The 56,213-nt window shown below is 67.6% G+C and carries 50 protein-coding genes, 1 tRNA gene and 1 riboswitch (1 of these 52 cut by a window edge); of the genes, 37 read left to right on the forward strand and 14 right to left on the reverse strand.

Annotated elements, in window-relative coordinates; translation table 11 throughout:
• Positions 1-1,525 precede the first annotated feature (1,525 nt).
• Both LCM32_RS08480 and LCM32_RS08485 read left to right on the forward strand, forming a co-directional pair.
• Positions 1,526-2,167 carry a flagellar hook-length control protein FliK gene (locus LCM32_RS08480; RefSeq protein ID WP_224820621.1) on the forward strand — a complete coding sequence of 214 codons (642 nt, stop codon included), beginning with the start codon at positions 1,526-1,528 and terminating at the stop codon, positions 2,165-2,167.
• An 8-nt stretch (positions 2,168-2,175) separates the two neighbouring features.
• Positions 2,176-2,865: a flagellar hook capping FlgD N-terminal domain-containing protein gene (locus LCM32_RS08485; RefSeq protein ID WP_224820622.1), complete on the forward strand. Its 690-nt coding sequence runs from the start codon at positions 2,176-2,178 to the stop codon at positions 2,863-2,865.
• A 258-nt stretch (positions 2,866-3,123) separates the two neighbouring features.
• Here the strand turns inward: LCM32_RS08485 and LCM32_RS08490 are convergent, their stop codons facing one another.
• From LCM32_RS08490 to ubiE, 4 genes are all read right to left on the reverse strand, one after another.
• Positions 3,124-3,795: a YjbF family lipoprotein gene (locus LCM32_RS08490; protein ID WP_224820623.1), complete on the reverse strand. Its 672-nt coding sequence runs from the start codon at positions 3,793-3,795 to the stop codon at positions 3,124-3,126.
• Positions 3,792-5,801, reverse strand: a complete 2,010-nt coding sequence (locus LCM32_RS08495) for a YjbH domain-containing protein (protein ID WP_224820624.1) — start codon at positions 5,799-5,801, stop codon at positions 3,792-3,794. Before LCM32_RS08495 ends, LCM32_RS08490 begins: the two co-directional genes overlap by 4 nt.
• Before the next feature lie 222 nt (positions 5,802-6,023).
• Positions 6,024-7,556: a 2-polyprenylphenol 6-hydroxylase gene (ubiB, locus tag LCM32_RS08500; protein ID WP_224820625.1), complete on the reverse strand. Its 1,533-nt coding sequence runs from the start codon at positions 7,554-7,556 to the stop codon at positions 6,024-6,026.
• 4 nt (positions 7,557-7,560) lie between these two features.
• Complete coding sequence (gene ubiE, locus LCM32_RS08505) at positions 7,561-8,304, reverse strand: bifunctional demethylmenaquinone methyltransferase/2-methoxy-6-polyprenyl-1,4-benzoquinol methylase UbiE (protein ID WP_224820626.1); 744 nt, start codon at positions 8,302-8,304, stop codon at positions 7,561-7,563.
• Positions 8,305-8,388: 84 nt separating this feature from the next.
• On the opposite strand from ubiE, the gene mutM reads away from it, so the two are divergent.
• The 20 genes from mutM (at position 8,389) to LCM32_RS08605 (ending at position 30,339) form a co-directional block, all read left to right on the forward strand.
• The gene (mutM, locus tag LCM32_RS08510; protein ID WP_224820627.1) at positions 8,389-9,240 is read left to right on the forward strand and encodes a bifunctional DNA-formamidopyrimidine glycosylase/DNA-(apurinic or apyrimidinic site) lyase; all 852 of its coding nucleotides are present in this window, start codon (positions 8,389-8,391) and stop codon (positions 9,238-9,240) included.
• A gap of 64 nt (positions 9,241-9,304) precedes the next feature.
• Positions 9,305-10,081 carry an enoyl-CoA hydratase gene (locus LCM32_RS08515; RefSeq protein ID WP_224820927.1) on the forward strand — a complete coding sequence of 259 codons (777 nt, stop codon included), beginning with the start codon at positions 9,305-9,307 and terminating at the stop codon, positions 10,079-10,081.
• Positions 10,082-10,219: 138 nt separating this feature from the next.
• Positions 10,220-11,620 carry a dihydrolipoyl dehydrogenase gene (locus LCM32_RS08520; RefSeq protein ID WP_224820628.1) on the forward strand — a complete coding sequence of 467 codons (1,401 nt, stop codon included), beginning with the start codon at positions 10,220-10,222 and terminating at the stop codon, positions 11,618-11,620.
• A gap of 170 nt (positions 11,621-11,790) precedes the next feature.
• Positions 11,791-12,054, forward strand: a complete 264-nt coding sequence (gene rpsT / locus LCM32_RS08525) for a 30S ribosomal protein S20 (RefSeq protein WP_224820629.1) — start codon at positions 11,791-11,793, stop codon at positions 12,052-12,054.
• A gap of 519 nt (positions 12,055-12,573) precedes the next feature.
• Entirely contained in the window at positions 12,574-13,965 is a 1,392-nt protein-coding gene (gene dnaA, locus LCM32_RS08530) for a chromosomal replication initiator protein DnaA (protein WP_224820630.1), read from the forward strand.
• 207 nt (positions 13,966-14,172) lie between these two features.
• The gene (gene dnaN / locus LCM32_RS08535) at positions 14,173-15,291 is read left to right on the forward strand and encodes a DNA polymerase III subunit beta (RefSeq protein ID WP_222490935.1); all 1,119 of its coding nucleotides are present in this window, start codon (positions 14,173-14,175) and stop codon (positions 15,289-15,291) included.
• 89 nt (positions 15,292-15,380) lie between these two features.
• Positions 15,381-16,496 (forward strand): DNA replication/repair protein RecF, encoded by a 1,116-nt coding sequence (recF, locus tag LCM32_RS08540; protein ID WP_224820631.1) that lies wholly within the window; start codon positions 15,381-15,383, stop codon positions 16,494-16,496.
• Positions 16,497-16,507: 11 nt separating this feature from the next.
• Positions 16,508-16,972, forward strand: a complete 465-nt coding sequence (locus tag LCM32_RS08545; protein ID WP_224820928.1) for a VOC family protein — start codon at positions 16,508-16,510, stop codon at positions 16,970-16,972.
• A gap of 3 nt (positions 16,973-16,975) precedes the next feature.
• Positions 16,976-17,596 (forward strand): LysE family translocator, encoded by a 621-nt coding sequence (locus LCM32_RS08550; protein WP_224820632.1) that lies wholly within the window; start codon positions 16,976-16,978, stop codon positions 17,594-17,596.
• Between the two features lie 90 nt (positions 17,597-17,686).
• Positions 17,687-20,104 (forward strand): DNA topoisomerase (ATP-hydrolyzing) subunit B, encoded by a 2,418-nt coding sequence (gene gyrB / locus LCM32_RS08555; RefSeq protein WP_224820633.1) that lies wholly within the window; start codon positions 17,687-17,689, stop codon positions 20,102-20,104.
• Positions 20,105-20,532: 428 nt separating this feature from the next.
• A complete protein-coding gene (locus tag LCM32_RS08560) occupies positions 20,533-21,285 on the forward strand; it encodes an IclR family transcriptional regulator (RefSeq protein WP_224820634.1) in 753 nt (250 codons plus the stop codon).
• 40 nt (positions 21,286-21,325) lie between these two features.
• Positions 21,326-22,285, forward strand: coding sequence for a Bug family tripartite tricarboxylate transporter substrate binding protein (locus tag LCM32_RS08565; protein ID WP_224820635.1), 960 nt, complete (start codon positions 21,326-21,328; stop codon positions 22,283-22,285).
• Between the two features lie 80 nt (positions 22,286-22,365).
• A complete protein-coding gene (locus LCM32_RS08570) occupies positions 22,366-22,809 on the forward strand; it encodes a tripartite tricarboxylate transporter TctB family protein (RefSeq protein ID WP_224820636.1) in 444 nt (147 codons plus the stop codon).
• Between the two features lie 15 nt (positions 22,810-22,824).
• The gene (locus tag LCM32_RS08575) at positions 22,825-24,339 is read left to right on the forward strand and encodes a tripartite tricarboxylate transporter permease (protein WP_224820637.1); all 1,515 of its coding nucleotides are present in this window, start codon (positions 22,825-22,827) and stop codon (positions 24,337-24,339) included.
• Between the two features lie 85 nt (positions 24,340-24,424).
• Complete coding sequence (locus tag LCM32_RS08580; protein ID WP_224820638.1) at positions 24,425-25,672, forward strand: CaiB/BaiF CoA transferase family protein; 1,248 nt, start codon at positions 24,425-24,427, stop codon at positions 25,670-25,672.
• On the forward strand, positions 25,669-26,505 hold the full coding sequence (locus tag LCM32_RS08585) for an HpcH/HpaI aldolase/citrate lyase family protein (protein ID WP_224820639.1): 837 nt from the start codon (positions 25,669-25,671) through the stop codon (positions 26,503-26,505). The genes LCM32_RS08580 and LCM32_RS08585 overlap by 4 nt, the downstream gene beginning before the upstream one ends.
• Entirely contained in the window at positions 26,502-27,314 is an 813-nt protein-coding gene (locus LCM32_RS08590; protein WP_224820640.1) for an amidohydrolase family protein, read from the forward strand. The genes LCM32_RS08585 and LCM32_RS08590 overlap by 4 nt, the downstream gene beginning before the upstream one ends.
• A gap of 29 nt (positions 27,315-27,343) precedes the next feature.
• Entirely contained in the window at positions 27,344-28,324 is a 981-nt protein-coding gene (locus LCM32_RS08595) for a tripartite tricarboxylate transporter substrate binding protein (protein WP_224820641.1), read from the forward strand.
• 61 nt (positions 28,325-28,385) lie between these two features.
• Positions 28,386-28,823 carry a tripartite tricarboxylate transporter TctB family protein gene (locus tag LCM32_RS08600; protein ID WP_224820642.1) on the forward strand — a complete coding sequence of 146 codons (438 nt, stop codon included), beginning with the start codon at positions 28,386-28,388 and terminating at the stop codon, positions 28,821-28,823.
• Between the two features lie 4 nt (positions 28,824-28,827).
• Positions 28,828-30,339, forward strand: a complete 1,512-nt coding sequence (locus tag LCM32_RS08605; protein WP_224820643.1) for a tripartite tricarboxylate transporter permease — start codon at positions 28,828-28,830, stop codon at positions 30,337-30,339.
• A gap of 76 nt (positions 30,340-30,415) precedes the next feature.
• On the opposite strand, the gene LCM32_RS08610 is transcribed toward LCM32_RS08605, so the two are convergent.
• Positions 30,416-31,840: a LysR family transcriptional regulator gene (locus LCM32_RS08610; protein ID WP_224820644.1), complete on the reverse strand. Its 1,425-nt coding sequence runs from the start codon at positions 31,838-31,840 to the stop codon at positions 30,416-30,418.
• 236 nt (positions 31,841-32,076) lie between these two features.
• On the opposite strand from LCM32_RS08610, the gene LCM32_RS08615 reads away from it, so the two are divergent.
• The 9 genes from LCM32_RS08615 (at position 32,077) to LCM32_RS08655 (ending at position 41,908) form a co-directional block, all read left to right on the forward strand.
• Entirely contained in the window at positions 32,077-32,973 is an 897-nt protein-coding gene (locus tag LCM32_RS08615; RefSeq protein WP_224820645.1) for a siderophore ABC transporter substrate-binding protein, read from the forward strand.
• A 19-nt stretch (positions 32,974-32,992) separates the two neighbouring features.
• Positions 32,993-33,988, forward strand: a complete 996-nt coding sequence (locus tag LCM32_RS08620; RefSeq protein ID WP_318246184.1) for an ABC transporter permease — start codon at positions 32,993-32,995, stop codon at positions 33,986-33,988.
• Positions 33,985-34,950: an iron chelate uptake ABC transporter family permease subunit gene (locus LCM32_RS08625; RefSeq protein WP_224820646.1), complete on the forward strand. Its 966-nt coding sequence runs from the start codon at positions 33,985-33,987 to the stop codon at positions 34,948-34,950. The genes LCM32_RS08620 and LCM32_RS08625 overlap by 4 nt, the downstream gene beginning before the upstream one ends.
• The gene (locus tag LCM32_RS08630; RefSeq protein ID WP_224820647.1) at positions 34,947-35,705 is read left to right on the forward strand and encodes an ABC transporter ATP-binding protein; all 759 of its coding nucleotides are present in this window, start codon (positions 34,947-34,949) and stop codon (positions 35,703-35,705) included. Before LCM32_RS08625 ends, LCM32_RS08630 begins: the two co-directional genes overlap by 4 nt.
• 145 nt (positions 35,706-35,850) lie before the next feature.
• On the forward strand, positions 35,851-37,893 hold the full coding sequence (locus LCM32_RS08635) for a TonB-dependent receptor plug domain-containing protein (RefSeq protein WP_224820648.1): 2,043 nt from the start codon (positions 35,851-35,853) through the stop codon (positions 37,891-37,893).
• 277 nt (positions 37,894-38,170) lie between these two features.
• Positions 38,171-39,079: an AEC family transporter gene (locus LCM32_RS08640; RefSeq protein ID WP_224820649.1), complete on the forward strand. Its 909-nt coding sequence runs from the start codon at positions 38,171-38,173 to the stop codon at positions 39,077-39,079.
• Between the two features lie 445 nt (positions 39,080-39,524).
• Positions 39,525-40,343 carry a sugar phosphate isomerase/epimerase family protein gene (locus tag LCM32_RS08645; protein ID WP_224820650.1) on the forward strand — a complete coding sequence of 273 codons (819 nt, stop codon included), beginning with the start codon at positions 39,525-39,527 and terminating at the stop codon, positions 40,341-40,343.
• Between the two features lie 57 nt (positions 40,344-40,400).
• Positions 40,401-41,063, forward strand: a complete 663-nt coding sequence (locus LCM32_RS08650) for an HAD family hydrolase (RefSeq protein ID WP_224820651.1) — start codon at positions 40,401-40,403, stop codon at positions 41,061-41,063.
• Between the two features lie 59 nt (positions 41,064-41,122).
• Complete coding sequence (locus tag LCM32_RS08655; RefSeq protein WP_224820652.1) at positions 41,123-41,908, forward strand: MurR/RpiR family transcriptional regulator; 786 nt, start codon at positions 41,123-41,125, stop codon at positions 41,906-41,908.
• 166 nt (positions 41,909-42,074) lie between these two features.
• On the opposite strand, the gene LCM32_RS08660 is transcribed toward LCM32_RS08655, so the two are convergent.
• Both LCM32_RS08660 and LCM32_RS08665 read right to left on the reverse strand, forming a co-directional pair.
• Positions 42,075-42,150: transfer RNA gene (locus LCM32_RS08660), tRNA-Ala, on the reverse strand.
• A gap of 113 nt (positions 42,151-42,263) precedes the next feature.
• On the reverse strand, positions 42,264-42,587 hold the full coding sequence (locus LCM32_RS08665; protein WP_224820653.1) for a TIGR02300 family protein: 324 nt from the start codon (positions 42,585-42,587) through the stop codon (positions 42,264-42,266).
• A gap of 190 nt (positions 42,588-42,777) precedes the next feature.
• On the opposite strand from LCM32_RS08665, the gene LCM32_RS08670 reads away from it, so the two are divergent.
• Together LCM32_RS08670 and LCM32_RS08675 are read left to right on the forward strand one after the other, a co-directional pair.
• Positions 42,778-43,470, forward strand: a complete 693-nt coding sequence (locus tag LCM32_RS08670; RefSeq protein WP_224820654.1) for a SprT family zinc-dependent metalloprotease — start codon at positions 42,778-42,780, stop codon at positions 43,468-43,470.
• 123 nt (positions 43,471-43,593) lie between these two features.
• Positions 43,594-44,256, forward strand: coding sequence for a GntR family transcriptional regulator (locus tag LCM32_RS08675; RefSeq protein ID WP_224820655.1), 663 nt, complete (start codon positions 43,594-43,596; stop codon positions 44,254-44,256).
• On the opposite strand, the gene LCM32_RS08680 is transcribed toward LCM32_RS08675, so the two are convergent.
• From LCM32_RS08680 to thiB, 3 genes are all read right to left on the reverse strand, one after another.
• A complete protein-coding gene (locus LCM32_RS08680) occupies positions 44,253-44,948 on the reverse strand; it encodes an ATP-binding cassette domain-containing protein (protein WP_224820656.1) in 696 nt (231 codons plus the stop codon). The two genes, LCM32_RS08675 and LCM32_RS08680, sit on opposite strands and share 4 nt — an antisense overlap.
• On the reverse strand, positions 44,935-46,560 hold the full coding sequence (locus LCM32_RS08685; protein WP_224820657.1) for a thiamine/thiamine pyrophosphate ABC transporter permease ThiP: 1,626 nt from the start codon (positions 46,558-46,560) through the stop codon (positions 44,935-44,937). The genes LCM32_RS08680 and LCM32_RS08685 overlap by 14 nt, the downstream gene beginning before the upstream one ends.
• A 75-nt stretch (positions 46,561-46,635) precedes the next feature.
• Complete coding sequence (gene thiB / locus LCM32_RS08690; RefSeq protein WP_224820658.1) at positions 46,636-47,613, reverse strand: thiamine ABC transporter substrate binding subunit; 978 nt, start codon at positions 47,611-47,613, stop codon at positions 46,636-46,638.
• A gap of 48 nt (positions 47,614-47,661) precedes the next feature.
• Positions 47,662-47,765, reverse strand: a riboswitch (TPP riboswitch).
• A 221-nt stretch (positions 47,766-47,986) separates the two neighbouring features.
• On the opposite strand from thiB, the gene aroC reads away from it, so the two are divergent.
• Together aroC and LCM32_RS08700 are read left to right on the forward strand one after the other, a co-directional pair.
• A complete protein-coding gene (gene aroC / locus LCM32_RS08695) occupies positions 47,987-49,090 on the forward strand; it encodes a chorismate synthase (RefSeq protein WP_224820659.1) in 1,104 nt (367 codons plus the stop codon).
• A gap of 186 nt (positions 49,091-49,276) precedes the next feature.
• A complete protein-coding gene (locus tag LCM32_RS08700; RefSeq protein ID WP_224820660.1) occupies positions 49,277-49,885 on the forward strand; it encodes a glutathione S-transferase family protein in 609 nt (202 codons plus the stop codon).
• A gap of 1 nt (position 49,886) precedes the next feature.
• Here the strand turns inward: LCM32_RS08700 and LCM32_RS08705 are convergent, their stop codons facing one another.
• The 3 genes from LCM32_RS08705 to LCM32_RS08715 all read right to left on the reverse strand — a co-directional run bounded on the left by LCM32_RS08705 (position 49,887) and on the right by LCM32_RS08715 (position 52,782).
• A complete protein-coding gene (locus LCM32_RS08705) occupies positions 49,887-50,759 on the reverse strand; it encodes a DMT family transporter (RefSeq protein ID WP_224820661.1) in 873 nt (290 codons plus the stop codon).
• A 106-nt stretch (positions 50,760-50,865) separates the two neighbouring features.
• The gene (locus LCM32_RS08710; RefSeq protein ID WP_224820662.1) at positions 50,866-51,153 is read right to left on the reverse strand and encodes an HU family DNA-binding protein; all 288 of its coding nucleotides are present in this window, start codon (positions 51,151-51,153) and stop codon (positions 50,866-50,868) included.
• 150 nt (positions 51,154-51,303) lie between these two features.
• Positions 51,304-52,782 carry an AMP nucleosidase gene (locus LCM32_RS08715; protein ID WP_224820663.1) on the reverse strand — a complete coding sequence of 493 codons (1,479 nt, stop codon included), beginning with the start codon at positions 52,780-52,782 and terminating at the stop codon, positions 51,304-51,306.
• A gap of 149 nt (positions 52,783-52,931) precedes the next feature.
• Here LCM32_RS08715 and LCM32_RS08720 point away from each other — a divergent pair, with 149 nt between their 5' ends.
• Both LCM32_RS08720 and LCM32_RS08725 read left to right on the forward strand, forming a co-directional pair.
• Positions 52,932-53,813, forward strand: a complete 882-nt coding sequence (locus tag LCM32_RS08720) for an SDR family oxidoreductase (RefSeq protein ID WP_224820664.1) — start codon at positions 52,932-52,934, stop codon at positions 53,811-53,813.
• 31 nt (positions 53,814-53,844) lie between these two features.
• Positions 53,845-54,489, forward strand: coding sequence for an exopolysaccharide biosynthesis protein (locus LCM32_RS08725; RefSeq protein WP_224820665.1), 645 nt, complete (start codon positions 53,845-53,847; stop codon positions 54,487-54,489).
• A gap of 123 nt (positions 54,490-54,612) precedes the next feature.
• Here the strand turns inward: LCM32_RS08725 and dxs are convergent, their stop codons facing one another.
• A protein-coding gene (gene dxs, locus LCM32_RS08730) for a 1-deoxy-D-xylulose-5-phosphate synthase (RefSeq protein WP_224820666.1) crosses the window boundary here: on the reverse strand, positions 54,613-56,213 show its 3' portion. It continues 322 nt past the right edge of the window; only the last 1,601 of its 1,923 coding nucleotides appear in the window; its start codon lies off the right edge, out of view; the stop codon is at positions 54,613-54,615.

Raw genomic sequence — 56,213 nt, forward strand, 5'->3', positions numbered from 1 at the left:
AATCTTGTCCAATGGTGGCTCTGAAAGTATGGCGGTGCCCGGGCAGAACAGTCTCCTTCCGGTTCCATCCGAGAGGGCAGGCACCGTGCCGAGCGTTAAGGCGTTGAATGTGCGCACCCCGGTTGAGACGCGGACACACGCGGCACGAGACGGGACCGCGAAATTGCCGCCTACCCCGGCCAGACCGGAGGTCGCCGGAGTGACTGCACCCCCGGAGGTACCGAGGCATCGGCCTGAGGCACCACCTGCGTCATTGGGCCCAGGAGGGGGCGCAGTGGCAACGGTGCAGAAGGCCTCCATCTGGCAGGGCGGCGCTGCGCCTGATCCTATTTCGCTGCCGAATGCGGACGGGCGAGTAAACCTTGAGACGCTTCGACCGGGCGGTGCTTTGGGGGCAGCCGCGCCGAAGGTCTCGCTGCACGACTCCAGCCAGACTGGGCTTAAACCCGAAGGCTTGCCCATCACGCGGTTGCCGCAGGCGTCTGGCGATGGGCAGAGGAACGCGTCGCCTGCCACGGGCAGAAACGGGGGCCCTGTTGTGGAGACTGCCGAAGTCTCCCGTCAGCCTGATCCCGTGGCGGTGCGAAAGGCAGGTGCTGATCATCTGATAGTTTCGCTGCCACCGGACGAAAACGCTCAGCCTCCCCATGGCGATAGGGCGCGCGAGGCTCAGCCGTCCCTGCCCATTGGCCGCGGGGGGGCCGCCGGCGCGACATCTGGCGTTGAGAGCGCGAGGCCTGGGCTGGTCGAGAGGGTGACGGGTGGCAACCCGCTGCCGACCGAACCGTCGGCGCCCGAGGCTGTGGTACAGCGCGCTCGGCCAGATACAGGGGTGGTGGCGCGCAAAATGACTGCTTCCGCGTCGGCGGATGTCTCGACCGTGCGCGTTCAGGAGAGGGAGGTGCCTTCGCGCGCGACCCAGACGTACGCAGAGCGTCGCGATGGGGTGTCCGCGCGTCGCGAGGGTGACCCGGCGATGCGGTACGCGGAGGGCAGCCCGCGCGCGTTAGCCCAGCCCCGGGGCTATCCGGTGGGCCGTGACCTGCGCCAGGCCGACGAGCCGGTCGCCTCCCATGCCGGGACGAAACCGAGACCGCCCGAACCCCGTGCTGATCTTTCGATGCAGGACGGGGAGAACCAGAGATGGACCAGAGAGTCACCGGTCTCGCCCGAGAAGATCGAGATGCCCCGCGACATGCCGCGGATGAGCTCGATGAGCGACGGGGCGAGCAGGCGCGCCATGGCGGCACCGAGACCGTCGCGTGCGCCTGTTGTCCTGTCGAAGGAAGGCCTGTCCACCGTAGCAGTCCCTCAGCCGGTTGACGGAAGGCCGGTCGCAAGGGACCGCGCAGGGCCTGTTTCGGGGCATTGGGTGACTGTGGAGGCGCGGTCTTTGGCAGCTGGCGGTGACCACGCGCAGGAACGTCCTCGAGGGACCCCCGAAGCCCCTGTGCCGGTGCAGCCCCCGGTGGCGGGCGGAACATCGCTGCCGCATAAGGGGGCGCGCAGTCCGGCAGAGCCCGTGATGGTGGAAGCCGAACCCGTTCAGGCGCGGCCTATGTCTGAGGCGCGCCGTGTCACCCGGGCGGCCGAAAACCCGCAACCTGTCCCGGCGGCGGGGCCTCCCGTCGAAGAGGCGGTCGTTGTCGTCGAGGAGCCGGGGTCCGACGGGTCCGAAGGGCCGGAGGTGCCGTTTTTCGACGGTGCGGGGCGTTCTTTGACGCCGGTGGAGCCTCGTACGACAGGCCTGCGGGGGGCGGAGCCCGCGATGCCGCGCCAGATCGCCGCGCAGATTGCCATGGCCGCGCGCCAGATCGTGGAGCGCCCGGTGGAGATCTGCCTGCAGCCGGAGGAGTTGGGGCATGTGCGGCTCCACGTTCAGCCAACCGAGGGTGGTGTCATCCTCAGCATCACGGTGGAGCGGCAGGAGACGCTGGACCTGATGCGTCGCCATGCGGAGCCGCTTGCGCGGGAGCTTTTGGCAGAGGGCTACCAGGATGTGCAACTCAGCTTCTCCCAGGGCAGGAGCGACGATCGGGGCGACGGAGAGGCTTCGCCCCAGGGCGGTCAGCCAGACCGGACGGCGGAGGCGCCGGGCAGGCCCGTGGCCGACGTGCTGGCAGCACATGGGGCGATCATGGTGAGCGGATTGGATCTGAGACTTTAGGAGGCAAGATGGAGACCACGAGCATTTCAGCCATGGCGGGGACGGCGGCCTCTGCCGCGAGTACGTCGGCCAGCAACAGCGGGTCGGCCGGGGCAGCGCTCAGTTCCGATTTCCAGACGTTCCTCAACATGCTGGCCACGCAGTTGAAGAATCAGGATCCGCTCGATCCGGTGGATGCGGAGGACTTTGCCGTCCAGCTCGCAACCTTCTCGGGGGTGGAACAGCAGGTGATGACGAACAACCTGCTGCAGAGTCTTTACAGCCAGATGGGCCTGTCGGGGCTCGCCGATATCTCGGCATGGGTCGGGATGGAGGCCCGCAGCATCGCGCCGGCCTATTGGGATGGGAGCAGCGTGACCCTCGCGCCGAACCCGCTGGCGGCGGCCGATGAAGCCTATGTCATCGTGCGCGACGAGGATGGCAACGAGGTGGACCGCTTCGAGATCGATGTTTCTGCCGATCCCGTGGAGTGGGACGGGACGACCCAGTCGGGCGCGGTCCTGCCCTTCGGGTATTACAGCTTCGAGCTGGAGAACATGATCGACGGCGACGTGGCTGCGACCGATGCGGTCGAGACCTACTCTCTCGTTACCGAGACGCAACTGGTGGACGGGCAGTTGATCCTCGTGCTCTCCGGTGGGGGGCGGATCCTGACCAGTGACGTGACCGGGCTGCGGCGACCGTCCGGGGCCAGCTGACGGTTACCGAGGTGACCGGGCGATGGACCCTTGGGCGCAGGGCGGATAGCGCGATGCAGGGCAGGGCTGGCGCGCCTCGGGGCGGTGGTCAACAGGGTCTGGATGCGGTCGGGAGGCCGAAGCACGGGGTTGGTGAAACGAGTGCTGTTGGGGCCGAGGGCGCCTCTGGAGGCGAGAAAGCCTGCGGAGCGGCGAGGGTCGCCGACCAAAGGTCAGGATCGGGGCGCGGCCACTTTCGCAGGCAGCGCCCCGATAAGATCAGCGACGGAGGTACTGGACCTCGATATAGCCGTTGTCCGGGCCGACCCACTGGTTGGACTTCAGGACGATGCCGTTGCCATCCACCCAGTAGGTGTTAGTGAACTCTTCATCCTTGTTCACGCAGCGCTCGCTCATCACCGTGGTCTGCGCGGAGATCACCCCGCCCGAAACGGCCTCGGACCCGGTCCGCTCCACGTAGCAGGTCACGGACTGTTCGTAGGTGTGGTTCTCGACGTCGAGGTACCGGCGGAAGCGGTTCGCCACGCCATCGGTGCGGCTGTAGACCAGCTGCCGAACGTCCTTGTCGGTCGCGTCCATGATGTCCTGGCTCAGCCCGCGCGTCCCGGTCAGGATGCCGTCGATCAGGATCAGCGTCCGCTTGTCACCGGTGATGAAGGTCTCGTAGGGGCCGTTCGTCGCCAGCCGCCGCAGCACGGCGGAGCTGTTGCGCGAGGGGACGCGCGCCAGCAGCATCGGCCCGTTGAACCGTTGCAGCGCGCCCTGGATGTCCGCGTTGCTGACCTGGTATTCCTGCTGCCCCTTGCCCGGCGTGAAGGCCGCCGCGACCCGGGTCAGCGCTTCCTGGCGCCCGTAGGTGGTGCCGCAGGCGGCAAGCGCCAGCAGCGCCAGCCCGGCGGCGGCGATCTTGAACTTGGCGGTCACGCTCATCTCCAGAATTTCCCCCAGGTCTTGGCCATTTCGGGCTCATGCGAGTCGCGCACCACGCCGTAGAGCCGGCCCGGCACGCTCAGGCGTGCGCCACCATCGCGGGTGAGCGACTGGATGGCAAAGTTGCTGGACCGGCGGCTCGGGGTGCCAAGAGCCCAGCCGAGCGGAACCGTGAAGCGCAGGCCCTTGTCGAAGGAGCCCTCGCCGAAGTCCTCGGACGAGATGTCGGTCTTGGTGGCGTAGGCGCCGATGCTCCAGCCGTTGTCGAACTCGCGGTCGATGGCGACGGTCGCGCCCCAGTCCCCGGCAAGATAGCGCCCTACGTCGACCTGGCCGTGGAAGCCCCAGCCGATGTCGTAGTAGGCCGACACGTGGCCGGTGTAGACGTCATAGTCCTGGAAGCCGAAGCCGCCGTCGTAATCGCGCTTCTTGGCGTAGTTCGCCTCGACCCCGATCCCGAGACGCGAGTCCTGCGGTTTCCACAGCACCTCTGCCGAGACACCGGCATACATCTGTTCGAGGTAGCCGACGGAGAGGCGGCCATAGATGTCGGGCGTCATCTGCAGGTACTGCGCGGCATAGAGCGTTTCCAGCCGCGGCTCGGGGCCATCCTGGTAGCGCGACGTATCGGACCGGACGACGGGGACACCGTTCACCGTGCTGGTGGTCGGGCTGCTCATCTCGTCGAGCGTCCCGGCCAGCTTGGAGGTGACCGAGCCGGAGACCATGAGGCCGGGCGTCAGGAAGACGGAAGCGCGGGCCCGCAGGCCGATGTCGGCGCGCAGGGGATTGTCCACGTCGAAGAAGCCGAGGCGCATGAAGGGGCCGAAGCTCCAGTCGAGGCGCGGATAGGTTTCATCCAGCACGGCGGCGCTGGAGGCAGCCAGCCCGGAGGCAAAGACCGCCTTGTCCTTGATCGCGTCGGCGGGCGACATTTCCAGCTGTTCGAGATCGGCGCGGTTCAGGGCGACGGAGCCGGTGGGCATCCCGTTGACGTTCTGCGCGATGACGAAGGTGGTGATCGAGCCGGGCAGGTAGCGGGACATGACCCGCGCGGTGCGGCCGATCGCCTGGGATTCGATGTCGTAGCGCTCGTTGCGGATCTGGACGACGGCCTCGCGGCCGGTCAGCGTCGCCGCTTCGAGATAGATGCCATAGGGCTTGAGCTCTTCGGCCAGCTTGGCCTTGTAGGAGGCCTGCTGCGCCGGGACATTCGTCCAGCCCAGATCGTCGACCGACTCCAGCGGGCGCAGCACCACGGGCGGCGGCGCGGTCTCGGAGCCGCCGGGCACGCCCTGGTTCTTCGGGTTCAGCGCCATGCGGACTGAGACGCCGAACTCGCTGCCGTACATGTAGTAGCCGCCGACGCTGAGGTAATCGGTCACCTGGTAGTCGAGGCCGAAGTTCCAGTCCGACTTGCGATCGAAAGTGTCGTTGGTGACGGTTTCGAGCCGGTAGGCATCGGAGGAATATTCGGCCTTGAGGGTCAGCTTGTCCGTCGCGGCATAGCTGACACCGCCGAAGACGCCGATATCGCCCCGGAACCAGCGGTCATAGGTCGGGATGCCGCCGCTGCCGAGCACGTCCCGCGGCCGGTCGCCGTAGGAGGCGATGGAGTTCGCGCTGCCGAGGCGCCCCCAGCCGAGGCCGGCGGTCACGCGCAGGCGCCCGTCCATAAAGCCCTTGGTCGCGGCGAGGTATTCCGAGCCGTAGAGGCCCGTGCCGAGGAAGTCGCGCAGGCCGATCGACAGGGCGGGCCAGCTGGTCGTTTCCTTCAGAAGCAGCAGGCTGACGTCGAAGCTGCGGTCGTAGTAGGTGTCGAAGCCGGTGGAATCGAGCCCGTCGATGCCGGTGTAGCGGAACGACCCGCTGAGCCGGGGCAGGATCTGGAACGAAAGCGTCGATTTGAAACTGCCGCCAAAGTAACTCAGCGTCGTGGCCAGCTCGCCGTCCGGGGCCACCTCGGCGGAGGGCATGTCGATCAAGCCCCCGGGGTTTCCGAACATATTCGTGAGCTGGGTCGTCTGGGCCTGCGCCGCGAGAGGTGCCGAAGCACCGACAACAGCGAGAACGGCAAGCAAATTGCGCGCGTTCAAAATGACTCTCCCCGAAAAGGACTTCTTTTTCGCGACACTAAGGAAGGCCGCAGTGCATTGATAGATGCGCGGTGCCGTCAGCGGCCTTTCGCCTGCCTGTGTCGCAAAAATGCGCCGATCAGCGGCAGTTGCCTAAAGAAGCTCCGCCCCGAGGACGACCAGCGCCGCGCCAAGCGCCATGCCGCTGACACCCGCTGCCAGAATTGCGCGTTTGCTGATGCGGCGGGGCGGGGTCTTGTCCGCGACCTGCTTCATCAACGCCTGTTCGACGAGGCCGGGCAGGCGCGGACCGAACCGCGCCATGACCTGCGCCGTCTGGGCAAGATCGCGCAGCACCGCCCGCGGGCCGAGGCTACGGGTGATGTAATCGGTGACCACCGGCTGGGCCACTTCCCAGATGTTGATTTGCGGGCTCAGCGAGCGGGCCACGCCCTCGACCACGACCATGGTGCGTTGCAGCAGGATCAGCTCGATCCGGGTCTCCATGCCGAAGCGCTCCGTCACCTCGAAGAGGTAGGACAGCAGTTTGCCCATGGAGATTTTGGTGGCGTCCATGCCGAAGATCGGTTCGCCCACGGCGCGCAGGGCGCGGGCGAATTCATCCACGTCCCGGTCGGCGGGCACGTAGCCGGCCTCGAAGTGCACCTCGGCGACGCGGCGGTAGTCGCGCTGGATGAAGCCATAGAGGATCTCGGCGTAGACCCGGCGGGTGTATTCGTCGATGTGCCCCATGATGCCGAAGTCATAGGCGATGATATCGCCGTTCGGCGCGACCTTCAGGTTGCCCTGATGCATGTCGCCATGGAAATAGCCGTCGCGCAGCGCGTGCTTTAGGAAGAGCTGAAGCACCCGTTCGCCAAGCGCCACGCGGTCATGGCCCGCGGCATCCAGCGCGTCGTTGTCCCCCAGCGGCAGGCCCTCGGCCCAGCCCATGGTCATGATGCGGCGGCCGCTCTCGTGCCATTTCACCTGCGGCAGGGTGAAGCCTTCGTCATGGGCGGTGTTGGAGGCGAACTGGTTCGCGCTCGCGCTTTCCAGCCGGAAGTCGAGCTCGCCCTGCACCACGCCGTCGAAATGCTTGATCACCTCCGACGGCCGCAGGCGGCGCGAGAAGGGGGCGAGGAATTCGATGATCGAGGCGGCGAAGTAGAAGGCGTCGATATCCTTGCGGAAGGCCCGCTCGATGCCCGGACGCAGGACCTTCACGGCCACTTCCTCGCCGGTTTCGACGAGGCGGGCACGGTGCACCTGCGCGATGGAGGCCGCGGCCACCGGGGCGCTGAACTCCGAGAAGACGTCCTCGATCGGCTGTTGCAGCTCGGCTTCGACCACCTTCTTGGCGGTCTCGATCGGGAAGGGGGGCAGCTTGTCCTGCAGGACGCGCAGCTGCTGCGCCATCTCGGGGCCCACCACGTCGGGGCGGGTCGAGAGGATCTGGCCGAACTTGATGTAGGCCGGCCCAAGCGCGGTGATCGCCCGGGTGACCGGCGGCATCGCCGGATCGCCCTTCAGGCCCAGCCACTGGAACGGCCAGCCCGCGATCCGGGCCGCGGTGCGCAGGATCGGCGGCGCATCCATGGCGTCCAGCACCTCGCCCATGGCACCGGTGCGTTCGAAGGTGGCGCCGGTGCGAACCAGCCGCCAGATGTTGTGCGGGCCGCGCATCCGCTCAGATCTTCCAGCCGGAGTGCAGGGCGGCGATGCCGAGGCTCAGGTTGCGGTACTTGGCGTTCTCGAACCCGGCGGCGCGCACCATGGAGAGGAAGGTCTCCTGATCCGGGAACTTGCGGATCGATTCCACGAGGTACTGGTAGCTGTCGCGGTCGTTCGCGATCATCTTGCCCATGGCGGGGATCACGTTGAAGGAATAGCGGTCGTAGGCCCATTGCATCGCCGGGTTCGGCAGCTGCGAGAACTCCAGCACCATCAGGCGGCCACCGGGTTTCAGCACGCGGAAGGCCTCGTTCAGGGCTTCCTGCGGACGGGTCACGTTCCGGATCCCGAAGGAGATCGTGTAGACGTCAAAGGTGTTGTCGTCGAAGGGCAGGTTCATGGCGTCGCCCACGACCCAGTCGAGGCTGTCGGCCATCTGGGCCGCCTCGGCGCGCTTGCGGCCTTCGACCAGCATCGGCTCGGTCAGGTCCAGAACGGTGGCATGGCCATGGCCCGCGCGGTCGAGGAAGCGGAAGGAGATGTCACCGGTGCCGCCCGCCACATCCAGCAGCTTCTGGCCGGGCCGGGGGGCCAGCCAGTCCATCATCGCGTCCTTCCAGATGCGGTGGATGCCGACGGACATGACATCGTTCATGACATCGTACTTGCTGGCAACGGAGCCGAACACGCCCTTGACGCGCCCTGCCTTCTCGCTTTCCGGAACGTCCTGGAAGCCGAAGTGAGTGGTTTTCTCGTTCATGCCCTTGCGCTTTCTGTGGCCTGCCCCTCCTTATAGGGCGCTGCGCCGCCGCTGCAATGCGACGCGACCCCGCGAGAGGACAAGATGCCGGAACTGCCAGAAGTCGAAACCGTCCGCCGCGGCCTTGCCCCCGTGATGGAGGGCGAGGTGATTTCCGAGGCGCTGGTGAACCGGCCCGACCTGCGGTGGCCCTTCCCCGAAGGCATGGCTGCGCGGCTCACGGGCCAGCGGGTGCTGGCCCTGCGGCGCCGGTCGAAATACATCCTTGCCGATCTGTCGGGCGGTGAGACGCTGTTGATCCACCTCGGCATGTCGGGGCGGATGCTGGTCTCGGGCGATCCGCTGGGGCGGTTCGTGCACGATCATCCGGCACCCGAGAAACACGATCACGTCGTGTTGAACATGGGCTCCGGCGCGCGGATCACCTTCAATGACCCGCGCCGTTTCGGCGCGATGGACCTGATGGAGACCGGCGCGGAGGCGGGGCACAAGCTGCTCTCGGGTCTCGGGCCCGAGCCGCTGGGAAACACCTTCGACGGGCCCTACCTGGCCGAGCGTCTGGCCGGGCGGCGCACGCCGATCAAGGCGGCGCTGCTGGATCAGCGCGTGGTGGCGGGCCTTGGCAACATCTATGTCTGTGAAGCCTTGTTCCGTGGCGGAATTCACCCCGCACGCCTATGCAAAAGGATAGGTCGGGCGCGGATCGAGGCGCTGGTGCCGATCATCCGTCAGGTGCTGGAAGAGGCCATCGCGGCGGGCGGCTCCTCGCTCAAGGATTTCCGTCAAGCCGATGGGGAACTTGGATATTTCCAGCACAATTTCGATGTCTACGGCCGCGAGGGTCTGCCCTGCCGAACGCCGGATTGCGGGGCGGTCGTGGCTCGAATCGTGCAGTCTGGGCGGTCGTCCTTCTACTGCCCGCAATGCCAAAGATAGCTTGAAACACAGTCCGAACCTGCTAGGGAATCGTGCCTAGCCGTAACGGATGAGAGCTGAATTCATGGCCTATGAGACGATCATCGTCGAAATAGAAGACCACGTCGCACTGGTAAAACTGAACCGGCCGGACGCGATGAACGCGCTGAACGATGTTCTGCTTGGCGAACTGGCGGACTTCCTGACCTCGATCAGGACCAACGACAAGGTGCGCTGCGTCGTGCTGACGGGGGCGGAGAAGTACTTTGCCGCCGGCGCCGACATCAAGATGATGTCCGAGAAGAGCTTCACCGATGTCTTCGTGGGCGATCTCTTCGCCGCCGAAGCCGATGCCATCTGCCGCACCCGCAAGCCGATCATCGCCGCTGTCTCGGGCTATGCCCTCGGCGGGGGATGCGAGCTGGCGATGATGTGCGACTTCATCATTGCCGCCGACAACGCCAAGTTCGGCCAGCCCGAGATCAACCTCGGCGTCATTCCCGGCATCGGGGGCACCCAGCGTCTGACTCGCGCCGTGGGCAAGGCCAAGGCGATGGACATGATCCTGACCGGCCGCTTCATGGATGCCGAAGAGGCAGAACGCTCGGGCCTCGTGAGCCGGGTCGTGCCGCTCAAGCAGCTGAAGGACGAAGCGATGGCCGCCGCGGCCAAGATCGCCGAGAAGAGCATGATCAGCGTCGTGGCCGCCAAGGAGGCCGTGAACCGTGCCGACGAGGCGACCCTCTCCGAGGGTCTGCTGTTCGAACGCCGCCTGTTCAACGCGCTGTTCTCGACCGAGGACCAGAAGGAAGGCATGTCCGCCTTCATGGAAAAGCGCGAGCCGCAGTTCCGCGACCGCTGAGCGGGTGCAGGATGCGAGATCGAGGCCGCCTTCGGGCGGCCTTTTTCGTTTCCGGGCCCGGGGCAGGTGGCTGCCCCGGGGGTGACGTGGCGCCAAATCGGCATAGGTCACGGGCAACCCTGCTGGAAAGGAACTGCCATGCAGCATGACTGCGACGTCGCCGTGATCGGCGCCGGAACCGCTGGCCTGAGCGCGGAAAGCCACGCCCGCAAGCACGGCGCCCGGACTCTGCTGATCGACCCCGACTTCAAGGGCACCACCTGCGCCCACGACGGTTGCATGCCGTCCAAGCTGCTGATCGCGGCAGCGGATGCCGCGCATGGTGCCCGGTCCGCCGGTTTTCTGGGCATCCATGCAGAGCCGCGTATCGACGGGCCTGCCGTTCTGGCCCGGGTGCGGCGGCTGCGGGACGATTTCGCCGGGGGCGTGCGCAAGAGCATCGCCCGCCTGCCCGAGGGCGTGACGCTGAAGGGGCGGGCGGCCTTTGCCGGGCCGGGGGAGCTGGTGCTCGACACCGGGGACCGGGTGACGGCGCGGGCCGTCGTCATCGCCACCGGCTCTGCCCCCTTCGTGCCGCCGCCCTACCGCGTGGCGGGGGACCGTCTGCTGACCAACGAAAACGTCTTCGAGCTCGAGGACCTGCCCGAGAGCCTCGGCGTGATCGGCGCGGGGATCATCGGGCTGGAGCTGGCGCAGGCCTTTGCCCGTCTGGGTGTGCGGGTCGCGGTCTTTGACGCGGCAACGGCCTATGCCGGGCTCCCCGATGCGACAGGTTCGGTGCTGCGGGAGGCGCTGGAGCGGGAATTCCCTCTTCATATGGGCGTGAAGCCCGAGGTGACATTGGAGGCCTCCGGCGTGCGACTCGCCTGGGAGGGACGCAGCGACATCTTCGACAAGATTCTCGTCGCCACCGGGCGGCCGCCGAATCTGAAGGGGCTGGACCTCGAAAAGGCGGGTGTGGCGGTGAGCAGCAAGGGGGTGCCGCTCTTCGATCCCGACACGTTGCAGTGCGGAGATTCGCCGATTTTCATCGCGGGAGATGCAAATGGGGCACGGCCCCTGCTGCATGAGGCCTCTGCCGAGGGAACGATCGCCGGGCGCAATGCAGCGCTCTATCCGGAGGTCGCGTCCCGGAGGCAGAAGGTGGCGCTGGCGGTGACCTTCACCCGTCCCGATTGCGCCACGGTGGGGGCATTGCCCGAGGACGGAGACCCCGACATCGTCACCGGAACGGTGGATTACGCCGATCAGGGGCGCGCCCGCACCATGGGAGAAGCCCATGGTTTGTTGAGGATTCATGCCCGCCGCACCGATGGGCGCCTGACCGGCGCGGACCTCGTGGCGCCGGGAGGCGAGCATCTGGCCCACCTGCTGGCCTGGGCCATCGAATGCGGCATGTCGGCGGGTCAGGTGCTGGAGATGCCCTTCTATCACCCGACGCTGGAGGAAGGCCTGCGCAGCGCCCTGCGGGACGTCTGCCGGCAGCTGAGCGAGCCCGCGCCATGGCATCGCAGCACCCTGCGCGATCCCGGGGATTGAGAGGCGATTGACGTAGGCCGCGGGATGGTGCAAACCCCGCCTGCAACCGCCGGGGGCGCATATCTGCGCATTTCGGCAAGAAACACTGGCCGTATGTGTTGACTCACTGACGAGTCGGCCCTAAAGACGCGGCTTCAGATTACACCGAACCCTAAAGGGGACGAACGTCCATGGCAAATTCGCCTCAGTCCAAGAAACGCGCCCGCCAGGCCGACCGTCGTCTGGCAGTGAACAAGGCGCGCCGTTCGCGGATCCGCACCTTCCTGCGTAAAGTGGAAGAGGCGATCTCGTCCGGCGACAAAAACGCGGCACAAAACGCCCTGCAGGCAGCTCAGCCCGAGCTGATGCGCGGCGTCACCAAAGGTGTGTTCCACAAGAACACCGCAGCACGGAAAATGTCGCGTCTTTCGGCGCGCGTTAAGGCCATCGCCTGATCCGGCTAAGCCGTTGAGTTAGAAAGGCACCGCTTCGGCGGTGCCTTTTTTCGTTGGTGTGGCGGTTTTGTGCGGGCCGGAGATTCTTTTCACACCGGTGTGAGTCAAGCGCGTTGTTGCGGTTGCCCACCTCCCGCGCCGGTTGCTAACTTCGACTTGCGATTCCGGTCGCCTTGGGGGGGCATGACAGACCTTTACAGGTCATAACCATCGAAACGACCAGCCTACGTTGGGTGTCTTGGGCTGGGACAATCGAGTCATGTCCGATGAGCGTGCCAAGGCGATGCAATCAGAGGGCGAGCTGCCAAGCTGTTGAGTACCTCTGACTGCATCGTCGAACAGGCTACCACATTTGCCTGCTGATCCCGTGGGGGGATGCGCAGGTCACTGTCACCGCGCCTTGCTGCTGCTTGGCGTGATGGGTGTGGTTTTCGTTCTGAAATCCTGAGGTAGCCCCGGTCGTGCCCGAACCGGCAGCGGGCGTTTGTATCCGCCGGACAATAAACGCTTGGGGGCAAAATGACGAAAGAACAATGGGGCGAAGTCAAGCTGAAGCTGCGTGACTCCGTCGGGCAAAACAACTTTCTGAACTGGATCGAGCCGCTGGAACTGGCCGCCACCCGCGATGGTGTGGCCGTGATCAGTGCGCCGACCTCGTTCGCAGGCAACTATGTTTCGCGCAACTTCGGTGACAAGATCTTGGGTGAGATCTCCGCCTGCAACGCGTCGATTCGTCGGGTCGAATTCACCGTGATCGCGGCCAATACCTCGGCGAAGCCGGTCGAGGCTGCGGCCTCTGCCGCCGCGCCTGCTGCTGCGGCGCCCGTTGCGGCCCCCGCGGCGATCGCATCGGAGAGTAGAGAAGACCTGTTGCCGCCGGCCCCGCTGGATCCGCGGTTCACCTTCGACAGTTTCGTGGTCGGCAAGCCGAACGAACTGGCCCATGCCGCCGCGCGCCGCGTGGCCGAAGGCGGCCCGGTGACGTTCAACCCGCTGTTCCTCTATGGCGGCGTCGGCCTCGGTAAAACCCACCTGATGCACGCCATCGCCTGGGAGCTGCGCAGCTCGAACCCGCAGCTGAACGTGGTCTACCTTTCGGCAGAGCAGTTCATGTACCGCTTCGTGCAGGCCCTGCGCGAACGCAAGATGATGGACTTCAAGTCGCTGTTCCGCTCGGTCGATGTGCTGATGGTGGATGACGTCCAGTTCATCGCCGGCAAGGACAGCACGCAGGAAGAATTCTTCCACACGTTCAACGCGCTGGTCGATCAGCACAAGCAGATCATCATCTCTGCCGACCGCGCCCCGGGCGAGATCAAGGACCTCGAGGACCGCATCAAGTCGCGGCTTCAGTGCGGCCTCGTCGTGGACCTGCACCCGACGGACTATGAACTGCGTCTTGGCATCCTGCAGTCCAAGGCCGAGAGCTTCCGCAAGCAGTATCCGGGCCTTGCCATTGCGCCCGGCGTGCTGGAATTCCTCGCGCATCGCATCAGCACCAACGTCCGTGTGCTGGAAGGCGCGCTGACCCGTCTCTTCGCCTTCGCCTCGCTGGTGGGCCGCGAGATCACCATGGACCTGACGCAGGACTGCCTCGCCGACGTTCTGCGCGCCTCCGAGCGCAAGATCACCGTCGAGGAAATCCAGCGCCGCGTGGCCGAGCATTACAACATCCGTCTCAGCGACATGATCGGCCCCAAGCGGGTGCGCAACTTCGCCCGCCCGCGCCAGATCGCCATGTACCTGTCCAAGCACCTGACCTCGCGCTCGCTGCCCGAGATCGGGCGCCGGTTCGGCGGTCGCGACCATACCACCGTGATGCACGGTGTGCGCCGCATTGAGGAACTGAAGGCACAGGACGGGCAGGTCGCGGAAGACCTTGAAATGCTGCGCCGCGCGCTGGAGGCCTGACGTCCCGAGCGCCCGGCGCGAACCCGGGTCCCCCCGAATTTCTGCAATCGCGACCGTCAGGCGCCCGGCCCATGTGCCGAGCGCCTTGACGCTGTCCCCGATCCGGCGGAAAAGTGGAAAAAACGCTTGTGGCGCATCGGGAAACGGGTACCTTGCCCATCCCGGGGCGTGCCGCGCAGCCCCATGGCGATGGGACAGGAGTAAGTGATGAAACTCAGTATCGAACGTGCAGCACTGCTCAAGGCCGTCGCCCAGGCCAATTCGGTTGTTGAGCGACGCAACGCGATCCCGATCCTTGCCAACGTGCTGATCGAGGCCGAGGGCGACACGGTGCAGTTCCGCGCCACTGACCTCGACATCGAGGTGGTCGACCGGGCGCCTGCCATGGTCGAACGCGCGGGGGCCACGACGGTCAGCGCCGTGACCCTGCACGAGATCGTCCGCAAGCTGCCGGACGGCGCCATGGTCACCCTGACCGATGACAGCGCCGCAGGCCGCCTGACCGTTGCCGCGGGCCGGTCGCACTTCAACCTCGCCACGCTGCCGAAGGAAGACTTCCCGGTGATGGCGTCCTCGGAATACACCTCGAACTTCTCGGCCAATGCGGCCGTGCTGCGCCGTCTTTTCGACAAGTCGAAGTTCGCGATCTCCACCGAGGAGACGCGTTACTACCTGAACGGCGTCTACATGCACATCGCCGAGAGCGAAGAGGGCCGCGTCCTGCGCTGCGTCGCCACCGATGGCCACCGCCTCGCCCGGATCGACGCCGCCCTGCCCGAAGGGGCCGAGGACATGCCCGGCGTGATCGTGCCGCGCAAGACCGTGGGCGAGCTGCGCAAGCTGCTGGATGACGACGAGATGGCGATCGCCGTCTCGGTGAGTGAGACCAAGGTCCGCTTTGCCACGCCGAACATCACGCTGACCTCCAAGGTCATCGACGGGACCTTCCCGGATTACACCCGCGTCATTCCCCACGGCAACACGCGCCGGATGGAAGTGGATGCCAGCGATTTCGCCCGCGCGGTGGACCGCGTGGCGACCGTCTCCTCCGAGCGGTCGCGCGCCGTGAAGCTGGCGCTGGACGAGGACCGGCTGATCCTCTCGGTCAATGCGCCCGACAGCGGCGCGGCCGAGGAAGAACTGGCCGTGGCCTATGGCGACGAGCGGCTGGAAATCGGCTTCAACGCGAAATACCTGCTGGAGATCGCCAGCCAGGTGGACCGCGAGAACGCCGTCTTCCTGTTCAACTCCTCCGGCGATCCGACGCTGATGCGCGAGGGCAACGATACCTCGGCGGTCTATGTCGTCATGCCGATGCGGGTGTGACGTCTCACGGTGACGGGCGACTTGCCAGTCTCGCCGCTGCGCGGCGGCCTCCGGCGGGGATATTTCTTGCAAGAAAATGAGGGCGCGGCATGGAACGCCTCTGCCTGACGCAGCTCAGGCTGTCGCATTTCCGGTCGCACCGCGTCGGGAGCATTGCCTGCGACGGGCGGCCGGTGGCGATCTACGGGCCCAATGGTGCGGGCAAGACCTCGGTGCTGGAGGCGGTCTCGCTCTTCTCGCCGGGGCGCGGTCTGCGCCGGGCGAGCGCCGAGGAGATGGCGCGGCGGCCCGAATCCCTCGGCTGGAAGCTGACCGGCGTGATGCAGTCGCTGCGGCAGGTGCACGAAGTCGAGATCTGGGCCGAGGGCGGGGCCGCCCGGCAGCTGCGGCTGGATGGCAAGGCGGCGGCGCAGGGCGCACTTGGGCGCGTGGCGCGGCTGCTCTGGCTGGTGCCTTCCATGGATCGGCTCTGGATCGAGGGCGCCGAGGGGCGGCGGCGGTTCCTGGACCGCATGACGCTTTCGTTCTTTCCCGGACATGGCGATGCCTCGCTGGCCTATGAGAAGGCCATGCGCGAGCGCAACCGCCTGCTCAAGGACATGGTCCGCGACGGCCATTGGTATGCCGCGCTGGAGGGCCAGATGGCCGAGGCGGGCGCCATGGTGGATGCCAACCGGCGCGCAGCGCTGGCCCGGCTGGCCGAGGCCGCGCAGGGGGCCGAGACGGCCTTTCCCCAGCCTGAGCTGACCCTGGTGCAGTCCGATGGCGAGATGCCGGAGGACGCGGAGGCACTGCGCGCGGCGCTGGCGGCGGGGCGCGCCCGGGATCTGGCCGCCGGGCGTACGCTGGTGGGGCCGCACAGGACGGATATGGAGGCCCATTGGGCCGCAAAGGGGATCGCGGCCAAGGACGCCTCCACCGGCGAGCAGAAGGCCCTGCTGATCTCGCTGATCCTCGCCAATGCCCGGGCGTTGGCGCAGGAGATCGGCGCAGCGCCGATCCTGCTGCTGGACGAGGTGGCGGCGCATCTGGACGCGGGCCGCCGCGCCGCGCTCTACGACGAGATCTGCGCCCTTGGCGCGCAGGCCTGGATGACCGGGACGGGGCCGGAACTCTTCACCGATCTGGGCGACCGCGCACAGTACCTTGAAGTGACCGAGGAGAGCGGCGAAAGTCGCATCAGGGCGGAGGAGGCCCCCACATGAGCGAGAGCAGATTGCCCGTGCAGCGCGTGACGCTGATCACCCTCGGCGTGGCCGATCTGGCGCGGTCGCGCGCCTTCTATGCCGATCTCGGCTGGCAGCCGGTCGCGGCGCAGGAGGGCGTCTGCTTCTACCAGATGGACGGCATGGGGCTGGGGCTCTTCGGGCGTGAGGCGCTGGCCGAGGATCAGGGCCGCGCGGGCACGCGGCTCGAGACGGGCGCGATCACGCTGGCGCAGAATTTCTCGGACCGGCACGGGGTGGACGCGGCTTATGCCGCCGCCATGACCGCCGGGGCGGAGCCGCTGAAGGCGCCGGAGGAGGTCTTCTGGGGCGGATACTCGGGCTATTACGCCGATCCCGACGGCCATGTCTGGGAGGTGGCGCACAACCCCTTCTGGCCGCTGGACGGGCAGGGGCGGCTGACGATCCCTTCGGACGGCGGTGCCCCGGACGAGTCCATGGAAGAGGACAGCTGAGCCATGACGCTGACAGGATGGGAGCTGGCCTTCTACGCGGGGGCCATGGTGGTGATGTTCTTCACCCCCGGGCCGGTCTGGCTGGCGCTGATGGCGCGGGCGCTGTCGGGCGGGTTCCGCGCGGCCTGGCCGGTGGCGCTTGGGGTCTGCCTCGGCGATGCGCTCTGGCCCTTCCTCGCGATCATCGGGGTGACCTGGGTCGTCTCGGTCTTCTCGGGCTTCCTGATGGTGCTGCGGCTGATCGGGGCGGCGATGTTCCTGACCATGGGCGTGCTGCTGATCCGCAATGCCGACCGGCAGATCGCCGCGGACAGCCGCCTCACACGCCCCGGCATGTGGGCGGGCTTTGCCGCCGGGATCATGGTGATCCTCGGCAATCCCAAGGCGATCCTCTTCTACATGGGTGTACTGCCGGGCTTCTTCGACCTGACGCAGGTGACGGCGACGGACATTGCCGCGATCGTCGCGATTTCGGTCCTCGTGCCCTTCGTGGGCAACCTCGTGCTGGCGCTTTTCGTGGACCGGATGCGCCGCCTTCTGCAGTCCGGTACGGCGCTGCGGCGGACCAATATCGCGGCTGGTGCGATGATGATTCTGGTGGGCGCGATCCTGCCCTTCGTCTGAGGGGGCAGACCCCCTAAATCTTGTGTCATCCGCGTGACATTCCCCCCGTCGAACGCTATAAATCGGGGAGGAATTCAAGGAGCTCCCCGCATGGCCGAACCCGAAAAGGTCGAACCCCAGTACGACGCCGATTCCATCAAGGTTCTCAAGGGCCTGGATGCGGTCCGGAAACGTCCGGGCATGTATATCGGCGACACCGATGACGGGTCGGGTCTGCACCACATGATCTACGAGGCCGTGGACAACGGCATCGATGAGGCGCTGGCCGGTCACGCGGACTTCGTGCGGGTCAAGATCCACGCCGACAACTCGGTCTCGGTGCGCGACAACGGGCGCGGGATTCCGGTGAACATCCACCCCGAGGAAGGCGTCTCGGCGGCGGAGGTCATCATGACCCAGCTGCACGCGGGCGGGAAGTTCGACCAGAACTCCTACAAGGTCTCGGGCGGTCTGCACGGCGTTGGGATCTCGGTCGTGAACGCCCTGTCGGACTGGCTGGAACTGCGCATCTGGCGCGACGGCAAGGCGCATTACGTGCGCTTCGAACATTCGAAGACCGTGGCCCCGCTGGAAGTGACCGGCGATTCCGAGGGCGAGAAGGGCACCGAGGTGCGCTTCCTCTCCTCGACCTCGACCTTCTCGAACCTGAACTACGATTACGCCACGCTGGAGAAGCGCCTGCGCGAGCTGGCCTTCCTGAACTCCGGCGTGCGCATCGTGCTGGAAGACGAGCGTCCCGCGGAACCGCTGCGGACCGAGCTCTTCTACGAGGGCGGCGTGAAGGAATTCGTGAAATACCTCGACCGCTCCAAGCAGCCGATGATCCCCGAGCCGATCTTCATGACCGGCGAGCGGGACGGTATCGGCGTCGAGGTGGCGATGTGGTGGAACGACAGCTACCATGAGAACGTGCTGCCCTTCACCAACAACATTCCCCAGCGGGACGGCGGCACGCACATGGCGGGCTTCCGTGGCGCGCTGACCCGGACGCTGACGAAATACGCGCAGGAAAGCGGCATCGCCAAGAAAGAGAAGGTGAGCTTCACCGGCGACGACGCCCGCGAGGGTCTGACCTGCGTCCTCTCGGTCAAGGTGCCGGATCCCAAGTTCTCCTCCCAGACCAAGGACAAGCTGGTCTCCTCCGAGGTGCGGCCTGCGGTCGAGAACCTCGTGAACGAGAAGCTGACCGAGTGGTTCGAGGAGCACCCGAACGAAGGCAAGATGATCGTCTCGAAGATCGTCGAGGCGGCACTGGCCCGCGAGGCGGCCCGCAAGGCGCGCGAACTGACCCGGCGCAAGACGGCGATGGACGTGAACTATCTCGCCGGCAAGCTGAAGGACTGCTCCGAGAAGGACCCGTCCAAGACCGAGATTTTCCTCGTCGAGGGTGACTCCGCAGGCGGCTCGGCCCAGACCGGCCGGGACCGGCGGACGCAGGCGGTTCTGCCGCTGCGCGGTAAGATCCTCAACGTCGAGCGCGCGCGCTTCGACCGGATGCTGTCGTCGCAGGAGATCGGGAACCTCGTCATGGCCTTCGGTACCGGCATCGGCCGGGACGAGTTCGACATCAAGAAGCTGCGCTACCACAAGATCGTCATCATGACCGATGCGGACGTCGACGGCGCCCACATCCGGACCCTGCTGCTGACCTTCTTCTATCGCCAGATGCCCGAGCTGATCGAGGGCGGCTTCCTCTACATCGCGCAGCCGCCGCTCTACAAGGTCGCGCGCGGCAAGTCCGAGGTCTACCTCAAGGATCAGGCCTCGCTGGAGGATTACCTGATCCAGCAGGGCACCGACGGCGCGGTCCTGCGTCTCGGCACCGGCGAGGAGATCGTGGGGCAGGACCTCATCCGCGTGGTGGAAGAGGCGCGTTCGGTGAAGCGCATCCTCGAGGCCTTCCCGACCCATTACCCGCGCCACATCCTCGAACAGGCGGCCATCGCGGGCGCCTTCGAGCAGGGCGTGCTGGACAATGACATCCAGGGCACCGCCGCCCGCGTGGCCGAGCGGCTTAACCTGATCGCGCTGGAATACGAGCGCGGCTGGGAGGGGCGTCAGACTCAGGACAAGGGCATCCGGATGAATCGCACCGTGCGCGGTGTGGAAGAGGTCCGCACCCTTGACGGCAACGCGCTGCGGTCCGGCGAGGCGCGGCGTCTGGGGCAGATGACCCTGACGCTCCGCGACACCTACACCCGGCCCGCCAAGCTCGTCCGCAAGGAGCGTGTGCAGAACATCTATGGCCCGCTCGACCTGCTGACGGCGATCCTGTCTGAGGGCGAGAAGGGCCTGCAACTGCAGCGCTACAAGGGTCTGGGCGAGATGAACCCGGAACAGCTGTGGGAGACCACGCTGGACCCCGAGGCGCGCACCCTGCTGCAGGTCCGGGTCGAGGACATGGCCGAGGCCGACGACCTCTTCACCAAGCTGATGGGCGACGTGGTGGAGCCGCGCCGCGAGTTCATCCAGCAGAACGCCTTGAACGTCGAAAACCTCGACTTCTGAGGGGCTTAGAGAGCTGAAATTGAGACGGCGCACGTGAAAACGTGCGCCGTTTTCACGTCTGTATAGGGTCGCTGTGCGACCGGCGCGGTCATACTGTTCATCGCGCAGGCGGCGGCCCGACGCACCGCTGACCTGACATAACGCGTGCCGCCGTCCGGTCCGGTCGCGCCCCAGAATGCGGCGTAGACAAAGGACCCGCCGCGCGGAGCTCGAGCCCGTTTTCCCTCCCCGCCATCCCGACCGTCCGGCGCCAAGCCGCGGTCCCCGGCCGTCACCGCCAACTCCCCGCTCCAGACGCCGCCGGATGGCGTGCGCCTTGTCATTGCAAACGGTCAACTGCGCCCGCTTGACGCAGCTGTCGCTCTCGGGTACTAAGTTTTAAATATTGAACGCGTTCAGTATACTGAACGTACCATTTGGAGGAGTGGATGAGTTCAGGACGTGGATCGGAACGTGTGCTGATCTTGCTGGAATGGCTGGCCGGGCAGACCCGTGCCGTCACGCTGGCAGAGGCGAGCGCCGCGCTTGAAGCGCCGAAATCAAGCGTGCTGAACCTGCTCCGGATGCTTGTCGACATGGGCTATGCCGAGCGCGAGGGCGACACCGCCTATCGCCTCGTCCGTCTGCCCGGCGAGGTGGCGGCCGGTCACGTGCTTCAGGGCACGCTGCTGCGCCGGTGCGAGCCCGCCGTGCGCGCCGCCGTCGCGGCCTCCAAGGAGACCGGGTTTATCGCCGTCGTCGATGGCGCCTATGTCCGCTACCTCTGCAAGATCCTGCCTGACCGCGAAATCCGCTATGACCGCAACATCGAGATCCCGCGCCGCACGGTGCAGGTGAGCAGCGGTGTCGCGATCCTGACCGGGCTGAGCGATGCGGCGCTGGCCGACGAGGCCGCACGGGCCGAGGCCGAAGGTCTGGGCGCGGCGCAGGCGCTGGTGGAGCGCGTGCAGGAGGCGCGCGCGGCAGGCTATGCCGTCACCCGGCGCGGTGTCGTTGAAGGGGCCGCGGGCGTGGCCGCCCCGATCCTCGACGCCAAGGGCAAGGTCGTCGGCGCCCTGAACATCGCGGGCCCTGCCGCCCGGCTGGCAGAGAACCTCGACCAGATCATCGACATCGTGCGCTCGGGCGCGGCGGAAGCCTCCGCCGCCCTTGGCTGGCGCGGTGCCCCACTTGGCGCGTGACCGCGCCGCGAACACACTCAATATGGAGGAGATTGTGAAAATGACGTTTCTGAGCAAGGCCGCAGGTATCGCGGCCGTCAGCCTGGCCCTGGTGGGCGCACCGGCGCTGGCAGAGGGCTTCCCCGACCGCCCGATGGAATTCGTGGCGGGCTATGGCCCGGGCGGCGGCCACGACACCATGCTGCGCACCATGGCGCGGCTGATGGAGCAGGAAAACATCGTCGACGTGCCGATCAACGTCGTGAACAAGGAAGGCGGCAGCTCTGCCGTGGCGATGGGCTATCTCAACGCGCGCAAGGAAAGCCCCTATTACCTGATGTCGATCACCTCGTCGCATATCGCGACGCCGCTGACCTCGAACATCGGCCTGAACTACGCCGACTTCACCCCCATCGCACGGATCGGGATCGACCCGGAGCTGCTGGTGGTGAACACCGCCAAGGGCTACGAAAGCCTTGCGGACCTGAAGGCCGAGGGCCGGATGCTGAACGTTGGCGGCACCGCCACCGGCAGCATCGAGCATATCGTGACCATGCAGCTGGCCGAGAAGACCGGCATGGAGCTGAACTTCATCCCCTTCCAGGGCGACGGTGAAGTGGTGACCGCGCTGCTGTCGAACCAGATCGACTTTGCCATCACCAACCCGGGCCCGGTCAGCGATTACCTCTCGAGCGACAAGTTCAAGGCGCTGGCCATCAGCACCGAGGAACGGATCGACAGCCTGCCCGACGTTCCGACCTTCTCGGAGCAGGGCGCCGACATCAAGATCTCGCTCTTCCGTGGCCTGACCGCCGCGCCGGGCATCTCGGACGAAGAGCGCGACGCGCTGATCGCCATGGTGACCAAGCTGTTCGAGACCGAAGCCTGGCAGAAAGAGTACATCGAGCCCAACGCCGTGGTGCCGCTGGTCGTGACCGGCCAGGAGTTCACCGACTACCTGGCTGAGACCGAGGCCGTCTATCGCGAGACGCTCGGCGATCTCGGCATGCTCGGCAACTGACGACAGGCGCGCGCCGCCCCACCGGCGGCGCGCCCGACGCACGTCCTTCCCTCAATCGACTTTCCAAGCCGGAGACTGCCATGCGGGCTTCCGAACTGCTCCTTATTGCCGGAACGGCCGTCTTCGCGGTGGTCCTCGGCGTCCAGAGCACCGACTTCCAGTATTTCTCGAAACAGGGGTTCGGCCCCGGTTTCGTCCCGATGAACTTCGCCATCCTCGCGCTGCTGCTGGCGGCCTACCTCCTGATCAAGGCGCGGCTGAAGGCCGAGGGCCCCTTCCTGCCGGAGAAGATCTCTGAACGGCTCAAGGCTGCAGGCCCCGCGATCATCGCCGCCGCGCTGCTGTTCGGCGCCACCGCACTGATGCACTTCGGTTCGGTCCTCGCTCCGCTCTACGCGGTGATGGTGGTGATCTCGCTCGCCTTCCTCGGCCACAGCCTCGTGCGGGCGCTGGTCCTCAATGCCGTCACCCTCGCGGCGATCTACGGGATCTTCAGCCTCTGGCTGAACATCCCCGTCGTCTGATCGGAGACCCCTGACATGGACGCACTCAGCAACCTCATGATGGGCTTCGGCGAGATCCTCACGCCCTTCAACATCGCCATCATCTTTGCCGCCGGCCTCATCGGCACCGTCGTGGGCGCACTGCCCGGCCTCGGGCCGTCGGCGGGCATCGCCCTGATGCTGCCGCTGACCTTCGGCATGCCCGAGGCCTCGGGACTCTGCCTTCTGACCGGTGTCTACATGGGCACCATGTACGGCGGGCGGATCACCTCGATCCTGATCAACGCGCCCGGCGACGCGCCCGCGATCATCACGGCGCTCGAGGGCTACCCGATGATGCAGCAGGGCCGGGGCGCCATGGCCCTCGGAATCTCGGCCTTCTCGTCGTTCATCGGCGGCCTCTTCGGCCTGCTGGTGCTGATCTTTGCCGCGCCGATCATCGCCTCCTATGCGATCTACCTCGGGCCGCCGGAATACTTCCTGCTGATGGCCACGGGCCTTGGCACCGTGATGCTGCTGGCCGGGGACCAGATCGCCAAGGCGTTCCTCGTGACCTGCCTCGGCGTGCTGGTCAGCACGTTCGGCAGCGACTACGTCTCGGGGCAGATCCGCTTTGCCTTCGTGCCCGAACTGATCGAGGGCATCGACTTCGTCGCGATCATCATCGGCCTCTACGGTCTGGGCGAGGTGTTCTACAACCTCGAGAAGCGGGTGAAGCTGAACCTCGGCAAACCCGGCTTCCGGATGAAGGAATTCATCCCCGGCAAGGCAGAGCTGAGCGAGGCCGCCGCGCCGACCCTGCGCGGCTCGCTTCTCGGCACGCTCATCGGGATCGTTCCGGGCGCAGGCGCCACTGTGGCGACCTTCCTCGACTACGCGCTGGAAAAGCGTCTGTCGAAGAAGCCCGAAACCTTCGGCACCGGCAATATCGCGGGTCTGGCGGGGCCTGAAGCCACCAACAACGCGGCCGTCCCCGGTTCGCTCATCCCGCTGATCACGCTGGGCATTCCGGGCTCGGGCGGGACGGCGATCATGCTGGGCGCGCTGATCATGTTCGGCATGCGGCCCGGTCCGCTCTTGATGACCACATCGGGCGATATCGTCTGGGCGATGATCGCGGGCCTCGTGCTGGCGAACGTCTTCCTGCTGGCCTCCAACGTGCTGCTGATCCCGGTCTTCGTGAACCTGCTGCGCGCGGTGCAGGGCAACCTCGCCAACGTGGTGATTGCGCTCTGCGTCGTGGGGGCCTTCTCGCTCGCCTACAGCCCGTTCAACATCTGGATCATGCTGATCTTCGGTGTCGTGGGCTACCTGTTCAAGAAGAACGATTATCCCACCGGGCCGTTCATCCTGGCCGTCGTCCTCGCCCCGCTGGCAGAGAACTACTTCCGCCAGTCGATCATGCTGGGGCAGGGCAGCGCGGGCATCTTCCTCGACCGGCCGATCTCGCTGACCATCCTGATCGTGATGGCGCTGATCGTCGTCCTGTCGGTCGTCAGCCAGATCCGCAAATCGCGCAAGATGCGCCTCGCCGCCGCGGAAGGCGAATGATGCGGCCCGCCTGCACAACCAAATGCCCCTCTCCGCGCCAGCGGGGAAGGGCCCATCCGACATCCCAGAAACGGAGAGCAAGACAATGACCGAACAGCACTGGCACACCCGGGACTTCGACGCAGAGGCGACGGGCCCAATGACCGGGGTGCGCGTTCTGGACCTGTCGCGCCTCGTGGCCGGGAACATGTGCTCGCTCCAGCTGGCCGATTTCGGTGCCGACGTGGTCAAGGTCGAACCCCAGCCCATGGGCGACCCGCTGCGCGCATGGAAGCAGAAGGGGCAGAGCTCCTTCTGGAAGACCTATGGCCGCAACAAGCGTTCCATCGCGCTTGACTTCCGGGCCGAGGGCGGGCTCGAGGTGCTGGAACGGCTGATGGCGCAGTCCGACATCATGATCGAAAGCTTCCGCCCCGGCACGATGGAGAAGATGGGCCTTGGCCCCGACGTGCTGGCGCAGCGTTTCCCGCGCCTGATCCTGCTGCGGGTCTCGGGCTTTGGCCAGACCGGACCCTATTCGCCGCGTCCCGGCTTCGGCACGCTGGTCGAGGGCATGTCGGGCTTTGCCCACCGCAACGGCGAGGCGGGGGGCGATCCGCTGCTGCCGCCGCTGGCGCTGGCCGACATGATCGCGGGGCTCTACGGCTCCAACGCGCTGATGATGGCGCTGCGCTCGCGCGAGCAGACGGGCCGCGGGCAGGTCGTGGACCTGTCGCTGCTGGAGGCCATGGTCTCCGTCCTCGGGCCCGAGCCGCTGGACTACCGCCTCACGGGCACGCCCAAGCCGCGCGTCGGCAACGGCTCCAACACCTCCAGCCCGCGCAATGTCTACCGCAGCAAGGACGACCATTTCATCGCTGTCTCCGCCTCGGTCCAGAACGCGGCGACGCGGATGTTCAACACCATCGGCCGTCCCGACATGAACACCGATCCGCGTTTTGCCACCAACGAGGAGCGCATCAAGCGCCGCGAGGAAGTCGACGCCATCGTCGGCGGCTGGATGGCCGAACGCACCCGCGACGAACTGCTGGAAATCTTCGAACGCGACGGGATCACCGCCGCGCCGCTCTACTCCGTCGCTGACATCGTCGAGGACCCGCATTTCATCGAGCGCGAAGTCTTCGTCGAGGTGCCCGATGAAGATCTCGACCACGTTCCGATGCACAGCCCGCTGCCGCGTCTCTCGGCCACGCCGGGCACGCTGCGGCGCCCTGCGCCTGCGTATGGTGAGCATGGCCGCGCGATCCTCTCCGAAGCCGGCTACGGCGCGGAGGAGATCGACAGCATGGTGGCCTCCGGCCTGATCGCCCTGCCCGAGGAGGTCGCGGCATGAGGTTGCGCTCGCTGCTCTACGTCCCCGCCAATGCCGAACGCTTCGTGGCCAAGGCCCATGAACGCGGCACCGATGCGGTGATCCTCGATCTTGAGGACGCGGTCGAGGAGGGCTCCAAGGACGCCGCCCGCGCGGCCCTTGCAACCGCCGTGCCGCATGTGGCCCGGAACGGGACCAAGGCCTATGTCCGGGTGAACACCGGCCCGCGCATGGGCGAGGACGCCCGCGCGGCGCTGGCCGCCGGGGCCGACGGGATCATGCTGCCCAAGGCCGAGACGGCCGCCTCCGTCGACGCGCTGCTGGCCGAACTGGGCGCCGCAGACGATGGCAGTACCGAGATCCTCGCCATCATCGAAGACGCGGCGGGCCTGATGGACGCACGCCAAGTGGCGGCGCATCCGCGGGTCGTGGCGCTTGCGCTCGGGGCGGAGGATTTTGCGACCTCGACCGGCGGCCAGCCGATCCCCGAGGTGCTGCGCCTGCCCAAGCTGATGGTGCATTACGCCGCCAAGGCGGAGGGCAAGCTCTCGCTCGGAATGCTGCGCTCTGTCGCGGATTTCAACGATGCCGAGGGGCTGGTGGCCGCCGCCGAGGAGGCCGCGCGTTTCGGCTTCGACGGGGCGAGCTGCATCCACCCCAAGGTCGTCGCGGTGCTGAACGCGGCCTTCTCGCCCTCCGAGGCGGCGCTGACCCGCGCCCGCCGGATCGTGGAGGCCGCCGAAGCCGAGGCCGCGAAGGGCACCGGTGCCTTCATGCTGGATGGCGAATTCGTCGACCTGCCGGTGCTGAACCGGGCGAAGGCCGTGCTGGCCAAGGCGGGGGTGACTGCATGAAGGCCTGCGACAGTCACCTGCACGTCTACGACGCCCGTTTCGCGCCCGCGCCGGGCGCGACGGTGCCGTCCGGCCTGACGCTGGACGACTACCTCGCCGTGCGCGGGGCCTACGGGACGGAGCGTGCGGTGCTGGTGCAGGCCAAGGTGTTCGGCATCGACAACGCCTGCCTCGTGGAGGCGCTGCAACGCCTCGGGGCGGACGGCCGCGGCATTGCCGTGGTCGATCCCGCGATCTCCGATGCCGAGCTGGAAGCGCTCCATACCGCCGGGGTGCGGGGGCTGCGCTTCTCGCTCTGGAACCCGTCGAACGCCGTGGCCCGGCCTGACGATATTGCCACGATGGCGGCGCGCGTCGCGCCCTTCGGGTGGCATCTGCAACTGCATATGCACGCCGATCAGACCGCCGCCTCGGCCGATCTCCTCATGGGGCTCGCCTGCCCGATGGTCTTTGACCACATGGGCCGCCTGCCGTCGGGCAGCACGCCGCAGGATCATCCGGCCTTCGACCTGATCGCGGGGCTGGCCCGCGACGGGCGCGCCTGGGTCAAGTTGTCGGGCCCCTACCTGAACCGGCGCGAAGGCGCCGCGGGGGCAGGGGACACGCTGGCCATCGCCCGGTCCTGGGTCGGCGCGATCCCGGACCGTCTGGTCTGGGGCTCCGACTGGCCGCACATCACCGAACAGCCGGCCCCGCCGGCCCCCGCGTCGATCGCCGCCACGCTGACAGACTGGTGTGACGGGGACGCCGCCCTCATCGACCACATCGCGCGGCAGACGCCCGCGCGGCTCTACGATTTCGAACCCTGACATTTCACAGCACATTGGAGGAGGACCCCATGCTGAAACTCACCCGCCGCACCCTCATGGCCACCGTGGCCGCCACCGTCGCCCTTGCTGGCGCCGCGCAGGCCGCCGACTGGCCGGGCCGCAAGATCACGCTGATCGTGCCCTATTCCGCAGGCGGCTCGGCCGACCGCGTGGCGCGCAACATCGCGCCCTTCCTCGAGAAGGAACTGGGCACCTCCATCGTGGTGGAAAACCGCCCCGGTGCCTCCAGCCAGATCGGCACCTCGATGTTCCTGGCCAAGCCCGCGGATGCGAACACGCTGCTGCTGAACGCACAGCCCTATTTCAGCGCCTCGATCGCGCTGCAGAACGCGCCCTATACCGTGGATGACCTCGAGGTGCTGAACGTCCACAACGTCGGCAACATCTCGATCACCGTGAAGTCGGACAGCCCCTACCAGACCTTCGCCGACATGAACGACGCCATCAAGGCGAACCCCGGCGAGGTCTCCATCGGGACCGTGCGCGGCGGGGCCTCGCACATGCTGACGCTGCTGCTGGCGGACAAGCTGGGCTGGGATGCGCGCATCGTGACCTATGACAGCGGCGCGCCGGTGCGGACTGCCGTGCTGGGCGGGCAGATCGATAGCTCGACCAATGGCGCGGTCTCGGATGCGGCGATGAAGCCCGAGGTCCGCTCGCTGGCGATCTCGACCTCGACCGGCATCTCGGCCTTCCCGGACGCGCCCTACATCAACGACGTGCTGAAGGACTATGGCGTCGACGTGCCCGAGATCGGCGATGTCCGCTTCCTCGCCGTCAAGGCCGGCACCAAGGAGGCCCACCCCGACCGGTTCCAGAAGCTGCTCGATGCCTACGAGGCGGTGATGGCCAACCCCGAGTATCAGGCGATCCTGCAGGAGCAGGGTGCGGCGGAAGAGACCGCCTTCCGCGGGCCGGAAGAGAGCACCAAGATCGTCAAGGACATGGATGCCCTGATGCAAACCTACAAGTCGGCCTTCGGCGGCTGACCCCTGTCCCCGCGGTCCATCCGGGACCGCGGGGATGACACGACGAGGCAGGAGAGTTTTCATGGAAAGAGAAAGACGCGGCAGCGCGCTGATCGTGCCGGTGCTGATGCTGGCCTTCGCTTGCGCCTATGGCTGGAGCAACCGGCATGTGCCGCCCGGTGACATGCATTTTGCATGGCCGCTGACCATCGGCCTGGGCGTGCTGTCGCTGGTGCTGATCGGATCGGTCCTGCTGGCGCGGCTTCCCGTGGGCCCCGCGCTGACGCCCGCGCGGCTGAAGCGCCCGGTGCTGCTCTTCCTGTGCACGCTGATCCTGCTGGGCTTCGCCGGGTATGACTTCCCGCTCGCCACCACGGCCTTCCTGCTGCTGGCGATCCCGCTCATGGGCTACCGCCGCTGGGTCGCGGTGATCCCGGTCGCCGTGGTGCTGCCGGTGCTGCTCTACTGGGGCTTCACGGCGCTTGGCGTGCCGCTGGCCTCCTTCTGGCTGGAGGGCTGATCGGATGGACGTGCTGATTTCTGCCATCACCCCGCTCGCGGATGTCTGGGTGATCCTCTACATGCTGCTGGGCCTTCTGGCGGGCGTGCTCTTCGGTGCGATCCCCGGGCTGAACGCGGGCATCGGCATCGCGCTGATGCTGCCCGTCACCTACACGATGGACCCGCTGACCTCGCTCGTGTTCCTGACGTCGATCTACACCGGCGGTGTCTTCGGCGGGGCGATCACCGCGATCCTGATCAACGCGCCGGGCTCGCCCTCGGCGGTGGCCACCACGCTCGACGGCTACCCGATGGCGGTGAAGGGGCAGGCGAACGAGGCATTGGGCCTGTCGCTGGGCGCTTCGGCCACCGGCGGCCTGCTGGGGATGATCTTCCTCTGCGTGATCATCCAGCCGCTGGCCGCCTTCGCGCTGAAGTTCGGCCCGGCCGAGACCTTCCTGCTGGTGATCTTTGCCCTGACCTCCATCGCGTCGCTGTCCGAGGGCAGTTTCCTCAAGGGGATCGTGGCGGGGCTCTTCGGCCTGCTGCTGGGGACCATCGGCTTCTCGGCCTCCGGCTCCATGCGGTTCACCTTCGGCCAGACCTACCTGATGGACGGGATGCCGATCATCCCCGCGCTCATCGGGTTCCTTGCCCTGTCCGAGCTCTTCTCGCGGCTCGAGGAGGACGACGTCGAACTGCCGAGCGCCGGTCGGCTGAACTTCGGCAAGATCGTGAAGGGCATGCTCATGGTGCCGCGCCGGATCTGGGCCGTGCTGCGCTCCTCCGTCATCGGCATCTTCATCGGGGCCATCCCCGGCGTCGGCGCGACCGTCGGCAGCCTGATCTCCTACGAGACTGCCCGCCGCTCCAGCCGCACGCCCGAGAAGTTCGGCCGCGGCGAGCCGGACGGGATCATCGCGGCGGAATCGGCCAACAACGCCTCCGAAGGCGGGGCCATGGCAACCATGCTGGCGCTTGGTATTCCCGGCGGCGCGGCGACGGCGATCCTCATCGGGGCGTTGACGATCCAGGGCATCGTTCCGGGGCCGCGGCTGGTCTATGAACATCAGGACGTGATCTTCGGCCTGCTGGCGGCCGAGATGCTGGAACAGATCCTGCTGCTGGCCGTAGGCTTCGTAGTGGCGGCGGCCTTCCTGCGGGTGATCTACACGCCCTACGCGGTGCTCGTGCCGGTGGTGCTGGCCATGTGCTACATCGGGGCCTTCTCGGTCCGGAACGCGGGCTTTGACGCGATGCTGCTGATCGGCTGCGGCGCCCTCGGCTGGCTGATGAAGCGCGAGGGCTACCCGGTCGTGGCCGTGGTCATCGGGCTGATGCTGGGCAAGACGGCGGACGCGGAGCTGATCCGTATCTTCCAGCTCTACGGCGGCGATTTCACCGTCTTCTTCAAGAGCCCGATCTGCCTCGTGCTGATCCTCGCCACGATCCTCAGCCTCGCGGCCCCGATCTGGGCGGCCTATACCAAGCGCCGCTACAGCGGGCCCGACCTGAAGGGCGACACCGGGGCGTAACCCGCCACGCGTGACACGGAAAAACGCCGCGTCCTGTTCGGGCGCGGCGTTTTGCGTTCGGCGTGGAGTGGTTGGCCTATCCGCCCTTGCGGATCAGCTTCACCGACCGGCGCCGCCCGGACCAGAGCGCGGCGGCCTGCGCCCTGGCATCCTCGACAGACAGCGCGGGATCGAGGGCGCGCAGCGCGACAACCGCTGTCTCCAGCACGATCGGCACGCGCTCCGGCTCATCGACATCGCCGTCCCAGACCGCCTGCCAGTATTCCAGCCGGTTCAGGTCCTGCTTTGGCCGCGTGACGGCACGCAGGGGTTTCGGCCCGGTGACCTCCTCATTGCCCGCCTCGCCGTCGTGCAGGAGGAAGAGGCCCTGCGTGGTCTCGGGCAGCACCTGCGCCACGTCTCGCAGCCCGTTCAGGACGACGGCCTGCCGCCAGCCCAGACGGCGCATCACGTCGCGTTGCAGGCCGGGGCGGCCGATCTGCCGCTGGCCCAGAAGGCTGACCCTTGCGCCCAGCGGATTGAGCAGGGCCAGCACGAATTGCGCGGGCGTCGGCATCTGGACGTAGCGGTAAAGGTCGCGCAGCGCGGCCACGGAGGGGGCGAAGTCCTCCACCGCGAGAAACCGCAGGCGTTCGCGCTCCAAGGCACCCTGATCGAGGCCGGCATGTTGCAGCGCCTTGGGCACCAGCCCGTCGGCGCGGCCATGCAGCGCGACGCTGTAGCCCGCCCGCGCCACGAGGCGTGCGGCCAGCAGGAACCACGGGGCGCCTTGCATCCGGGGGCTCAGGTAGGCCGGCCAGTCGAGGTCCGTCGTGCCGCTGCCCGGCGCGGGTGCGCCGAAGGTGTCGCGGGCGGCACGCACGAAGCCCGCCAGTTCCGCCTCTGTCGCGCCCCGGCCCTGCAGTGCGATCATCAGCGCCCCCAACTGGACCGGATGGCCATCTTTGCGCAGCAGGATGGCAAAGGCATCCTCGGCCTCTTCCTCGGTCATCGGGCGGGTGCGTCCTGCGCCGTTGCCGGTCATCGCGATGTAGCCCGCCAGCCGCCGGGCACCCTCGGGCGAGTTGCTGGCATTGGCCAGCCGCCGGGCCAGCATGGCGGCATCGGGTCCGCCGCCCTGCGGGGGCGCCTCGTCCAGCGACAGGGGCGGGTGCCGGTCAAGCGGCCCCGGCGCCGGGGCCGCGGGCAGCGGCGCGGCAACGGGCTCGGACGACGGCGGGGCCAGCAGCGCGTTCGCCTCCGAGATCACGGCCCGCAGGCGCAGGCGCAGGTCCTCGGCAAAGGCCGTGGGGATCATGCCGCTGCCCGTACGCTCGAACAGCGGGTCGCCGTAATGGGCGCGCAGCTGTTTCAGCATCCGGCTCATCGCGGGGCTGCTCAGCCCCATGCGCGCCGCCGCACGGCCCACGCTGCCCTCCACGAGGAGCGCGTCGAGCGCCACGAGCAGGCGGAAGTGCGCAGGATCGGCGAGGGGGGTCCGAAGCGGGGAAGGGTCGGCCATGAGGGGTAAATTTCGCTGTGGTTAATTTGGAATGATTCAAAGGCGGATCGCTTTGAACTCGGTCCTACATGGATATAGCTGATAAAAACAGTCGGAAAGAGGGTGCCTCCCCTCGGTCTCTTTTCGCCGGGCCCTGCCAGGGGCCGCCCCCTCCCCCGGGGCGCCCGTCCCAAGCCAACGCCCCTTGATTGATGTTCTCCGGTCGCGTGCCGGCCCCCGATCTCAAGGAGTTTCTCATGCGTTCCCTTCTTGGCGCCGTCCTTCTGGCCTGCACGGCCACCACCCTCAGCGCGCAGGACGTGACCGTCCAGACCGCCCGCGGCGATGTCACCCTCGACGGGTTGCCCGAAACCGTGATCACCATGGACCTTGCCGTGCTCGACCTGATCGACGCCATCGGCGGCGAGGTTGCAGGCGTGCCGACCATGGTCCTGCCCGAGTATCTCTCGAAATACGGTGCCGACAGCTACACCAAGCTGGGCTCGCCCTTCGAGCCGAACGTGGAGCAGGTGGCCGCGCTGCAGCCCGACCTGATCATCGTCGCGGGCCGCTCCGCGCAGGCCTATGACGAGCTGGCCCGCATCGCCCCGATCATCGACCTGACCTCTGAGCCGACGGATATGCTCGCCTCGATCAAGCGCAACGCGGCGACGATCGGCACGCTTTACGGCGCGGAAGAGGCCGCCGAGGACAAGGTGGCGGAGCTGGAAACCGCCCTTGCCGAGGTCAAGGCCAAGGCCGCCGAGGCCGGCCCCGCGCTGACCCTGCTGACCACCGGCGGGCGGATGAGCACCCACGGCGACGCGGGCCGCTTCGGCATTCTCTACAACGAGATGGGCTTCATCCCTGCGATCGAGAACGTGAAGGCCGGCAACCACGGTCAGCCGATCTCCTTCGAGTTCATCCGCGAGGTGAACCCGAACTGGATCTTCGTGGTGGACCGGGATGCCGCCATCGGCCGTGACGGCCAGCCTGCGGCGCAGATGCTGGACAATGCGATGGTGAACGGCACCGCCGCCGCCGAGGCCGGGCATATCGTCTACCTCGAGCCGAGCCACTGGTACCTCGTCGGCGCGGGCGTCACCGCGATGATCGACAGCGCCACGGCGATCTCGCAGGCGCTCGACAACTGAGGCAAGGGTGAGCGGCGCGGTGGACATATCGCCCTCAGGGGCCCGGGGCGGCAGTGACCGCGCCGGGGCCCTGATGGTCTGGGGCGGGTTGCTGGCACTGGTCCTGCTGGCCGGGGTCAGCCTCGTGGTCGGCGCGGGCCAGCTGGGCCTGCGCGGGCTGCTGGCCGATCCCGACACCGCGGGCCTGCTGCTCACCAGCCGCCTGCCGCGCACCGCGGCGTTGATCCTCGCGGGCATGTCCTCGGCGATCACCGGGCTGATCATCCAGCGGCTGGTGCAGAACCGCTTTGTCGATCCCACCACCATGGGCACCGTGGACAGTGCCGCCCTCGGGCTGCTGCTTGCGGTGATCTTCCTGCCTGCCGCCTCGCCGATGACCCGCATGGGGATCGCCGCGCTTTTCGCATGGGGCGGTACCGGGCTCTTCCTGCTGCTGCTGCGCGCCGTGCCGCGCCGGTCGCCGCTGATGCCGCCGCTGCTGGGGATTTCCTATGGCGCGGTGATCGGGGCGGCAGCCAGTTTCATCGCCTGGCAGATGGACCTGATGCAATCGCTGGGCGCGTGGATGTCGGCAGATTTCTCCATCGTCCTCTCGGGCCGGTACGAGATGCTCTACCTCGCCGCGGGCTTTACCGCGCTGGCCTGGGTCCTTGCCGACCGGTTCACGCTGGCGGGCCTTGGCGACAGCATGGCAAAGACGCTGGGGCTGAACCCCGGTCAGGTGCTGGCGCTGGGGATCACCATCGTCGCCGCCGTGGCGGGCTGCATCGTGGTGACCGTGGGCTTCATCCCCTTCCTCGGCCTCATCGTGCCGAACCTCGTGTCGCGCCGGGTGGGGGACAATCTGCGCCGGGCGCTGCCCGCCGTGGCCCTACTGGGCGCGGTGATGACGCTGGCCTGTGACATCGCGGGGCGGCTGATCTTCCACCCCTACGAGCTGCCCATCGGCGTGACCATGGGCGTGCTGGGGGCGGTGGTCTTCCTCTCCCTGCTGCTGCGGAGCCAACGCGCATGAGCCCCGATGCACGTTTTCACAGGGCCCGGCTGCTGGCGCTGTCGCTGGGCGGGCTGATGGCGCTGGCCGTGGCGGTCTACATGACCCTTGGGGCGGTCGGCAGCTGGTCCTTCGTACTGTCCTACCGGGGCGAGAAGCTGCTGACGATCCTGCTGGTGGCCTGGGCGGTGCCGGTCTCGACCGTGCTGTTCCACGTCATCTCGCGCAACCAGATTCTGACGCCCTCGATCATGGGGTTCGACGCGCTCTTCATGCTGATCCAGACGCTGGCGGTCTTCCTGATTGGCGCGGCCACGGTGACGCAATGGAACCCCGTCCTCGTCTACCTCGGAGAGCTGGCGGCCATGGTGGCCTTCTCGACGCTGCTCTTCCGCTGGCTCTTTGGCCGCATCGCGCAGAGCCTCGAACTGCTGCTGCTGGTGGGGATCATCTTCGGCGTGCTCTTCCGGTCTGTCACGGGGCTGCTGCAACGGCTGATCGACCCGGGCGAATTCCTCGTGCTGCAGGACCGGCTCTTCGCCTCCTTCTCGGGCGCCGATCCGCAGGTGCTGGCCATGTCGGCCGCGCTGGTGGCAGCGGCGAGCTTCTGGGCGATCTGGCGGCTGCCCGCGATCGACGCGATGATCCTCGGCCGTGACGGGGCGCTGGCGGTGGGTGTGCCGCACCGGCGCCTGACGGCCGAGGTCTTCCTGATCGTGACCCTGCTGGTCGCCGCCTCCACCGCGCTGGTGGGGCCGATCACCTTCTTCGGCCTGCTGGTCGCCAACCTCGCCTATCGCCTGCTGCCCGGTGCGCCGCTGCGCCTGACCCTGCCGCTGGCGGGCCTGCTGGGCGCGCTGCTGCTGGTGGGCGCACAGGTGGTTCTGGAGCGCGTGCTGGGCTTCACCGGCACCGTCGGCATGGTGATCGAATTCCTCGGCGGCCTTCTCTTCATCCTCCTTCTGATCGAGCGTGCCCGATGATCCGTGTCGAAAACCTTGGCAAAACATACGCTGGCGACTGGGTCGTGGACGTCGAGGCGCTGGAGCTGCCGCGCGGCGGCCTGACCGCGATCATCGGCCCGAACGGCGCGGGGAAATCCACGCTGCTCTCGATGATCTCGCGGCTCCAGGCCCCGGACCGGGGGCATGTGACGCTGGACGGACAGGACATCCTGCGGATCAAGGGCGACGTGCTGGCCCGGCAGCTGACGGTGCTGCGGCAGGACAACGCCATGACCGCGCGGCTGACAGTGGCCGACCTCGTGGCCTTCGGGCGCTACCCCTATTCCAAGGGCCGCCTGACCGAGGCCGACCGGGCCGAGATCGAGCGCGCGCTGGCGCTGGTGGATATCGTGCCCTACCGGCACCGCTTCCTCGACGAGCTTTCGGGCGGGCAGCGGCAGCGCGCCTTCATCGCCATGGTGCTGGCGCAGGACACGGAATACGCGCTCTTCGATGAGCCGCTCAACAGCCTCGACATCCGGCACGCGGTCTCGGTCATGCACCTGCTGCGGCGCGCGGCAGAGGATCTGGGCAAGACCGTCGTGACCGTGCTGCACGACCTGAATTTCGCGGCCCGCCATGCGGATCGCATCATCGCCATGAAGAACGGACGCCTGCAGGTGGTGGGGAGGCCCGATGAGGTCATCCGCCCGGCCATCCTGCGCGACCTCTACGGGCTGGATCTGGACGTGACCGAGCGGCAGGGGAAGCCGCTGGTCGATGTGTTCGGCTAGCCCGCAACAGGCCCCGGTTGAACGGGGCCAGACCCCGGCGCCCCTCTCCCGGTGCCGGTACAACGCCTTCTCCCATCCAGCTATGGCCCTGCGGGGGCAGCCAGAAGCGGACACGGGCACTCACGTGAAACGGAAGGACAGTTCCTTGACCCACTCCCTCATCGGCCGCCTGCGGCGGTCCAGTGCCATCGGCCTCACCGGGCTGCTGGCGGCCTCGCCGCTGGCCGCACAGGACAGCGACGACACCAGCGTGATCGCGCTGGACGAGATCATGGTGCAATCCGCCTCGGGCGGCGAAACCACGGTGCAGGATGCGCCGGCCTCGATCTCGGTCATCGACAGCGAGACCATCGAGAAGGAAGGCGCGCGCGAACTGACCGACGTGCTGCGCAAGATCCCCGGCCTGAACCTGACGCGCGGTAACAGCGGCACCAATGACGTGTCCTTCCGCGGCATGTCCTCCAGCCGGACGCTCTACCTCGTCAACGGCAAGCGGATCAGCTCCTCCGGTGCGATGCTGCGCGACTATCAGGGCGATCTGAGCACTATTCCCGTGGATGCCATCGACCGGATCGAAGTGGTCCGGGGCCCGATGTCCACGCTCTACGGCTCGGACGCCATGGGCGGGGTGATCAACATCATCACCAAGGAACCCGGCGACATCTGGTCCGGCTCGGTCACGGCGGAATACACCACCGGCTCTGACGACACGACGGCGCCAAGCCGCCAGATCTCGGGTTACTTCAGCGGTGCGCTTTCCGAGACGGTGAACATGGCGATCTGGAGCAAGTACTCCAAGCAGGACGCGCCGGAGCCCTTCACCTACGTCGATGCGGAGGGCGAGGAGGCCTCCGTCAGCGGGACGCTCGGCTCCGAGGTGCACCAGATCGGCACGTCGCTGACATGGTCGCCCAGTTCTGCCGTCACCTGGGGCGTCGAGGCGACCCACAGCCAGGAAAACTACCTCGCCTACGACGATCACGACGGCAACCGCCTGAAAAAGACCGGCGTCGCGCTGACCAACGACTGGCAGATCGCCGGCGGCACGCTGTCGTCCTACCTGCGCTACGAGCACAGCACCAATGAGCCCTGGGAGACCGACGGCTATTGGGGCGACGCGATCGAATATGACACGGTCACCTTCGAAAGCCGCTACAACAACTTCACCTATCTCGCCGACCGCGAGTTGGAATATACCTTCGGCTTCGAAGTGGCGCGGGACAAGCTGAAGGACAACCAGACCAACCGCGACAACGCCGAGATCGGCGGCTCGGTCATGACCGGCGCGCTCTATGCCGAGGGCCGCTACCAGGTGACCGATGCGCTGAAGCTGACCGCGGGCCTGCGCCTCGACCAGCACGAGGAATATGGCCTCCACGTCACGCCGCGGATCTATGCGAACTATGACCTCGGCAGCGGGCTGATGCTGAAGGCGGGCTATGCCCAAGCCTTCGTCGCGCCGGACCTGCGGTCCCTGAACCCAGACTACCTGATCGCCTCGCGCGGGAACGGCTGCAAACCCTATCCCGGGCCCTGCAACATCATCGGGAACCCCGACCTCGAACCCGAAACCTCGGACAACTACGAGATCGGGCTGAACTACCAGGGCGCGGGCCTGTCGTGGGAGGTGACGGCCTTCTACAACGACGTCACCAACATGTTCGGCGCCATGCGCACCGGTGAGCAGAACGAGAGCGGCTACGACATCTTCCAGCGCACCAACATCGACGAAGGCCGCACGGCCGGTGTCGAGGGTGGCATGTCCTTCGACGTGAGCCCCGATCTGACCTGGTCGAACACCTTCACCTGGATCGCCCTGTCGGAGTTCAAGTACGACTTCATGGACGAGACCTACCCGATGGCCACCACGCCCGAGCTGAACATCACCACCGGCCTGTCGTGGCGGGCGAATGACCGGCTGACCCTGAACGGGCAGGTGACCTACGTCGGGCGTCAGGCGGGCTACATCACCGAGGCGTCGCTGGGCGAGGACGAGGCCAACGCGGTGCCCGCGGGGCAGAACAGCGATCCCTATTTCCTCGTGGATGTGGGCGTGACCTATGACCTGACGGATCGTGCGCGGGTGAATTTCGGGATCGACAACCTGTTCGACCAGCAGCCGGACAATACGGTTTCGTATCGCGAAAACGGCCGCCTGTTCCGGGTTGGTCTGACCTCGCGGTTCTAAGGCCCCGAGAGGGCAGGGCCGCGCGGGGGCCGCACCCCCGTGCGGCGTCTTTTCCCCGGCCTCGTGGTCGGGAGAACCTGACCGAAAAACGGGCTGCCCCTGCGGTACGGGGGTAGCCCCGGCTCAAGCGCCTGAAGACGCAGCGCCGCGTGGCGCGTGGGGCGGCTGGCGGGGCCCTCCATGCGGCATCCGCTGGCCGGGGCGCGGAGGATGGTCTAGACCGCAGGGGCGGATCGGCGCCGGGATGGTCCGCCGCTGGCAAGCTACGGGCATCCACATGCTGTTGATCACGATCTGGCCCCTCTTCGCGCTGATCTGCGTTGGGTATCTCCTCCGGCGCAGGGGATTTCCCTCGGTCGAGTTCTGGTCCGCGGCAGAGCGGCTGAATTACTTCATCCTCTTCCCCGCCCTGCTGCTGGCAAGCCTCGGCAACGCGCCCGTGCGCGACCCCGCGCTGCTGCGCTTCGGCGGGGCGGCGGCCGCGACGATCCTGATCGCCTGCGCCCTGCTGGCTTTGCTGCGGCTGGTGCGCCCGATGCCCGCCGCGCGGTTCGGGCCGCATCTTCAGGGGCTGGTGCGGTTCAACACCTACCTCGCGCTTGCGCTGCTGGCGCTCCTGAGCGGGCCGGAGGGCGTGTCGCGCGCGGCGATCTACCTCGCCGTCGCGGTGCCGCTGGTCAACGTGCTGTCGATCCTCGCGCTCAGCGGCGAAGGGGCGGCGCGCAAGCCGCTGCATCTGGCCAAGACGATCCTCAGGAACCCGCTCATCCTCGCCTGCCTCACCGGCTTTGCGCTCGCGCTCAGCGGGATCGGCCTACCCTTCGGAACCGGCAGTTTCCTCAAGCTGCTGGGGCAGGGGAGCCTGCCGCTCGGTCTGCTCTGCGTCGGGGCGGCGCTGAACATCACGGCGCTGCGGCACCGCCTTTCGGGCCTCGTGGGGATCAGTCTGGCGCGACTGCTGGCAATGCCCGTGCTGGCGGCGCTGGTCTGCCTGCCCTTCGGGTTGAGCGGGGTCGAGGCGATGGTGCTGGTGGTCTTCTCGGCGGTGCCGACGGCGCCCACGGCCTATGTGCTGACCCAGCAGCTGAAGGGCGACGGCGAGCTGATGGCCGGGATCGTCACCTTCCAGACCATGGCCGCGCTTGCCACCCTGCCGCTGGTGCTGTGGCTCCTTCCGATCGGCTGACCGAGAGGGCCGGGAACAGCGCGCCTCAGGCCGGGAGCGGAGCGCCTGCGCGCAAGGCAAGCGCGAGGTCGGGGCGATCCGTGGTCAGATGCCCGACGTCCCGGTCGAGCCATGCCTGCATCACCTCCGGTTCGTTATTCCTGAAAGGCCGGCGCCGCGGGGGTGGACCGGCGGGAAAGGGGTGGTGCAAAGCCGGCGCGGCGTGGTCGCCTGCTGCCGCGAATAGGCCCCGCGCCCGATGACAGTTCGGTTTCGGAAAGGTCACGGTTTCACGAAGTTTGGAGCACCGCTCCATAGATGCGGATCGGTATGGAGTTTTGTGATCATACCGTCACATGGGCGCGCTAGGGCAGGCGCATCGCCCGGCCCATCGCTCGGCCCGGTGGGGTCGGCGCAGGCCCCACCGGTCCCGTCGACCGGGCGTTTCCCAGGATACGGAGCTATCATGACCTCTCTTCCCGTACTCGGCGCGGCCATGCCGCTGGATGTGCTCGAAACCTACCGCGACTGGATCCTTGAGGATCAGCGCGATCTGGAACTGCAGGATTTCATCTCCGCCGAGGTCCTGAACGGCGATGCCGCGCCGCTGGTCGAACGCGCGCGCAAGCTGCTGGACGGTCACAGCGGGCGGCTTGGTATCCACGGGCCGTTCTGGGGGCTGACGCTGGCCAACCCCGATGCCGACATGCGGGCGCTGACCACCAAGCGGATGGAGCAGGGCCTTGCGGTCTGCGAGGCGCTCGGCGCGACGCAGATGGTGATCCACAGCCCCTACACGACGTGGATGTACAACAACCTCGACAACCAGCGCTCGGCCCGTCAGGACGTGGTGGACCTCGTCCATGCCACGCTGGACCCGGTGATCGCCCGCGCCGAGGCCGCCAACGTCACCATGGTGATCGAGAATATCGAGGACAAGGACGCCGACGCCCGGGTGGCGCTTGCGCAGTCCTTCGACAGCGCCTCGGTCAAGGTCTCCATCGACACCGGTCACGCCCATTACGCGCACGGCTCCACCGGCGCGCATCCGGTCGATTACTTCGTGCTCCGCGCGGGCAACATGCTGGAGCATATCCACATTCAAGACGCCGACGGCCATGCGGACCGGCACTGGGAGATCGGCAAGGGCACCGTGAACTGGCCCGCCGTCTTTGGCGCGCTCGCCACGCTGGAGAGCAACCCGCGGCTGATCATGGAGCTGCGCGACAAGTCGGGCCTGCTGGCCTCCGCCAAGTACCTCAACGACCTCGGGCTTGCCCGCTGACGCTCGCATGACCCTGACAGCCGGCGGGTGCCACCGGCTGTCCGCCAAGGATTTTCAATGACCGAGTTGATCTGTTTCGACTGCGATGGCGTGCTGGTGGACAGCGAAGTGATCGCGACCCGTACGCTGGTGAATTGTTTTGCGGCCATGGGGGTCACCACCTCTGTCGCGGAGGCCGGTGCGCTCTTCACCGGCAAGAGCGCCGAGGCCACCCGCAGCATCGCCCAAGACCGTTTCGGGCTGGAGCTGACGCCGGCCTTTTACGCGCTCTACGACCGGCTGCTCTACCAGAGGTTCCGGGGCCAGCTGCGCCCTGTGCCCGGCATCGCCGAGGTGATCGCCGCGCTAAGCCTGCCCCATTGCGTCACCTCCAACAGCGGCCATGCGCGGCTGGAGCTCTCGCTGGGGCTGACGGGGCTGGCGCGGTGTTTCCGGGACCGGGTGTTCAGTGCCGAGGACGTGGCCCGGGGCAAGCCTGCGCCCGATCTCTTCTTCCATGCCGCCGCCCGCATGGGGACCGATGCCAGCCGCTGCACGGTGATCGACGACAGTGTCAGCGGGATCGCCGGGGCCGTCGCCGCCGGGGCGCGGGCCATCGGCTTCACCGGTGGCAGCCACGTCGATGCCGGTCACGCCGCTCGCCTGCGTGAGGCCGGGGCCTGTTGCATCGCGGATTCGGCCGCCGCGCTGGCCGGGCTGCTGCGCGCCCGCGCGGCTTGAGCGCGCGAGACGCAGCGATCAGGATGGCGGCGGGCCCACCGCCCGAAGGGGGAGCTCACATGTCCGACCGGACCCTGCTCATGCGTGACGTGCTGCGCCGCATCGAGTGCAGCCGGGATGACCTGCCCGGCGCCCTTGGCCGCATCGCGGATTTCGTCCTGCGAGAGCCGGAGGCGGTGGTGCAGGCCTCGATGTCGGAACTGGCGGTGCTGGCGGGCAGCGGCGAGGCCAGCATCGTGCGGTTCTGTCGCAAGCTGGGCTTCGACGGTTACGCTGCGTTCAAGCTCTCCCTCGCCTCGGACATCCCCTACCGCCACAGCGCCGTGCCGAAGGAAACAGACCTCGGCACCCGAATCGCGGAGGCGGTGCGCGCCACCGTCGACAACACCGTCGAGGCCGAACTGGTCGAGGTGGCGCAGAAGCTTGTGGCGGCGCGGCACGTCGATATCTTCGGTGCCGGGGTCTCTGGCATTGTGGCGCGGCTCTTTGCCTACCGGTTTTCCCGTGTCGGCCTCGTGGCGCGGTGGATCGACGATCCCATCGTCGCGGGAGAGATCGCAGGCGCGCTCGACGCGCGGTCGGTCTACATGACGATCTCGGAGACCGGCTTGACCGAGCAGACCGAGCGGCTGCTGTCCCTGGCGGGAGAGCGGGGCGCCTACCGGGTCGCAATCTCGGGGCGGCGGATCGCCGATCTGGCGCGGATGTGTGACAAGGTGCTGATCGCAACGCCGCTGTCGCCTCTGCCGGAACGCGGCGAGATCGGCCCCGTCGCGGCCAAGATCGTGCTCTGCGAACTGCTGGCCGATCAGGTCAAGAAGGCGCGGGACGGGTCCGGGGCCTGACGCGGCGGCGCTGTCGTCAGGGGATTTGTGCGGCGGAGCGTAGCGGGGGCCAGGGCCCCTGCGCGGCGGTGTCCCCGAGAAGGGCATGATCGCCGGAAGCGGCGCGCCAGACGCGGTTGCACCGCGCCGCTGGGGCGAGGAAACGAACCGGATTTCAAGGGGGTAATGGTGGAGCCTAGGGGGATCGAACCCCTGACCTCTTGCATGCCATGCAAGCGCTCTCCCAGCTGAGCTAAGGCCCCGTTCCGAGACCCGTTCGGGTCTGTGCGGCGTTCTCTATGGGATGGCCGGGGCGGGATCAAGCGGAAAAATCACGCCCCGGGGAATTTCTTGCCGTCGCTTGCGCGACGTAAACTTACGACTCGTCGTCGTCGGCTGCGACGTCGGCCAGATCGTCCAGCGAGACGTTGTCGTCGTCGTCGTCCTCATCCAGCAGATCATCATCGAGATCCACGTCGACGTCGTCTTCCAGATCGTCGTTGTCCGCGTCCGACGCATCGACACGCGATTTCTTGGACTGCGAATCCTCCGCGTCGGCCGCGATCATGCGGCTGCGGTTCGCTTCCACTTCCACGATCTCGCCCGTGTAGGGGCTGACGATCGGGGTCTTGTTCAGATCGTAAAAGCGTTTGCCCGTGGTCGGGCAGACGCGCTTCACGCCCCATTCTTCCTTGGGCATCGGGCTCACCTTTCGATGGTCTCTCTTGTCGACGATCCGCGCCACCTGCCATAAGCAAGACAGGGTGTCAAAGCCTTTCCGCCCTGCGCGCAGCCCCTGTCAACCCATGCCGGCCAACCGGTGCAGGATCGGGACACTTGCGGAGGGCAGTGGCAGCAACAATGGCCGGACCGGCCTTCGAGGGGCTCATATGGGGCAGCATATCCTTCCGGGCAACCCCCCGGTGGAGATCAATCTGAAACGATCGGGTCGCGCGCGGCGGATGTCGCTGCGTGTGTCCTCTCTCGATGGCCGGGTGACGCTGACGCTGCCGCGCGGGGTGAGCGACCGCGACGGCCTCGCCTTTGCCTGCGAGAAGGCCGAGTGGCTGCGCCGCCAACTGTCGGGGCAGGGGGCGCCGGTCTCGGTGGGGCTGGGGGTCGAGGTGCCGCTTGGCGGCCGGATGCTGCCGGTTCTGGCCACCGATACGGGCCGCGCGCCCCGGGTGGAGGCGGATGCGATCCGCGTGCCGGGCAACCCCGAGACCGCGCCGCGGAGGGTGCAGGCGCTGCTGCGCCAGATCGCCGGGCAGCGGCTGGCCGAAGCCTCGGACCTCTATGCCGGGCGGCTGGGGCGGCGCTACACGGGGATCACCCTGCGCGACACGCGCTCCCGCTGGGGCTCCTGCACCTCGACCGGCGGGCTAATGTACTCCTGGCGGCTGGTTATGGCGCCGCGCGAGGTGCTGGACTACGTGGCGGCCCACGAGGTGGCGCATCTGGCGGAGATGAACCATTCCGCCGCCTTCTGGCTGGTGGTCGAGCAGATCTACGGGGATTACGCCGCGCCGCGGGACTGGCTGCGGCGCCATGGGGCAGAGCTTCACCGCTACCGATTCGACTGAGGCTGGCGGGGAAGGGGGGCTGTCTGCCCCCCGGCTGCTACGCAGCCTCCCCCCGAGGATATTTGGGAACAGTGGATGGGAGCGGCCCTTGACCCGCCGAGGGTTTGTGATCACATGTCGATCATGTTGCTCGCTCCGCGCCCTGAAAGCCCCCGTTCCGATCCGACGCCTGCCGCCCATGACCGGGTGTATCGCGGGCTGCGCACCCGTATCATGCATGGGGCGATTGCGCCGGGGCAGGCGCTGACCCTGCGCGGCATCGGCGCGGAGTTCGGCGTCTCCATGACGCCCGCGCGCGAAGCGGTTCGGCGGCTGGTGGCGGAGGGCGCCTTGCAGCTCTCGTCGTCGGGGCGGGTCTCGACGCCGGAGCTCACGAACGAGCGGATCGAGGAACTGGCGGCGCTGCGGGCGCTGCTGGAGGTCGAACTGGCGAGCCGCGCGCTGCCGCGGGCGCATATGGCGCTGATCGACCGGCTGCAGACCATCAATGCCTCCATCGGCGAGGTGATCGAGGCCCATGATGCCGTGGGCTATATCCGCACCAACCTCGAGTTTCACCGGACGCTCTATTTGCGGGCGCAGGCGCCGGCGATGCTGGCCATGGCCGAGACCGTCTGGCTGCAGCTGGGGCCCACGATGCGCAAGCTCTATGGCCGGTTGCAGCGCCGTGAGACGCCGCATTTCCACAAGCTGATCATTGCCGCGCTGAAGGCCGGCGATGAGCCCGGGCTGCGGCTGGCGGTGCGTTCGGACGTGACGCAGGGCCTGCGGATGCTGACGACCTAACCCTCGCCGAGGTAGGCGCGCAGGGCGGGTGTGGGATCGTCCAGCAGGGCGATCGGGGCCGGCGGCTCGGCGCGGTTGTCGGAGACGAGGATCAGCCTGTCGGCGATGCGGCGGGCATCCTCGGGCGCATGGGTGACCATGAGCAGCGTGGCACCGGTCTCCTCCACCACCGCGCGGACGAGGGCGAGCATCTCTGCACGCAGGGCTGGGCCGAGGGCGGCGAAGGGTTCATCCAGCAGGAGGAGCGGGCGGTTCTGCACCAGCACGCGGGCGAGCGCCGCGCGGCTTTGCTGGCCGCCGGAGAGGGCGCCGGGGCGCCTGTCCCCCATGCCGTCGAGACCCACGCGGGCGAGGGCCTCGCGGACGCGGGCATGATCGTTGGCGGTGAGCCGCAGGTTGGGGCTGAGGCCGAGGGCCACGTTGCGGGCGATATCGAGATGCGGAAAGAGGTTGCCATCCTGAAACAGCATCGCCACGGGCCGCGCGGCGGGCGCGAGGGCGGTCAGGTCGCGGTCCTCCCAGAGGATGCGGCCTGTGCGGGGCGGCAGGAAGCCCGCGATGGCGTTGAGCAGCGTGGACTTGCCCGCGCCCGAGGGGCCGATCAGCGCGCAGCGGCTGCCGCGGGGCAGGGTGAGGTCTGCGGTCAGGGAGAAATCGCCCTGTTGCAGGATCAGGTGGTCAAGCGTGAGCACCGGCGCGCCCCCATCGGTCGAAGATCCAGAAAAGCCCGAAGCTGAGCGCGAGCAGCACCAGCGCCGCCCCCTGCGCGGCCTGCATCTGGTAGGCGCCCATCAGGCGGTACATCTGCAGCGGCAGCGTGGCCTGCTGCGGGTCAGCGAAAAGCGCGATCACCCCGAGGTCGCCCATGGCGAGCGCCGCGGTCAGCCCGGCGGCAAAGCCGAGGGCGGGGCGCAGGCGTGGCAGGGTGAGCAGGCGCAACCGGGCGAGGCCGGTGAGGCCGAGGTGATCGGCGAGGCGGCCGTGCTCTGCCTCGATCCGTGCCGCGACGGGGGCGAGGATGCGCAGGGCGAAGGGCAGGGCCATGAGCGTGTTCACCAGAACGGTGATCGGCAGGGCCAGCGTGGCAGGGGCGGCGAGGGGCAGCACCAGCAGGAAGAGCCCTGTCCCGAGGACGAGGCTGGAGACCGCCAGCGGCAGCAGGCCCGCCGTTTCGACCCAGGTGCGACGCGCAAGCGCCATGGCCAGCGCAAGCGCCATGGTGGTGGCAGTGGCCGCGAGGCTGACCAGCAGCGAGTTCAGCGTGGCCGGCCAGAGGCTGGCGGGCAGGCGGGTGAGGCCGCCGATCCCGTTCAGAACGATCACCGCCAGCGGGACCAGCAGGAAGCCGGCGGCCAATGCGATCGCGGCGCCGTCGATCAGGCGCAGCGGCAGGCTGCCCGCGTCCCAGCGGGTGACGGGCCGGTCGAGGCCACTGCCGAAGCCCGCGGGCCGTCCGATGCGCAGCGAGATCAGGGCGGCGCCTGCGACGAGGGCCAGCTGGATCACGGCCAGCGTGGCGGCGCGGGTCAGGTCGAAATCGAACTGGAAGCTCTGGTAGATCGCGAGCTCGACCGTCGTGGCGGCAGGGCCGCCGCCGAGGGTGAGCGCCACCGCGAAGGAGGAGAGGCAGATCGCGAAGATCACCAGCGCCGTGCCGGGCAGCGTGGCGCGCAGCATGGGGGCTTCCAGCAGGCGGAAGACCGCGGAGGGGCGCAGGCCGAGCTGTGCGGCAAGGCGGAAGCGTTCGGCGGGGATCGCCTGCCAGCCCTGAAGGATCAGCCGCACGGCAAGGGGCAGGTTGAAGAAGACATGGGCCAGCACCACCCCGTGCAGCCCGTAGATACGCAGCGTGGGCAGGCCGAGCGCGGTGAAACCTTCGTTCACCAGACCGCCGCGTCCGAAGACGGCAAGCAGGGCGAGGACGGCGACGATCACCGGCAGCAGGAAGGGCGCGCCCATCAGCGTGATGACGAAGCCCCGGCCGGGGAAGCGGCGGCGGGCAAGGGCGCGGGCCACGGGCACGGCCAGAAGGGTCGAGATCAGGGCCGAAAGCAGCGCCTGCCAGAGGGTGAAGCGCAGCGCGGCCAGATCGGCGGGGCCGAGGCGGAAGAGGGGCTCACCTTGGTCTTCTGTTGCCGCCCGCCACAGGATCGCGGCGAGCGGCAGGACGAGCGCGAGACAGACAGCCCCCGCGGCGAGGCGCCCGGCGAGGGCCCCCGGTCCGTGAGTGGGTGCGGGGACTGTCCGAAGGCGGCGGGCCGGTAATGGCGCCGCCGCCGGGGTCTCGCCTCGTGTCGGATGCATCGGATCAGGTCTCCGATGTGTCGCAGGTCAGTTTGCCCGTCACGGGGCGAGCCACTGGACGAGTCACCGGGCGCGTCACTGGGCGAGCGCCGCGCGCCATTCCTCGAGCGCGGCATCGCGGGCGGCCTGCGCCTCGGCCACCGGCATGAGGAGTGGCGTGGCGGGGACGGTCAGGGTCTCGTAGCCCTCGGGCAGACCGGCCGCGGGGGTGACGGCGGGGTACATCCAGTTCGTCGTGGGGATCGCGGATTGCACCGCCTCGCCGGTCAGGAACTGGAGGAACTGCTGCGCGAGCTCGGGCTGATCGGTCGAGGCGAGCGCGGCGGCCACTTCGACCTGCATGTAATTGCCCTCGTCGAAGGCGAGCGCGGTCTTGGTGGCGTCATCCTCGGCGATCAGGTGGTAGGCGGGCGAGGTGGTGTAGGACATCACCAGATCGGCCTCGCCCTCGAGGAAGAGGCCATAGGCCTCGGACCAGCCGGGGGTGACGGTGACGATATTGTCGGCCAGCGCCTCCCAGATCGCCGGGGCCTCGTCGCCGTAGGCCTGTTTCACCCAGAGCAGCAGCCCGAGGCCGGGGGTGGAGCTGCGCGGATCCTCGATCACGATCGAGGCGTCGCTGTCGGCCAGCGCGCGGAAACTTGTCGGCTGGGGGCCGTCGGTGAGGCCGACGAAGGCAAAATAGCCCCAGTCGAAGGGCACGAAGGTCTCGTCCGTCCAGTCGATCGGCAGGCTGTAGTCGGCGGTGACGCCCGAGGGGGCGAAGAGGCCGCTCTCCGCGGCCGCGCCCATCAGCGCGGTATCGAGGCCGAGGACCACGTCGGCCTCGGTACGGGCGCCTTCGAGGCGCAGCCGCGAGAGCAGCGCCGCGCCGTCGCCCGCCGTGACGAAGGTCACGTCACAGCCGCAGGTCTTCTCGAATTCCGCCTCGATCACCGGGCCGGGGCCCCATTCGGTGGCGAGGGAATCATAGGTGTAAACAGTAAGCTCAGGGGTCTGCGCGGCGGCCTGTGTGGCCATGAGCAGTCCCGCAGCAATTGCCAGATGTCGCATTGTCATCCTCCACTTGCGACGGGCGGGGCAAGTATCGGACGGCCTTGGGGCGCGGATCCGGACCTTCCCTCCGCCGGTCTTAACCGGTTCAGGTTCAACGGGTTCGCGGATCACCGCATCTCAGCCACTGTGGGGCACCCCGAGGTGGGGGCGACACTAGTGAGCGACGGGGCGGCTGGCAAGGGGGGTGCGATCGGGCCTGCGGGAGGGGGGCGAGGGGGCAGGGGGGCTGTCTGCCCCCCGGGCCTGCGGCCCTCCCCCCGAGGATATTTGGGAACAGTGGATGGGGGGCGGGCGGCCTGCCGGGGCCTTGCGCAATTGAACTGCGGGGCGGTTCGGGATAACGGGGGGCGAAGTCAGGAGGACGCGCCCCATGTCGATGAACAGCTTTGGCCATCTTTTCCGTGTCACCACCTGGGGCGAGAGCCACGGGCCGGCGCTGGGGGCGACCGTCGATGGCTGCCCTCCGGGGGTCGAGATCGACGAGGCGATGCTTCAGCAGTGGCTGGACAAGCGCAAGCCGGGCCAGTCGAAGTACACCACCCAGCGGCGCGAGCCCGATCAGGTGGAGATCCTCTCGGGCGTTTTCGAGGGCAAGACCACCGGCACGCCGGTGCAGCTGATGATCCGCAACACCGACCAGCGGTCGAAGGATTACTCCGAGATCTCGCAGACCTTCCGGCCCGGTCACGCCGACATCACCTATTTCCAGAAGTATGGCATCCGCGACTATCGCGGTGGCGGCCGGTCTTCGGCGCGCGAGACGGCGGCGCGGGTGGCGGCAGGCGGGCTGGCGCGGGCGGTGCTGGCCAAGCTGGCCCCCGAGGTGAAGATCACCGGCTACATGGTGCAGATGGGGCCGAAGGCGATCGACCGGTCGCGGCTGGACCTCGGCCAGATCGGCGAGAACCCCTTCTGGTGCCCCGATCCGGTGGCGGCGCAGGACTGGGCCGACTACCTCGACAGCCTGCGCAAGAGCGGCAATTCCGTGGGCGCCGTGGTCGAGGTCATCGCCTCGGGCGTGCCGGCGGGGCTGGGCGCGCCGGTCTATGGCAAGCTCGACACCGAGCTGGCCGCCGCGATGATGTCGATCAACGCCGTGAAGGGCGTGGAGATCGGCGAGGGCATGGCGGCCGCGGCGCTGACCGGGGAAGAGAACGCCGACGAGATCTTCATGGGCAACGACGGCAAGCCGGTCTACGGCTCGAACCATGCGGGCGGCATCCTCGGCGGGATTTCCACCGGGCAGGACCTCGTGGTGCGCTTTGCGGTGAAGCCGACCTCCTCCATCCTGCGACCGCGCGCCTCGATCACGCTGGAGGGCAAACCGGCCGAGGTGATCACCAAGGGCCGGCACGATCCCTGCGTCGGGATTCGCGCCGTGCCAGTGGGCGAGGCGATGATGGCCTGCGTGGTGCTGGACCATCTGTTGCTGCACCGCGGCCAGATCGGCGACGCAGGTGGCAAGATCGGCTGAGCCGACCTTGTCGAAAATTTCACCAATACCCCCCTATTCTGACGAATAGTTTGCGACGACAAGCTTGTGTAAGGCACAGGCAGGCTTGGACGTGACGCGATCCCGCGTCAGATTATTAAGAAATGAATGGAAGCGTGTCGGCCGCGTATCGTGGCCGCTGCGCCTTCCGGGTGTTTAGGTGCCTTGATGTTAACGCTGTATTACGCCCCGAACAGCCGCGCGTCGCGCGTCCATCAGCTCTGCATCGAGCTTGGCGCGCTGCGGCTGGTGAACGTGGTGCCGGTCTCCATCGCCCGCATGGATGGCACCGGCTGGCCCGATGCGATCAATCCCCACCCGGAGGGCAAGGTGCCGCTGCTGGACCACAATGGCGAGCTGGTCTGGGAAACCGCGGCGATCTTCATCTATCTGGCGGATCTCTTCCCCGAGAACGGGCTGGCCCCGATGCCGGGGCACACCGGGCGCGGGCAGTATCTGTCGTGGATGTCGTGGTATTCCGGTGTGCTGGAGCCGGTGATGCTGTTCCACCTCTACAAGGTGGAGCACCCCGCCCTGCGCTATGCCTATCGCGGCCTGCGCGAGGTGCGGGGCCGGCTGGAGACGATCCTGTCGCACCAGCCCTACCTCATGGGGGCGCAATTCTCTGCCGCGGACCTGCTGATCGCCGATGCCTTCGGCGCGCTGCCCGACGCGATGCCGCAGAGCGAGGTGATCTCGGAATGGGTCATGCGCTGCCGGACCCGGCCCTCGGTCACCGATACGATGATCTTCGACAAGCAGCTGGCGGCGGAGTGATTCAGCGGGCGCGACGCGCCCGGCCGAGTTGCACCGCGAGGATGCCCGCCGCCACCACCGCGACTCCGAGGATGTCGAGCGGGCGCACCGCCTCGCCCAGGACGATGGCCGCGACCAGCACCCCGAAGAACGGGTTCAGGAAGTGGAAGGTCGCGGCGCGGACCGCCCCGATCCGGTTCACCAGCGTGAACCAGACCCATGTGGCCAGCAGGCCGGGGACGAAGACCGTATAGGTGAAGGCCCAGAGAAGCTCGGGTGAATAGGACAGCGGACGTTCGTCGAGGATGAGCGCCGCGACGAAGAGGAACGCGCTGCCGGCCAGCATCTGGAGGCCGACCACCATCAGCACGTTGCCGCCGGAGGAGGCGCCGCGCGCGCTGAGTGTCGCGACCGACAGCGCCAGCGTGCCGGCCAGGCAGAGCGCCACGCCGATCGGATCGGTGCCTGCGCCGAGGCGGGTACCCATGATCAGCACGACGCCCGTCACCCCGAGGCCGAGCCCCAGCACCGTCATCCGATTCAGCCGGTCGCCGAGCACGGCCCAGCCGATCAGCCCGACCATCAGCGGCATGGTCGAGGCGATGATCGAGGCGAGGGAGGCCTCGATCCACTGCATCGCGATGAAGAAGAGCCCGAGGTAGAGCGCGTTCTGGCACAGGCCGAAGATCACCGTGCCGCGCCACTGCGGGCGGGTCAGGCGCCAGCTTTGGCCAAGCGCGCGGGCGATGGCGACGCCGATGAGCCCGGAGATCAGGAAGCGCAGCGCCAGCGAGGCCACCGGCGGGGCATGGGCCACGATCACCCGGGCCGAAGAGAAGGCCGACGACCAGAGCAGGGAAAAGAGAACGCCCATGGCGATGGCACGCAGATCCATCTTGGCCAACCTTTTGAAATCAGGAATTAAAAAGGGCCGCCCGGGCATCGGCCCGGCGGCCCTGAAGGGATGTCGGAGGCCACGCGGGGGCGCGGCCGGTCCGAAATCAGCCGTTCACGCTGTCTTTCAGCGCTTTGGCGATCGTCATTTTGACGACCTTGTCGGCTTCCTTCTTGATCTGCTCGCCGGTGGCAGGGTTGCGCACCATGCGCTCGGGGCGCTCACGGCAGTAGATTTTGCCAACGCCGGGCAGGGTCACGGCGCCGCCGTCTGCGACTTCCTTGGTGATCACCGAAACGACGGCGTCCAGCGCGGTCGAGGCGGTTTTCTTGTCTGCGCCCATTTCTTCGGCCAGTGCGGCAACGAGTTGGGTCTTGGTCATCGGTTTGGCCATTTCTGGTCTCCTTTTCACTGCCCGATGTCTTGGGCGTATCGGTCAACATCTAACCGGATATTGGGGAAAAACACAATAAATAGTGGTCTTCAAGGGGTATAAAGTCACCGCTTGTGGACAACTGTGACGAACAACGCGCGGTTGATTGGATCATAGGAAAGCCGTCTCGTCGAAAGAGCGCAGTTTCCGGCTGTGAATCCGCTCCAACGGCATGTCGCGCAGGGTTTCCATGGCGCGAATGCCGATCATCAGGTGGCGCGCCACCTGCGTCTTGTAGAAGTCGCTGGCCATGCCGGGCAGCTTCAACTCTCCGTGCAGCGGTTTGTCGCTGACACAGAGCAGCGTGCCGTAGGGCACGCGGAAGCGGAAGCCGTTGGCGGCGATGGTGGCGCTTTCCATGTCCAGCGCCACGGCGCGGGACTGGCTGAGGCGCTGGACGGGGCCGGAATGGTCCCGCAGCTCCCAGTTCCGGTTGTCGAGGCTGGCGACCGTGCCCGTGCGCATCACGCGCTTCAGGTCATAGCCGGTCAGGGCGGTCTCTGCCTCGACGGCATCTTCCAGCGCGACCTGGATTTCCGCGAGCGCCGGGATCGGCACCCAGAGCGGCAGGTCGTCGTCCAGCACCTTGTCTTCGCGCAGGTAGGCATGGGCGAGGACGAAATCGCCGAGGCTCTGCGAGTTCCGTAGCCCCGCGCAATGGCCCACCATGAGCCAGGCATGGGGCCGCAGCACGGCGATATGGTCCGTCGCCGTCTTGGCGTTGGAGGGGCCGACGCCGATGTTCACCAGCGTGATGCCCTGACTGTCGGGCCGCTTGAGGTGATAGGTCGGCATCTGGGGCATCTTGGCCGCCACCGGCAGATCGCCGAGCGCATCTGTGATCTCGGCGTTCCCGGTCGAGACGAAGCTGGTGTAGCCGCTCTCGGGGTCGGCTAGCATCCGGCGGGCGTAGGCCTCGAACTCGGAGACATAGAACTGGTAGTTCGTGAAGAGCACGTGGTTCTGGAAATGCTCGGGGTCGGTGGCCGTGTAATGGGCCAGCCGCGCGAGCGAGTAATCCACCCGCTGCGCCGTGAAGGGCGCAAGCGAGAGCGTGCCGTCGGGCGCGGGCTGGGCCGTGCCGTTCACGATGTCGTCGTTGGTCGTCGTCAGGTCGGGCACGTCGAAGACGTCGCGCAGCGGGAAGCTGGCCGCGCCCTCGTGCGGGACGGTCAGAGCGCTGTCCCGGGCGACGGCGAAATGCACCGGCATCGGCGTGTCCGAAAGGCCCACCTGCACCGGCACGCCGTGGTTCTCCAGCAGGAGCTTGATCTGCTGTTCGAGGTAGTTGCGGAACAGGTCGGGGCGGGTGATCGTCGCGGCATAGGTGCCCGGCGCCGCCACGTGGCCGAAGCTGAGGCGGCTGTCGATCTTGGCGTGGGTCGTGGTGGTGATCCGGACCTCGGGGTAGAAGGCGCGCACGCGCTGATCCGGCTGACCATCGGAGAGGGCGGCCACGAACTCTGCCTTGAGGAACTCCGTCGCGCCTTCATAGAGGGCGATCAGCCGGTCCACCGCCGGGCGGGCACTGTCGAAGACCTCTGCTGCGGGCAGGTCGGGGCTGCGGTATGTCGTCTGCGCGTATTCCATCGGGTCCTTGCCGGTTCGGGCCGGTTTTGGCCTATCTGCCTTGAAAACAAGGGGGAGGGCAAGCCCAGATGCGGTGCGTTTCAGGCGGTTCGTGGCCGTGGGCGGGCATTTGCCTTGACTTGATGACCGACCCGACACACTTCGCTGGCATGACCCTGCTTCTCTCCTTCGGCCACGGCTACTCTGCCCGGGCCCTGACCCGCCTCCTGCTGCCCGAGGGCTGGCAGGTCCATGGCACCACGCGCAGCGAGGAGAAGGCCCCGGGCCTCGCCGCCTCCGGCGTGATCCCACACATCTTCCCCCGTGCCGATCTGGCGCCGGTGCTGGCCCGTGCGACCCATGTGCTGATCTCCGCCGGCCCCGATGCCGAGGGCGATCCCGTCCTGCGCGAGATGCGCGAGGCCTTCGTTGCCGCGGCCCCCCGGCTGGAATGGGTGGGCTACCTCTCCACCACCGGGGTTTACGGCGACCACGCGGGCGGCTGGGTCGGCGAGGAGACGCCGCTCACCCCCTCCACCCGGCGCGGCCAGTGGCGGGCCGAGGCCGAGGCCCAGTGGCAGACGATCCCGGGGCTGCCGCTGCATATCTTCCGGCTGGCGGGCATCTATGGCCCCGGACGTGGCCCCTTCGCCAAGGTGCGCGCGGGCAAGGCGCGGCGCATCCTCAAGCCCGGTCAGGTCTTCAGCCGCATCCATGTGGAGGATATCGCGCAGGTCCTCGCCGCCTCCATCGCACGGCCCGATCCCGGCGCGGTCTACAACCTCTGCGATGACGAGGCCGCCCCGCCCGAGGACGTGATCACCTATGCGGCCGGGCTTCTCGGCGTCGATCCGCCGCCGGAGGAGGATTTCCGCACCGCCGAGATGACGCCCATGGCGCGCAGCTTCTATGCTGAGAGCAAGAGGGTGCGGAACGATCGCATCAAGGAGGAACTCGGGGTGCAGCTGCTCTATCCCGACTACCGCAGCGGGCTGAAGGCCCTTCTGGAGGAGGAAACCCGCGCAGGTGCAGAATCCGGTGCAGCCCGATGAAACCGGATGCGATCCAGCGCGTTAGCTGTCCATGAGCTCCACCGAGTTAACATATGCCCCTCCCACGGCTGCGACCCGCGCGGAACCCGAGCTGCGCAGCCTGACGGACATCCTCGACGCCCTCGACCGGATCGCGGGCGATGCGCGGGTGTCGGTCCGCGATATCCTCGACGAGATGGGCGTCCGGTCGTTTGCGCCCATCCTTCTGGTGCCCTCGATGATCCTCGTCTCGCCGCTTTCGGGGATTCCCGGGCTGCCGACGCTGGGGGCGCTCTTCATCTTCCTGCTGACGGCGCAGAAGCTGGTCGGCCGGTCGCGTACCTGGCTGCCGCAGTTCCTGCTGCGCCGGACCGTGGACGGCGCAAAGTTCGGCCGCGCGGTGACCTGGCTGCGCAAGCCTGCGGGCTGGATCGACCGGCGCACCCACCAGCGGCTGTCGTGGATGGTGCGGCGCCCGATGAGCATGGTGAACATGCTGGTGATCATGGGGATCTGCGTGATCATCCCCTTCCTCGAAGTGCTGCCGATGGTGACCTCGATCTTCGCCACGGCGATCAGCTTCTACGCGATCTCGATGCTGGCGCGGGACGGGCTCTTTGCCGTGCTGGGGCACATCTGGTCGGGGGCGGCGCTCTTCGGGATCTGGTGGCTGATCAGTACGGGCGCCGGGGTGTGAGCAAGGGTCTGAGCAGAGTGTGACCCGCTGAGACAGTGCCCGGCCGGGAGGTCGGATGCCTCCGGCGGGGATATTTTGGAACAGTGGATGAGAGGGGCGGTGGCCCCTCTCTTGCGTTGTGGATCAGGCGCGGGACTGGAGCTGGGCGACGCCGAGGGTGTCGAGGACCTTGGCCTCGATATCGGCGGCATTGAGCTTCGCCACGGCGTACATGTCCGCGGGGCTGGCCTGATCGATGAAGATGTCGGGCAGGACCATGGAGCGGTATTTCAGGCCGCTGTCGAAGATGCCTTCCTCGGCCAGAAGCTGGGCCACGTGGCTGCCGAAGCCGCCGATGGCGCCTTCCTCGATCGTGATCAGCGCCTCGTGGTGGCGGGCCAGTTGCAGGATCAGGTCGCGGTCCAGCGGCTTGGCAAAGCGGGCGTCGGCCACGGTGGCCTTGATGCCGCGGGCATCGAGGGCCTCGCAGGCGCGCAGCGTCTCGCCAAGGCGGGTGCCGAAGGAGAGGAGGGCCACGCGGCTGCCCTCGCGCAGGATGCGGCCCTTGCCGATCTGCAGGACAGCGCCGCGTTCGGGCATGGTGACGCCTTCACCCTCGCCACGGGGGTAGCGGAAGGCGATCGGGCCTTCGTCATGGGCCGCGGCGGTGGCGACCATGTGGACCAGCTCCGCCTCGTCCGCGGCAGCCATCACGGTGATGCCCGGCAGGTTGGCGAGGAAGGCGGTGTCGAAGCTGCCCGCATGGGTCGCGCCATCGGCGCCCACGAGGCCTGCGCGGTCGATGGCGAAGCGCACGGGCAGGCGCTGGATCGCCACGTCGTGCACGATCTGGTCGTAGCCGCGCTGCAGGAAGGTGGAGTAGAGCGCGCAGAAGGGTTTCAGCCCGCCCGCCGCGAGGCCCGCGGCGAAGGTCACCGCGTGCTGCTCTGCGATGCCCACGTCGAAGAGCCGCGAGGGGTAGCGCTCGGCAAAGAGGTTGAGGCCGGTGCCATCGGGCATGGCCGCGGTGACGGCACAGATGCGGCTGTCCTCGGCGGCTTCCTTCAGCAGGCTCTCGGCGAAGACCTTGGTATAGCTCGGCGCGTTGGAGGGCGCCTTGTGCTGCTTGCCGGTGAGCACGTCGAACTTGGCCGTGGCGTGGCCCTTGTCGTCGGCCTTTTCCGCCGGGGCGTAGCCCTTGCCCTTCTTGGTGATCACATGCAGCAGGATCGGCCCCGTCGCCCGCGCCTTGACGGTGCGCAGCACGGGCAGCAGCTGCTCCATGTCGTGCCCGTCCAGCGGGCCGACGTAGGAGAAGCCCAGTTCCTCGAAGAGCGTGCCGCCGACGGTCAGGCTCTTCAGCAGTTCCTTGGCGCGCTTGGCGCCCTCCTGGAAGGGCGGCGGCAACAGCGAGACGGCACCCTTGGCGGCGGCCTTGAACTCCTGGAAGGGCGCGCCGGCGTAGAGCCGCGTCAGGTAGGAGGAGAGCGCACCCACCGGCGGGGCGATCGACATCTCGTTGTCGTTCAGGATCACGATCAGTCGCTTCTTCAGTGCGCCCGCGTTGTTCATCGCCTCGAAGGCCATGCCCGCCGACATCGCCCCGTCGCCGATCACCGCGATGGCGTCGCCCAAGCCCTCGGGCACCTGTCCGCCCAGATCGCGGGCCACGGCAAAGCCGAGTGCCGCCGAGATCGAGGTGGAGCTATGCGCCGCGCCGAAGGGATCGTAGGGGCTTTCCGAGC

Source organism: Pseudooceanicola nanhaiensis (assembly GCF_020171315.1).
Taxonomy (GTDB): Bacteria; Pseudomonadota; Alphaproteobacteria; order Rhodobacterales; family Rhodobacteraceae; genus Pseudooceanicola; species Pseudooceanicola nanhaiensis_A.

What these genes read in the sequence shown, in the direction of transcription:
- LCM32_RS08480 (WP_224820621.1), top strand. Translation starts at nt 1,526, where the DNA reads ATGGTGGAAGCCGAACCCGTTCAGGCGCGGCCTATGTCTGAGGCGCGC.
- LCM32_RS08485 (WP_224820622.1), top strand. Translation starts at nt 2,176, where the DNA reads ATGGAGACCACGAGCATTTCAGCCATGGCGGGGACGGCGGCCTCTGCC.
- LCM32_RS08490 (WP_224820623.1), bottom strand. Translation starts at nt 3,795, where the DNA reads ATGAGCGTGACCGCCAAGTTCAAGATCGCCGCCGCCGGGCTGGCGCTG.
- LCM32_RS08495 (WP_224820624.1), bottom strand. Translation starts at nt 5,801, where the DNA reads ATGTTCGGAAACCCCGGGGGCTTGATCGACATGCCCTCCGCCGAGGTG.
- ubiB (WP_224820625.1), bottom strand. Translation starts at nt 7,556, where the DNA reads ATGCGCGGCCCGCACAACATCTGGCGGCTGGTTCGCACCGGCGCCACC.
- ubiE (WP_224820626.1), bottom strand. Translation starts at nt 8,304, where the DNA reads ATGAACGAGAAAACCACTCACTTCGGCTTCCAGGACGTTCCGGAAAGC.
- mutM (WP_224820627.1), top strand. Translation starts at nt 8,389, where the DNA reads ATGCCGGAACTGCCAGAAGTCGAAACCGTCCGCCGCGGCCTTGCCCCC.
- LCM32_RS08515 (WP_224820927.1), top strand. Translation starts at nt 9,305, where the DNA reads ATGGCCTATGAGACGATCATCGTCGAAATAGAAGACCACGTCGCACTG.
- LCM32_RS08520 (WP_224820628.1), top strand. Translation starts at nt 10,220, where the DNA reads ATGCAGCATGACTGCGACGTCGCCGTGATCGGCGCCGGAACCGCTGGC.
- rpsT (WP_224820629.1), top strand. Translation starts at nt 11,791, where the DNA reads ATGGCAAATTCGCCTCAGTCCAAGAAACGCGCCCGCCAGGCCGACCGT.
- dnaA (WP_224820630.1), top strand. Translation starts at nt 12,574, where the DNA reads ATGACGAAAGAACAATGGGGCGAAGTCAAGCTGAAGCTGCGTGACTCC.
- dnaN (WP_222490935.1), top strand. Translation starts at nt 14,173, where the DNA reads ATGAAACTCAGTATCGAACGTGCAGCACTGCTCAAGGCCGTCGCCCAG.
- recF (WP_224820631.1), top strand. Translation starts at nt 15,381, where the DNA reads ATGGAACGCCTCTGCCTGACGCAGCTCAGGCTGTCGCATTTCCGGTCG.
- LCM32_RS08550 (WP_224820632.1), top strand. Translation starts at nt 16,976, where the DNA reads ATGACGCTGACAGGATGGGAGCTGGCCTTCTACGCGGGGGCCATGGTG.
- gyrB (WP_224820633.1), top strand. Translation starts at nt 17,687, where the DNA reads ATGGCCGAACCCGAAAAGGTCGAACCCCAGTACGACGCCGATTCCATC.
- LCM32_RS08560 (WP_224820634.1), top strand. Translation starts at nt 20,533, where the DNA reads ATGAGTTCAGGACGTGGATCGGAACGTGTGCTGATCTTGCTGGAATGG.
- LCM32_RS08565 (WP_224820635.1), top strand. Translation starts at nt 21,326, where the DNA reads ATGACGTTTCTGAGCAAGGCCGCAGGTATCGCGGCCGTCAGCCTGGCC.
- LCM32_RS08570 (WP_224820636.1), top strand. Translation starts at nt 22,366, where the DNA reads ATGCGGGCTTCCGAACTGCTCCTTATTGCCGGAACGGCCGTCTTCGCG.
- LCM32_RS08575 (WP_224820637.1), top strand. Translation starts at nt 22,825, where the DNA reads ATGGACGCACTCAGCAACCTCATGATGGGCTTCGGCGAGATCCTCACG.
- LCM32_RS08580 (WP_224820638.1), top strand. Translation starts at nt 24,425, where the DNA reads ATGACCGAACAGCACTGGCACACCCGGGACTTCGACGCAGAGGCGACG.
- LCM32_RS08585 (WP_224820639.1), top strand. Translation starts at nt 25,669, where the DNA reads ATGAGGTTGCGCTCGCTGCTCTACGTCCCCGCCAATGCCGAACGCTTC.
- LCM32_RS08590 (WP_224820640.1), top strand. Translation starts at nt 26,502, where the DNA reads ATGAAGGCCTGCGACAGTCACCTGCACGTCTACGACGCCCGTTTCGCG.
- LCM32_RS08595 (WP_224820641.1), top strand. Translation starts at nt 27,344, where the DNA reads ATGCTGAAACTCACCCGCCGCACCCTCATGGCCACCGTGGCCGCCACC.
- LCM32_RS08600 (WP_224820642.1), top strand. Translation starts at nt 28,386, where the DNA reads ATGGAAAGAGAAAGACGCGGCAGCGCGCTGATCGTGCCGGTGCTGATG.
- LCM32_RS08605 (WP_224820643.1), top strand. Translation starts at nt 28,828, where the DNA reads ATGGACGTGCTGATTTCTGCCATCACCCCGCTCGCGGATGTCTGGGTG.
- LCM32_RS08610 (WP_224820644.1), bottom strand. Translation starts at nt 31,840, where the DNA reads ATGGCCGACCCTTCCCCGCTTCGGACCCCCCTCGCCGATCCTGCGCAC.
- LCM32_RS08615 (WP_224820645.1), top strand. Translation starts at nt 32,077, where the DNA reads ATGCGTTCCCTTCTTGGCGCCGTCCTTCTGGCCTGCACGGCCACCACC.
- LCM32_RS08625 (WP_224820646.1), top strand. Translation starts at nt 33,985, where the DNA reads ATGAGCCCCGATGCACGTTTTCACAGGGCCCGGCTGCTGGCGCTGTCG.
- LCM32_RS08630 (WP_224820647.1), top strand. Translation starts at nt 34,947, where the DNA reads ATGATCCGTGTCGAAAACCTTGGCAAAACATACGCTGGCGACTGGGTC.
- LCM32_RS08640 (WP_224820649.1), top strand. Translation starts at nt 38,171, where the DNA reads ATGCTGTTGATCACGATCTGGCCCCTCTTCGCGCTGATCTGCGTTGGG.
- LCM32_RS08645 (WP_224820650.1), top strand. Translation starts at nt 39,525, where the DNA reads ATGACCTCTCTTCCCGTACTCGGCGCGGCCATGCCGCTGGATGTGCTC.
- LCM32_RS08650 (WP_224820651.1), top strand. Translation starts at nt 40,401, where the DNA reads ATGACCGAGTTGATCTGTTTCGACTGCGATGGCGTGCTGGTGGACAGC.
- LCM32_RS08655 (WP_224820652.1), top strand. Translation starts at nt 41,123, where the DNA reads ATGTCCGACCGGACCCTGCTCATGCGTGACGTGCTGCGCCGCATCGAG.
- LCM32_RS08665 (WP_224820653.1), bottom strand. Translation starts at nt 42,587, where the DNA reads ATGCCCAAGGAAGAATGGGGCGTGAAGCGCGTCTGCCCGACCACGGGC.
- LCM32_RS08670 (WP_224820654.1), top strand. Translation starts at nt 42,778, where the DNA reads ATGGGGCAGCATATCCTTCCGGGCAACCCCCCGGTGGAGATCAATCTG.
- LCM32_RS08675 (WP_224820655.1), top strand. Translation starts at nt 43,594, where the DNA reads ATGTTGCTCGCTCCGCGCCCTGAAAGCCCCCGTTCCGATCCGACGCCT.
- LCM32_RS08685 (WP_224820657.1), bottom strand. Translation starts at nt 46,560, where the DNA reads ATGCATCCGACACGAGGCGAGACCCCGGCGGCGGCGCCATTACCGGCC.
- thiB (WP_224820658.1), bottom strand. Translation starts at nt 47,613, where the DNA reads ATGCGACATCTGGCAATTGCTGCGGGACTGCTCATGGCCACACAGGCC.
- aroC (WP_224820659.1), top strand. Translation starts at nt 47,987, where the DNA reads ATGTCGATGAACAGCTTTGGCCATCTTTTCCGTGTCACCACCTGGGGC.
- LCM32_RS08700 (WP_224820660.1), top strand. Translation starts at nt 49,277, where the DNA reads ATGTTAACGCTGTATTACGCCCCGAACAGCCGCGCGTCGCGCGTCCAT.
- LCM32_RS08705 (WP_224820661.1), bottom strand. Translation starts at nt 50,759, where the DNA reads ATGGATCTGCGTGCCATCGCCATGGGCGTTCTCTTTTCCCTGCTCTGG.
- LCM32_RS08710 (WP_224820662.1), bottom strand. Translation starts at nt 51,153, where the DNA reads ATGGCCAAACCGATGACCAAGACCCAACTCGTTGCCGCACTGGCCGAA.
- LCM32_RS08715 (WP_224820663.1), bottom strand. Translation starts at nt 52,782, where the DNA reads ATGGAATACGCGCAGACGACATACCGCAGCCCCGACCTGCCCGCAGCA.
- LCM32_RS08720 (WP_224820664.1), top strand. Translation starts at nt 52,932, where the DNA reads ATGACCCTGCTTCTCTCCTTCGGCCACGGCTACTCTGCCCGGGCCCTG.
- LCM32_RS08725 (WP_224820665.1), top strand. Translation starts at nt 53,845, where the DNA reads ATGAGCTCCACCGAGTTAACATATGCCCCTCCCACGGCTGCGACCCGC.